General features: G+C 40.1%; 49 protein-coding genes and 1 pseudogene (2 of these 50 cut by a window edge). 33 read left to right on the top strand and 17 right to left on the bottom strand.

Annotated features, from left to right (window positions below; genetic code table 11):
* From ACP69X_RS16375 to ACP69X_RS16345, 7 genes and pseudogenes are all read left to right on the top strand, one after another.
* Positions 1–1,829, top strand: the 3' portion of a protein-coding gene (locus ACP69X_RS16375; RefSeq protein ID WP_426052878.1) for a hypothetical protein. Its footprint begins 1,660 nt before the window's first position; 1,829 of the gene's 3,489 nt are visible here — the last part of the coding sequence; its start codon lies beyond the left edge, outside the window; it ends in the stop codon at positions 1,827–1,829.
* Between the two features lie 12 nt (positions 1,830–1,841).
* On the top strand, positions 1,842–3,368 hold the full coding sequence (locus ACP69X_RS16370; RefSeq protein WP_426052877.1) for a hypothetical protein: 1,527 nt from the start codon (positions 1,842–1,844) through the stop codon (positions 3,366–3,368).
* Between the two features lie 160 nt (positions 3,369–3,528).
* Positions 3,529–5,340 carry a hypothetical protein gene (locus tag ACP69X_RS16365; protein ID WP_426052876.1) on the top strand — a complete coding sequence of 604 codons (1,812 nt, stop codon included), beginning with the start codon at positions 3,529–3,531 and terminating at the stop codon, positions 5,338–5,340.
* Positions 5,340–6,893: a hypothetical protein gene (locus ACP69X_RS16360; protein WP_426052875.1), complete on the top strand. Its 1,554-nt coding sequence runs from the start codon at positions 5,340–5,342 to the stop codon at positions 6,891–6,893. The genes ACP69X_RS16365 and ACP69X_RS16360 overlap by 1 nt, the downstream gene beginning before the upstream one ends.
* Complete coding sequence (locus ACP69X_RS16355; protein ID WP_426052874.1) at positions 6,893–12,205, top strand: FtsK/SpoIIIE domain-containing protein; 5,313 nt, start codon at positions 6,893–6,895, stop codon at positions 12,203–12,205. Before ACP69X_RS16360 ends, ACP69X_RS16355 begins: the two co-directional genes overlap by 1 nt.
* Before the next feature lie 502 nt (positions 12,206–12,707).
* Positions 12,708–13,682, top strand: a complete 975-nt coding sequence (locus tag ACP69X_RS16350) for a tRNA dihydrouridine synthase (RefSeq protein WP_426052873.1) — start codon at positions 12,708–12,710, stop codon at positions 13,680–13,682.
* 110 nt (positions 13,683–13,792) lie between these two features.
* Positions 13,793–14,242, top strand: a pseudogene (locus tag ACP69X_RS16345) (SMI1/KNR4 family protein); the annotation flags it as partial.
* Between the two features lie 135 nt (positions 14,243–14,377).
* Here the strand turns inward: ACP69X_RS16345 and ACP69X_RS16340 are convergent.
* Entirely contained in the window at positions 14,378–15,142 is a 765-nt protein-coding gene (locus ACP69X_RS16340) for a MurR/RpiR family transcriptional regulator (protein WP_041087125.1), read from the bottom strand.
* Between the two features lie 148 nt (positions 15,143–15,290).
* Between ACP69X_RS16340 and ACP69X_RS16335 the strand changes: the two genes are divergently transcribed.
* Positions 15,291–16,877: an alpha-glucoside-specific PTS transporter subunit IIBC gene (locus tag ACP69X_RS16335; RefSeq protein ID WP_426052872.1), complete on the top strand. Its 1,587-nt coding sequence runs from the start codon at positions 15,291–15,293 to the stop codon at positions 16,875–16,877.
* 17 nt (positions 16,878–16,894) lie between these two features.
* Positions 16,895–18,220 (top strand): 6-phospho-alpha-glucosidase, encoded by a 1,326-nt coding sequence (locus ACP69X_RS16330; RefSeq protein ID WP_423359593.1) that lies wholly within the window; start codon positions 16,895–16,897, stop codon positions 18,218–18,220.
* 97 nt (positions 18,221–18,317) lie between these two features.
* Here ACP69X_RS16330 and ACP69X_RS16325 read toward each other — a convergent pair whose 3' ends face one another.
* Complete coding sequence (locus ACP69X_RS16325; RefSeq protein WP_039177014.1) at positions 18,318–18,689, bottom strand: hypothetical protein; 372 nt, start codon at positions 18,687–18,689, stop codon at positions 18,318–18,320.
* A 184-nt stretch (positions 18,690–18,873) separates the two neighbouring features.
* On the opposite strand from ACP69X_RS16325, the gene ACP69X_RS16320 reads away from it, so the two are divergent.
* The 3 genes from ACP69X_RS16320 to ACP69X_RS16310 all read left to right on the top strand — a co-directional run bounded on the left by ACP69X_RS16320 (position 18,874) and on the right by ACP69X_RS16310 (position 21,125).
* Positions 18,874–19,311, top strand: a complete 438-nt coding sequence (locus ACP69X_RS16320) for an Rrf2 family transcriptional regulator (RefSeq protein ID WP_107164025.1) — start codon at positions 18,874–18,876, stop codon at positions 19,309–19,311.
* A gap of 63 nt (positions 19,312–19,374) precedes the next feature.
* Positions 19,375–20,268, top strand: coding sequence for an NAD(P)/FAD-dependent oxidoreductase (locus ACP69X_RS16315; protein WP_426052871.1), 894 nt, complete (start codon positions 19,375–19,377; stop codon positions 20,266–20,268).
* Between the two features lie 194 nt (positions 20,269–20,462).
* The gene (locus tag ACP69X_RS16310; protein WP_426052870.1) at positions 20,463–21,125 is read left to right on the top strand and encodes a DUF3885 domain-containing protein; all 663 of its coding nucleotides are present in this window, start codon (positions 20,463–20,465) and stop codon (positions 21,123–21,125) included.
* 33 nt (positions 21,126–21,158) lie between these two features.
* Here ACP69X_RS16310 and ACP69X_RS16305 read toward each other — a convergent pair whose 3' ends face one another.
* The gene (locus ACP69X_RS16305; RefSeq protein ID WP_041087139.1) at positions 21,159–22,487 is read right to left on the bottom strand and encodes a 6-phospho-beta-glucosidase; all 1,329 of its coding nucleotides are present in this window, start codon (positions 22,485–22,487) and stop codon (positions 21,159–21,161) included.
* Positions 22,488–22,684: 197 nt separating this feature from the next.
* Between ACP69X_RS16305 and ACP69X_RS16300 the strand changes: the two genes are divergently transcribed.
* The gene (locus tag ACP69X_RS16300; RefSeq protein WP_039177027.1) at positions 22,685–23,416 is read left to right on the top strand and encodes a MurR/RpiR family transcriptional regulator; all 732 of its coding nucleotides are present in this window, start codon (positions 22,685–22,687) and stop codon (positions 23,414–23,416) included.
* A 17-nt stretch (positions 23,417–23,433) separates the two neighbouring features.
* On the opposite strand, the gene ACP69X_RS16295 is transcribed toward ACP69X_RS16300, so the two are convergent.
* Positions 23,434–24,633, bottom strand: a complete 1,200-nt coding sequence (locus tag ACP69X_RS16295; RefSeq protein WP_338527720.1) for an MFS transporter — start codon at positions 24,631–24,633, stop codon at positions 23,434–23,436.
* Positions 24,634–24,778: 145 nt separating this feature from the next.
* Between ACP69X_RS16295 and ACP69X_RS16290 the strand changes: the two genes are divergently transcribed.
* A complete protein-coding gene (locus ACP69X_RS16290; protein WP_039177033.1) occupies positions 24,779–25,258 on the top strand; it encodes an aminoacyl-tRNA deacylase in 480 nt (159 codons plus the stop codon).
* 32 nt (positions 25,259–25,290) lie between these two features.
* On the opposite strand, the gene ACP69X_RS16285 is transcribed toward ACP69X_RS16290, so the two are convergent.
* Positions 25,291–26,199 carry a LysR family transcriptional regulator gene (locus tag ACP69X_RS16285; protein WP_426052869.1) on the bottom strand — a complete coding sequence of 303 codons (909 nt, stop codon included), beginning with the start codon at positions 26,197–26,199 and terminating at the stop codon, positions 25,291–25,293.
* A 103-nt stretch (positions 26,200–26,302) separates the two neighbouring features.
* Between ACP69X_RS16285 and ACP69X_RS16280 the strand changes: the two genes are divergently transcribed.
* Entirely contained in the window at positions 26,303–27,505 is a 1,203-nt protein-coding gene (locus ACP69X_RS16280) for an MFS transporter (RefSeq protein ID WP_426052868.1), read from the top strand.
* 64 nt (positions 27,506–27,569) lie between these two features.
* On the opposite strand, the gene ACP69X_RS16275 is transcribed toward ACP69X_RS16280, so the two are convergent.
* Together ACP69X_RS16275 and ACP69X_RS16270 are read right to left on the bottom strand one after the other, a co-directional pair.
* The gene (locus ACP69X_RS16275; protein ID WP_039177040.1) at positions 27,570–28,649 is read right to left on the bottom strand and encodes a DUF3900 domain-containing protein; all 1,080 of its coding nucleotides are present in this window, start codon (positions 28,647–28,649) and stop codon (positions 27,570–27,572) included.
* Positions 28,650–28,849: 200 nt separating this feature from the next.
* Positions 28,850–28,999 (bottom strand): DUF1540 domain-containing protein, encoded by a 150-nt coding sequence (locus ACP69X_RS16270; protein ID WP_072367870.1) that lies wholly within the window; start codon positions 28,997–28,999, stop codon positions 28,850–28,852.
* A 354-nt stretch (positions 29,000–29,353) separates the two neighbouring features.
* Between ACP69X_RS16270 and rfbF the strand changes: the two genes are divergently transcribed.
* From rfbF to ACP69X_RS16245, 5 genes are read left to right on the top strand one after another with little or no spacing between them, the layout of a single operon-like run.
* On the top strand, positions 29,354–30,118 hold the full coding sequence (gene rfbF, locus ACP69X_RS16265; RefSeq protein ID WP_039177042.1) for a glucose-1-phosphate cytidylyltransferase: 765 nt from the start codon (positions 29,354–29,356) through the stop codon (positions 30,116–30,118).
* Positions 30,119–30,122: 4 nt separating this feature from the next.
* A complete protein-coding gene (locus tag ACP69X_RS16260; protein WP_039177044.1) occupies positions 30,123–31,094 on the top strand; it encodes a GDP-mannose 4,6-dehydratase in 972 nt (323 codons plus the stop codon).
* Between the two features lie 12 nt (positions 31,095–31,106).
* A complete protein-coding gene (locus ACP69X_RS16255) occupies positions 31,107–32,018 on the top strand; it encodes a putative nucleotide-diphospho-sugar transferase (protein WP_426052867.1) in 912 nt (303 codons plus the stop codon).
* On the top strand, positions 32,015–33,205 hold the full coding sequence (locus tag ACP69X_RS16250; RefSeq protein ID WP_426052866.1) for a glycosyltransferase family 2 protein: 1,191 nt from the start codon (positions 32,015–32,017) through the stop codon (positions 33,203–33,205). The genes ACP69X_RS16255 and ACP69X_RS16250 overlap by 4 nt, the downstream gene beginning before the upstream one ends.
* A complete protein-coding gene (locus ACP69X_RS16245; protein ID WP_041087155.1) occupies positions 33,206–34,135 on the top strand; it encodes a putative nucleotide-diphospho-sugar transferase in 930 nt (309 codons plus the stop codon).
* Positions 34,136–34,166: 31 nt separating this feature from the next.
* On the opposite strand, the gene ACP69X_RS16240 is transcribed toward ACP69X_RS16245, so the two are convergent.
* Entirely contained in the window at positions 34,167–35,405 is a 1,239-nt protein-coding gene (locus ACP69X_RS16240; protein ID WP_041087157.1) for an MFS transporter, read from the bottom strand.
* Between the two features lie 147 nt (positions 35,406–35,552).
* Positions 35,553–37,592 carry a penicillin-binding transpeptidase domain-containing protein gene (locus ACP69X_RS16235; RefSeq protein ID WP_426052865.1) on the bottom strand — a complete coding sequence of 680 codons (2,040 nt, stop codon included), beginning with the start codon at positions 37,590–37,592 and terminating at the stop codon, positions 35,553–35,555.
* 260 nt (positions 37,593–37,852) lie between these two features.
* Here ACP69X_RS16235 and ACP69X_RS16230 point away from each other — a divergent pair, with 260 nt between their 5' ends.
* Positions 37,853–39,268: an SLC13 family permease gene (locus tag ACP69X_RS16230; protein ID WP_041087161.1), complete on the top strand. Its 1,416-nt coding sequence runs from the start codon at positions 37,853–37,855 to the stop codon at positions 39,266–39,268.
* Positions 39,269–39,273: 5 nt separating this feature from the next.
* Here the strand turns inward: ACP69X_RS16230 and ACP69X_RS16225 are convergent, their stop codons facing one another.
* Positions 39,274–39,630, bottom strand: a complete 357-nt coding sequence (locus ACP69X_RS16225) for a hypothetical protein (protein WP_041087163.1) — start codon at positions 39,628–39,630, stop codon at positions 39,274–39,276.
* An 83-nt stretch (positions 39,631–39,713) separates the two neighbouring features.
* On the opposite strand from ACP69X_RS16225, the gene ACP69X_RS16220 reads away from it, so the two are divergent.
* Positions 39,714–39,941: a hypothetical protein gene (locus ACP69X_RS16220; protein ID WP_041087165.1), complete on the top strand. Its 228-nt coding sequence runs from the start codon at positions 39,714–39,716 to the stop codon at positions 39,939–39,941.
* Here the strand turns inward: ACP69X_RS16220 and ACP69X_RS16215 are convergent.
* Positions 39,922–40,401 carry an Hsp20/alpha crystallin family protein gene (locus ACP69X_RS16215; protein ID WP_426052864.1) on the bottom strand — a complete coding sequence of 160 codons (480 nt, stop codon included), beginning with the start codon at positions 40,399–40,401 and terminating at the stop codon, positions 39,922–39,924. The genes ACP69X_RS16220 and ACP69X_RS16215 overlap by 20 nt on opposite strands.
* Positions 40,402–40,466: 65 nt before the next feature.
* Between ACP69X_RS16215 and ACP69X_RS16210 the strand changes: the two genes are divergently transcribed.
* Together ACP69X_RS16210 and ACP69X_RS16205 are read left to right on the top strand one after the other, a co-directional pair.
* On the top strand, positions 40,467–40,724 hold the full coding sequence (locus tag ACP69X_RS16210) for a hypothetical protein (protein WP_003213975.1): 258 nt from the start codon (positions 40,467–40,469) through the stop codon (positions 40,722–40,724).
* A gap of 6 nt (positions 40,725–40,730) precedes the next feature.
* The gene (locus tag ACP69X_RS16205) at positions 40,731–40,964 is read left to right on the top strand and encodes a hypothetical protein (protein WP_024424583.1); all 234 of its coding nucleotides are present in this window, start codon (positions 40,731–40,733) and stop codon (positions 40,962–40,964) included.
* A 35-nt stretch (positions 40,965–40,999) separates the two neighbouring features.
* Here the strand turns inward: ACP69X_RS16205 and ACP69X_RS16200 are convergent, their stop codons facing one another.
* Positions 41,000–42,391 carry an amino acid permease gene (locus ACP69X_RS16200; RefSeq protein WP_039177068.1) on the bottom strand — a complete coding sequence of 464 codons (1,392 nt, stop codon included), beginning with the start codon at positions 42,389–42,391 and terminating at the stop codon, positions 41,000–41,002.
* A gap of 179 nt (positions 42,392–42,570) precedes the next feature.
* Positions 42,571–43,644, bottom strand: a complete 1,074-nt coding sequence (locus ACP69X_RS16195; protein ID WP_411243223.1) for a tetratricopeptide repeat-containing glycosyltransferase family 2 protein — start codon at positions 43,642–43,644, stop codon at positions 42,571–42,573.
* Positions 43,645–43,776: 132 nt separating this feature from the next.
* On the opposite strand from ACP69X_RS16195, the gene ACP69X_RS16190 reads away from it, so the two are divergent.
* Positions 43,777–45,660, top strand: coding sequence for an ABC-F family ATP-binding cassette domain-containing protein (locus ACP69X_RS16190; RefSeq protein WP_426052863.1), 1,884 nt, complete (start codon positions 43,777–43,779; stop codon positions 45,658–45,660).
* 30 nt (positions 45,661–45,690) lie between these two features.
* On the opposite strand, the gene folE2 is transcribed toward ACP69X_RS16190, so the two are convergent.
* Positions 45,691–46,587 carry a GTP cyclohydrolase FolE2 gene (gene folE2, locus ACP69X_RS16185; protein ID WP_426052862.1) on the bottom strand — a complete coding sequence of 299 codons (897 nt, stop codon included), beginning with the start codon at positions 46,585–46,587 and terminating at the stop codon, positions 45,691–45,693.
* Between the two features lie 143 nt (positions 46,588–46,730).
* Between folE2 and ACP69X_RS16180 the strand changes: the two genes are divergently transcribed.
* Positions 46,731–47,156, top strand: a complete 426-nt coding sequence (locus ACP69X_RS16180; protein ID WP_073979883.1) for a MerR family transcriptional regulator — start codon at positions 46,731–46,733, stop codon at positions 47,154–47,156.
* 56 nt (positions 47,157–47,212) lie between these two features.
* Positions 47,213–48,403 (top strand): MFS transporter, encoded by a 1,191-nt coding sequence (locus ACP69X_RS16175; protein WP_073979882.1) that lies wholly within the window; start codon positions 47,213–47,215, stop codon positions 48,401–48,403.
* Between the two features lie 46 nt (positions 48,404–48,449).
* Here ACP69X_RS16175 and ACP69X_RS16170 read toward each other — a convergent pair whose 3' ends face one another.
* The gene (locus ACP69X_RS16170) at positions 48,450–50,003 is read right to left on the bottom strand and encodes an ABC-F family ATP-binding cassette domain-containing protein (RefSeq protein WP_024426645.1); all 1,554 of its coding nucleotides are present in this window, start codon (positions 50,001–50,003) and stop codon (positions 48,450–48,452) included.
* Positions 50,004–50,155: 152 nt separating this feature from the next.
* Between ACP69X_RS16170 and ACP69X_RS16165 the strand changes: the two genes are divergently transcribed.
* Positions 50,156–51,298, top strand: coding sequence for a DEAD/DEAH box helicase (locus ACP69X_RS16165; RefSeq protein ID WP_426052861.1), 1,143 nt, complete (start codon positions 50,156–50,158; stop codon positions 51,296–51,298).
* A 35-nt stretch (positions 51,299–51,333) separates the two neighbouring features.
* Here the strand turns inward: ACP69X_RS16165 and ACP69X_RS16160 are convergent, their stop codons facing one another.
* On the bottom strand, positions 51,334–52,338 hold the full coding sequence (locus ACP69X_RS16160) for an NADP-dependent oxidoreductase (protein ID WP_041108604.1): 1,005 nt from the start codon (positions 52,336–52,338) through the stop codon (positions 51,334–51,336).
* Between the two features lie 121 nt (positions 52,339–52,459).
* The gene (locus tag ACP69X_RS16155; protein WP_041087183.1) at positions 52,460–52,837 is read right to left on the bottom strand and encodes a YfmB family protein; all 378 of its coding nucleotides are present in this window, start codon (positions 52,835–52,837) and stop codon (positions 52,460–52,462) included.
* 221 nt (positions 52,838–53,058) lie between these two features.
* Here ACP69X_RS16155 and ACP69X_RS16150 point away from each other — a divergent pair, with 221 nt between their 5' ends.
* From ACP69X_RS16150 to ACP69X_RS16130, 5 genes are all read left to right on the top strand, one after another.
* Complete coding sequence (locus ACP69X_RS16150; protein ID WP_041087185.1) at positions 53,059–53,406, top strand: general stress protein; 348 nt, start codon at positions 53,059–53,061, stop codon at positions 53,404–53,406.
* A 958-nt stretch (positions 53,407–54,364) separates the two neighbouring features.
* Entirely contained in the window at positions 54,365–55,021 is a 657-nt protein-coding gene (locus ACP69X_RS16145; RefSeq protein WP_041087189.1) for a class I SAM-dependent methyltransferase, read from the top strand.
* 281 nt (positions 55,022–55,302) lie between these two features.
* Entirely contained in the window at positions 55,303–56,028 is a 726-nt protein-coding gene (locus ACP69X_RS16140) for a GTP cyclohydrolase II (protein WP_034282729.1), read from the top strand.
* Positions 56,029–56,060: 32 nt separating this feature from the next.
* Positions 56,061–56,864 carry a formylglycine-generating enzyme family protein gene (locus ACP69X_RS16135; protein ID WP_041087196.1) on the top strand — a complete coding sequence of 268 codons (804 nt, stop codon included), beginning with the start codon at positions 56,061–56,063 and terminating at the stop codon, positions 56,862–56,864.
* A gap of 4 nt (positions 56,865–56,868) precedes the next feature.
* On the top strand, positions 56,869–57,671 hold the 5' end (the start) of the coding sequence (locus ACP69X_RS16130; RefSeq protein WP_041087198.1) for a WD40 repeat domain-containing protein. Its footprint extends 955 nt past the window's final position; the window shows 803 of its 1,758 coding nt (coding positions 1–803); the start codon lies at positions 56,869–56,871; its stop codon lies off the right edge, out of view.

Below are 57,671 nucleotides of genomic sequence, written 5' to 3'. Positions count from 1 at the left end.
ATCTTACTAAGAAATATTACTTTGCAGAGCGTTATAACGATGAAAAGGACATGACGCGATATGCAAAAGTTGAGATACTTCTAGAATCAGATTTATCTTCATTAAATCTTTTGAACCTCAATTATTATACAGCTGATCTCAACTTATATTTTGTAATTCCGGAAAACTCACCTCCGTTTGAGCTAGAATCAGAGATTCAAAAACTTTCACCATCTAAAAAAGATGTCTTTGCCATACATTCAAAACCTCTAAATACTATTTTGTCCGAGATTTATGATAGTAACATAATAGAGAGTTTGATGAAGGATAAGGAATTGCTTTTAGAGGATAAGGGGATCAGAGAAGAGTTAATAATATTGCAGAAAGAGACAAATTATGTAATAAAAAAGTATTTATCTGCTTTCTCTGAGTTTGATGAAGGAATAATTTGGTTATCTACACAAACTCAGAAGCATATTAACAGTGAGATTGAACTATCTGATTTATTAACGGAAATTTGTTATAGCTTATATAGGGAAGCGCCTAGAATCATTAACGATTCTTTTAATAGAATGAATGCTTCGTCACAGCAAAAGGTTGGAGCAAAAACACTCATTGATGCCATTTTGCAGAACCCAAGTAAAGAAAGATTTGGTATTGAAGGAAGTGGCCCAGCATATGCAATATATGCAGCAGTCTTTAAAAACAATGCTAATTTTGATAAGAATGTAAATAGTTTAGATTATAATGAAATTAGCTATGGTCCATACCGTTTATTGCGTCAAAGTCTCATTAGACTGCTCGATGAGAAACCAAAAGGAAGTTTTGCAGATATAATTAATGTCTTTACTAGTAGTCCATTTGGTATTAGAAAACCTATTATTCCAATTTTACTTGTAGCTATGTTAAGAGATCGCTGGAATGAATTTATGTTGTACAGAAATGAAATTTTTGTTCCGGGATTAAATGGAGAAAGATTATATGAAATTCTTGAGGAAGAAGGAGTAGAAAACTATCAATATATTTTTGAAAAAATTGATGAAAAATATATCTCTTTCTTTAATAGAATAGAAAACACCTTCTCAAATCATATAGAAGAACGATTAGAAGGAATCAACAACTCACGATTGATACAAATTTGTGGTACTCTTATTAAGTGGTTAAGATCTTTACCACGTTTTACTCAGATATCATCGTCAGTTAATGACGAGTTTTCATTCGTTCGTGAAATTATACGTAGAACTGAAGTAAAACCACAACAGGCAATTGCTGAGCTATACGAATTATTTAATAATGATAGATTTATAAAATTATTACGAATTAAGGAGTATGCTGAAAACTTTATAAACGAATTTAAAGCAGACTTAGTTAGCTATATTCTAGAAGTGATAGATGTAACTAGCATAGAACATGTAATTGAATGGGCAAATAATCAACATGAGTATCTAAAGAAAAATAATGAGTTTGTTCGAACGTTGGTTACAGTAGAAAATAATGACGAGTGGATAGAGCGTTTCTTAGAGCTTTTCACTGGTGTATTAGTGGAGGATTGGTCAGATAAAACGTTTGAAAAGTTTAATCGTGAAATAATCCAGAGCTATAGAACAGCTGTTAGCTTTTTGGATGTTCAAGATAGTAATGACGCTGAGTCAACCAATAATGAAAACTTGAATTACATCACCATTGGTGTCGGTGATAAGACGAAGGTTATATCAAAGGTGGACTTTTCGGTTAAAACCAATATAGTCTATACAAATATTGATAGGATTATTAGAAATGCAGGACGAAACATCCCGAAAAATGAACTAGAGTATATGATTTATCTATTGCTTGAAAAGTATGTTGAATAGGAGGTACAAATTATGGCAAATGAAAGTCAAAAAGTTCATATAGCGATCTTGGGTGGTGGGGTAGCAAGTGCGTTTGTCGCAGAAGATATGGTGAAAAAATATGGGAGAGAAAATTCTCGATTAATTTTCATCGACACTTTTATTGGAAGTGTCGATAATCCAACATACTATGCTAATCATCAATTCGTGAAAGATGTTGCTAAATATATAGGACTAACACTCATTGAAATTAAGAATGAAGAGAAAAAAAATGATTTTTATGGTAGTCTTTCGTATAGTGAAGAGTTTAATACAAAATTAAGTGCTTCAGTCCAAGTTAAACTCAAACAGATTCTTCTTTATTTAGAAGGAATAAGGGAGAATGAAGGTCTAGAACCTGTTCTACATTTTGGTTCAGTCCCAGATAAGATGTATAGTAATAAAACTATTTGCCTTGAAAGTGTTGAAAAAGATCTCGGTAGTGTATCTGACTTACGTTCTTTTTTTGAAAGTGCTCCCGCAAAAACTATTGAAACACGTTTTCCGCTAATGGAGTATGATAGTAAGGAATTAGATATTAAATCCTTGATTCAAGATAATTGGGGAATTACACTTCCTCGATCTGAAAGAAAACGTGTTTATATTGCTATGTTTTCTGGTGGTGCTGGCAGTGCTTATGTGGCTTATTATATGGTACAAGCATTTGGCAAAGAGAATTGTAAATTATTTTTTACAAATACATTGTGGGAAGATGAAGATAACTTAAGATTTATGGATGAGATCTCTGAATATATTGGATTGGAAATTACAGAAATATTGGATGGAAGAACGCCTGAAGAGGTCTTCTATGATAATAAATTCTTAGGAAACTCTAGGCTTGCAAAGTGTTCTGAAGAATTAAAGGTACGGCAGACGCTAATCTATCTTGAAGAACTTCGTGATAATGAAAAATTAGAGCCTGTTCTTTACTTTGGTATTGCTCCGCATGAAAAACATCGAAGAGATGATAGTCATGTTAGGCGGAAATCAAATTTAGTCCAAGAAGATAGTCAAGATGCTAATATTAGGAAAGCTGCGGGGATAAGGTCTTTCTATGAACATTTTCCAATTGAACCGATTGAATCTAGATTTCCACTCATCGAAACACTAAGAGATGATTTAGATGCAAAAGGAATTATTCAATATGAATGGGGTATTAAATTACCCCGTATGTATACGGCGGCAGTTCAAAAAGCCGAAGATGAAAATGATCCTTTGGCTAAAAAACTTGTTGAAAGAGGTATTAATGGTTTTTCACATGCGAATTGTGGTGGAAGGTGTGTTCGTGGTGGTTTTCAACATTATGCAACCCTCTATGCAATTTGGCCTAATCAGTATAAAGAACAAGAAGAAATGGAAGAACGATTCAATAAATATTTTCAGAAGAATGTTTCTATACTAAAGAAAAACGGTACATCATATACACTAAAACAATTCCGTGAAGATATGGAGCGAGAAGGCGTGGAAAAGTATTTATTCACTTCTGATGATACAATTCCCTGTGTATGCTCATTTTCATAAAAAACATATTATAAAGTGCACTTGTAAAACCGTTGTTTTACAGGTGCTTTTTTTCTGCATAAAAAATGAATTATTGTTAACAAGCTAAAAGAAATAGCTAATTAGTCCATAAATTGTTATAATTTTAATAGGAAAAATTGTAAGAGACGGAGTGGGAACTATGGCGAAGAGTAATTCTAATAATTGGATAAGCTTTTTGAGGCAATATGGTCCAATCCCTCGAAATGACAATATGTATGATGAAACTATTCAAAGGATAATTAAAAAGAAAAAAGTTACCCCAATAAACATTGAAATGATTTATTTGGAAGAAATAATACGAAACTTCCATTCTGAATCACCGGCATCCATAATTTTAACAGGGACTGCTGGTGATGGAAAGACATATTATTGTAGAGAAGTATGGAAAGCGTTGGGGGGGGCGGAGAATCAGTGGGCTAAAAACAATAAAATAAATGAACTATTTTTAAATGGAAAAAAAATTATTTTTATCAAGGACTTAAGTGAATTGTCTACAGACGATAAAGAAATCCTTACATTAATGGCAGATTCTATTTCAGGAGAAGAGAATAATATTATATTCCTAGTTGCTGCAAATGATGGGCAATTGATAGAGTCGTGGAAAAGTATCCACCAAACACATAATATTAGTAATATTAGGGTATTTATAGAAGAGTTACTTATTAGTGGAAAGAGAAGGAGGGATGGGTACAATTTGAGTCTCTATAACCTTAGTCATTCCAATTCAGCTCTTCTATTCCCAAAGATTATTCATGAGGTGCTACTTAATCCCGGCTGGGAAGAGTGTAGTAACTGTTTATTTAGTACAGGAGAGCAAATTTGTCCAATCTTTGAAAACAAAAAGAGATTGGAAAGTGAAAATAACTTAATTGTAAAGAGATTAACTGATCTTTTAACTCTTTGTGAAGTGAATGAACTACACCTTCCTCTAAGGCAATTACTTTTATTAGTAGCAAACATGCTCCTTGGGCATCCGGAAGCTAAGGAAAGATTATTAAAGTGCGGTGACATTCCCGAAATTTTAGGGAAAGATACAGCACATCTAGCAAGTATTTACCGAAACATATTTGGAGAAAATCTTCCAGACAGAAAAAGAAGTAGCATAGATGTTTTTAATACCCTCAATAAATATGGTATTGGGACTGAAACTAATGGAATCATAGATAACATTTTAATATTTGGGGAAGACGATAGTAAATATAAAGAACTATATGAACAATTTGTTTTGACAGATACCAAATACGGGGCAGACAAGACTTTTATTTCTGAAAAGAAAGCATACCTTGAAGGTGAAAGCTTAGAAAAGGATACCTTTTTAAATTTACTCAAATCACAACGTCAAAGGTTGTTTTTTATAATTCCCACTGAGTTAGAAGAGGAATTAATGATTTGGAGATTAACCACATTCCAATATGCCGGTGAGTTTTTAAAAGAATTATATAAGCCTTTACATGATCGAAACAGAGTAAATACTCAATATATTAGCAGAATGGCAAAGGGACTAAATAGAATTATTACTGGTCTTCTAATAGAAGAAAAGGATCGTTTGATCTTATCTACGTCAGGAAATCACTCCCAAGCAAAAATTAGTAGAATCCTTGAAGAGTTTATTTCTGTTAAGGCAAATAGGGGGGAATATGTGAAATTTGAGTTAGATAAAGAGAATTCCAAAGTATATTTGGCAGTTGGATTTTCTAATGATCTTCCACCCGTACGCTTACACCTTCAATTGGTTAGGTATGAATTTATTTCACGAGTAGCGGAAGGTGCATTACCCGGTAGCTTTTCAAGAGAATGTTATGAAGATATTCTTGCTTACAAGAGCAAGTTATTAAAACGGCTAGAAGAAAGAAGAAAAACTGAAGATGAAGTTGAAAATATCTCGGCTCTTAATTTATTGAAAGTTAACGAAAAAGGGCTAGTGGAATACAAATCATTGGAGGTTTTTTAATGATTACAACTTTACCACGGAATTATCCTTATAGTAATTTGGATTTTTGGGTCGATGAAGCTATTTGGGGACATAGATTGTATGATGAACAAACACCTTGGTTGTGTTTTATGGAATTTTTAGGTGTTCTAAGTACCGAGTATCAAAAGGGCAAAGTATTTGTAGAGAATGAATTTAACTCATTAAGCTATAATCCTTACTCAAGAATTTATTTAAGAAACTTGTTATTTAACAATCCGTATATTGAGGTAGTTTATAGAGACTACGAAAACCATAAAGATGATAAAAAGGCATGGAATGATTGGATTCAAATAGCTGAAAAAAACTTTGCTGGTTTAGATACTCTACCTGATTTTGGGTATTTACAGTCTAACTTTGACAATTTTGTAGATTTCTATGAAGCGATTAGGTTTTTACAGAATAACACAATCGAAGGTGAAAACAATAAACGATGGAGTTCACAGTTTATTTTCCCGTACGGAGAAGAATGCCTGTATGAGGATTTGAGAATCAATGGAGAAAGAGTCCAAAATGATAGAAGGTTTTTCGGTCGAACAGGAGAGATTTTATATTTAATGCTTTCCAGGTCTCATCGAGGGGAGCAACTATTACCTTTCCTTGAGGCGCATATCTTAAATTCTTCTTCTGTATTCAATCGACTTGCAAAAAAGTTACAGCCAAATGCTGGAATTGAGAACTCGGTAAAAGAGCTGAAGGGAGCCTATTTACCATACGAGAGCCTAGATGAATTTCAAAACTTGGCTGATGATTGGATCAACATTTTTAGTTGCGAAATTCCAGCCTATGATACACTGCCTCATCTAGTTAATATCACGGGTTTGCATATGATCCTTTATTTTCTTAATCGCTCTAAAGAGGTACTAAATCAAAACGAAAAGGCAAAATTTATACTTGAAATAATGGCTCCGAAAAAGACTATTATTCGTGATTTGGCCTCAGATTCATATATAAATAATAATAATCTTTCAAGGCAGGCAATTGAGCGACATATCCTTACTATTAAGGAAACGAATGATTGGAAAGAAATTTCTAAGTCTGGTGACCCATTATTTGCTGCTCAAAAATTGATGCAGGAAAGATTCTTTTGGCCATCTAATGATGAAGATTTATCTATATACGACAGTCAAAATGACTTATTAAATGAATTAGTTGATAAGGCAATCATGCGACATAAACAACATGTGAATAATTTCCATAGAGTTTGGGGTAAAGAAATAGGTCTTTCATCAAGTAGAAATAGCCAAAGAATTAGATATGCACCAACGGATAATCTATTTAAGACGTTAGTACTTACCAATGTACCCGAAAGAATGGAATTCCAAGAATTTCTCTCTAAGCTTTATGAAAAATATGGATTTATTATTGGAGATAAACAGTCAATTGATGTAACTGCTACAGGGCAGGCTGATTTAGAAGCATTTTCTGAAAATGCTCTAAGGTTAGAGCAACGATTATCTAGTATGGGATTACTAAGAAGACTTTCAGATGCATGTGCATATGTTGAAAACCCATTTGCAAGGGATGGAGATTGATGGATCAGCTAAAATTAATTGGTAAAGTTGCAGTAAACTACTTGAAAGATAACATAGGTGCAGAACAAGACGATGGTATAGCTAGATTTTTGTTGGATAGGTTATCAAGTTCTCAAGTATCAGTAATATGTAAGGAAATACTTAAAGACGAATCATTAAGTGGAATTGTAGATTTAAAAATACCTATAGAACTAGATACGGGAGAAGGTCTGCCAAAGAACATTTTTACTACAGAAAGAGCCACTAACCTTCGGCACACTTACACTGATAAACCAGTATTATTGCTAGCAAACAACAATGATGATCAAGGTCCTTCTCTAAAAAATATCTTTAAAATTGGGGCAAATGACCTTAAAGCTAATACTAAAATGTGGGTTAAGGCTGCTTCAAGTGATATTGCAGCAATAAATGGAAGTGAAAGGCTTCTCAATATATGGGAAAAGTCTTTAGTTGGTCTACTTAACACAACTGATTGTAGCCTTGAGATGTTTAGTAAATACGTTTCCGATACAAGGAATAAGATAATCGAAGACGGTGTAACCCTAATACAAGCGTTAGGATGGGCTTTACCAGCTTTGAAGCTTCCTAGAGATTCAGGAGTTTTTTATTCTATTCCAGATAATAGACAAACTTATAAAAAGAACTGGGAAAATGTATATAAAGAAATTAAAGAGAAAAGAAGTTATTTCTTATACAAACTAACTCCATCAAGAGATGTAATAGAAAATGAACAATTAAGAAACTCATTTGAAGAAATTAAAGAGTATATTCCAGAATATGTTCATTTTTCTATTTTGGATTTTATATCTTCAAAACCAGCTTGGACTGTAGAGTCCGAGGTCTTATCCCAGTTTGAGTGGGAAAGTGATGGTATTAGTTCATTTTTTTCTGGTATAAAGCTAGCAAAAAAGAGTACTCTTGCAGAAGAAACAAAACAACTTCTAGAAGATGAATTCTCTGATTTAATTACAAATGAAGATTATGCCTACTTAGATCTACTTGAAAAAAGAAGGGCTAAGGAATCAAATGAGGAAGATATTGCATTTTACGATAAACACAGGCATCAAATAGACCATCATAAAAAATTAAAGGCTAAATGGGATAAATTTATTTATGGAAAACCAATAGAATGTACTGATTTCCTTGTTGGGCTATTACGTGCTACAGAAAGGTTACTTGCTCAGTCCGAAGGATTTAAGGGAAGAAAAGTTATTAAAATAAAGACTCAAAAGAGAGATAAAAAAAGTGCTTGGCTAGACCTTAATACCGATTTGGCTCTATATTTTAGTACTAGGTATAAAGGTTTGCCGGAATTAACTGCTCCTTATATTGAGTGGGAAACATTTTGGTTATTTAAGTACGAAGAGTTTATTAAAATAGAACGAAATAGGCTAAAGTCAAAGTACAAGAAAAATAACTCCGTTTCGAAGGGTTCGAGGCAAATTAAATTTTATATTGAACTTTTTTATGAAGATGATCATGGGATTGAGCAACAATGTAAAGTTCAACTAATTTGGGAAGGTAATGTTAATGCTGTAGGGATGGAGCTATATAGTGACTTAGATCGTCTGGTAAATATGCAGAAAAATCCATTTCAATTAACCAGTGTGTCGAAAAATCCTATTAGTAAAAAAGGGAAACTCCAAGGTATATCGCTTGGCGATGTGTACACGATCCAACCAGTTTTTAGACAGAATAGGGGATCTTTTGTGAGTGTATATGAAAGGACAAGAGATATACAAAGTGAGTTTTTATGTGAACTCCAAAAAGCTAAGGATGAATCTCGTATTTTTATGGATGGGTACAACGAGATTTTGAGTTCTTGGGAAGAATTTTCAAGGTCTTATAAAACTGCATTAAATGAGTGGCTAGAAAGCGGTCTTATTTCTCAAAATCAAATATGCCAATCCGAACTTTATGGAAAGTTAATCACTTCATTGATGAAGAATGCAAAAGGCGACATCAATAGATTAAAGTTATGGTATCCGATTATGAGAATTGGGGTTGTTGAGGTAAATGACACCCAACCTTTAGCCATTATTCCTCCATGGCATCCAATGAGAATGGCAGCTCTAGCGGTAAAAATGCAACAACTGAGAGATGTTATTTTCTATTTCTTAACAACAGAGAACTTAGAGTTTGGAGATGCAAAGTTATTTTTTGATGAATTGGAAACAGATATTGAGCATCCATACTATCCTGAAATTTGTTTGGGATTCCAAGGTGATGAATTACCTGAAGTTTTAATTTTAACCGATAGTGTAAATGAATATAGCTTAATGGAAATGCCAATAATTAAAACAATTTATCAAGAAACAAATGAAGATCCTAAAGATGCAAGTGCAAAGTTAGCTAGTTTACTAGATAGATACTTGGAACTGCAGCCCCATGAAGGAGCTAATTTAGGAGTCGTCCTCTATAACTCTGATTCTACAAGATTGCCTTTAGCAATCGTAGACTCAATTTCTAAATTAAATGACAAGAACGATAATATAAGGTGTCAAGTAGTACTTAGGCATAGAGATACAAATAAGTTGAATAACATTTACTCAAAGATGGTTGAAGGAACAGATGCAGATCCTGATAATTTTGTAGCTAGTGAGATCACAAGTGACTTTATGGCCAAATTAAGGATTGGGGTAATGGCTCATCAATCGTCAGTCTCTGAAAGTGAAGAAGGTAAGCCATACAATGTGGTGTTTCTTCAAGATGTAATATCAAGGCATGCAATGTTTGAATGGATTAAAGTTGAAGTTCATGCACCTGTAGAAAATGTTATTAAACATTTTCCTGCAAGATGGTCGCGTCGTCGTCCAGCGGCTAAAGATGAGTTAAAATCAATAACTTACCTTGTTTGCCCAAGTCAAACTGTTGAAGGTTGGGAATATTTAAAGTTTATTAAAAGCATCACGAAAGCTAGTGATGAAGATAATGTTGAGTACTATCTACCTTCGAGACAGATTACTTTTCAGAACAAGGAGGCAAAAAATATATTTAATGAGTCTCATAAACTTGGTGAGTGGGTAGCGAATTACGATGAGTTGTTAGATCGTAGGCTATTAAAAAGTCAAGGGGTAAATGTAATAAAGTATCAACATAACAAAACTAATGGCCCTAATTTGGTCGTTTCCACTACAACTTCTCTACGCTTACTCAAAATCATACTTAAAAGGAAGCTAAAGTCGTTAAATTTAGGGATAAATGATTTTGATATTGAGAAACTAGCTGATTATTTTATCCAAGAAGCGAATGAGCTATCAGGAGATATTGTCTTAAGGGCAGCTAAGTTAGGAAGGTATGCTAGTGAATTAATGGGTGTAGTGTTAAGTAAATTAATTACGAAGGAAGAAATGCATGACCTGAATAATATAGGCTGGTACTTCCTCGATGATTATGCAAGTTGGTTAGGGAAGAGTGAGGAACAGATTGCAGATATTATGGCAATCAATCCATTTGAAAAAAATGGTAAATTTCATTTGCAAATAATAGTGACAGAGGCCAAATTTGTTGATATTAAAGGTTTATCTAATTCTAAAAAGGTCTCAAAGAAACAACTCGTAGATACAGTTTCTAGAATTAACAATGCACTTTTTGAAGTGCCAGCTAGGCTAGACCAAGATATATGGCTCTCTAAAATCAGTGATCTGCTAGTTGAAGGAGCCGTTTATATGCAAAACTCCTCGATTTCAATTGAGAAATGGAGAGAGTTAATCAGAAGTGGCAACGTTGAAATTGACGTAAAGGGGTATTCACATGTTTTTGTACCAACTAATGATGGTTCAGAAAGTTTAGAGAGCGAACAGTTAAAGATAAACGAACTTAACCATGGTTATCAAGAAGTATTCTCGAGAGACGCAGTTAGAGAATTGCTGCTAGCAATTTTAAATAATGACCAACTTTACTCAGTTAGATCCAAGTTCGCTAATGAAATAACTTGGAATAAATTGGATGCTATCCTTGCAAGTGAGCAAACATCTAATGTTAATCCTACACTAAGTAATGAAGTGAAAGAAATTACATCAGTAGAGGATAATTCTAATCAACAGAATAAAATTGAAGAAACTTCTACAGAAACTAAAGATGTTAGAGGAGTAGGAAGTACGTTAATAATGAACCCTTTGCCACAGACTAATGCGACTTATAAATATCAGGCATTTAATGATTGGATCATTACCAACTCCACACAAAATACGAAAACTGAGAATGAACAATACTGGTTAAAAAATGTTGTAAATTCGTTTAAGGCTGCTTTGGCGACTTATAATTTACAGAGCAAAGTTCTAGATTCAAGGTTAGCTCCTAACGCAGCAATCTTAACACTTAAAGGTTCTGATCGACTAAGAGTAGAGGATATAGAGAAAAAGAAATCTCAGCTTCTTACTACACATGCTTTAAATGTCATTAATATTATTCCACAACCAGGAAAAATTGTTGTATTCATTGAAAGACCAGAAAGACAAACGATACCTGTAGCTACTGTTTGGAGTGCACGTAAATTTATGGAAGAAAATTCAAATACGAATTTAAATTTTGTAATAGGTGCCAAAGAGGTAGACGGCGACTTGCTTTATTTAAATCTTGGTGGACCTTTAGGTGGGCTAGAACAACATGCACCTCATACTCTTATAGCAGGAGAGACTGGAAGTGGTAAATCGGTCTTAATACAAACAATAATCTTGGATATATGTGCAACTAATACGATTGAAACTGCAAAAATTTATTTGATTGATCCTAAATATGGAGTTGACTATCAAGGGCTAGAAGACCTCCCACATTTAGCCGAAGGAATTGTTATTGATCAAGATAGGGCTTCAAAAATACTTGAAGGTTTAGTGAATGAAATGGAATCTAGGTATTTAAGGTTTAGAGAGCATAGAGTTCCCAATCTTAAAGAGTATAACGCAAAAGTATCTGAGTCAGAAAAGCTCCCTTTTATCTATCTAATTCATGATGAATTTGCTGACTGGATGCTTATTGATGAGTATAAAACGACTGTGTCCTCTGCTGTTCAAAGGTTAGGTGTAAAAGCAAGAGCTGCTGGGATCCACTTAATATTTGCTGCGCAAAGACCGGATAAAGATGCTTTACCTGTACAGTTAAGAGACAATTTAGGAAATAGATTAATTCTCAAAGTTGGTAGTCCAGGGACATCTGAAATTGCACTAGGAGAAAAGGGTGCTGAAAACCTACTAGGTAGGGGGCATTTAGTAGCAAAATTGTCTGGAGAGCCAAATTTAATCTATGCTCAAGTTCCATATATATCGAGTGATGAGATCTTCAAGGTGAGTCAAATAATAAAAGAATCAGTTTAGTCAAATTAAAAGGAGATGAAAAAACTAATTTCATCTCCTTTTGAATAGTGTTTAAAGCACATAATGTAATCTGATTTATAATACTAATACAATCTATGTTAGTTCTATAAGGATTCCAAAGAATCTTAAGATTACCGGTATCGTCAAGCATAATTTTCTATAAAAACTTAAAAGTATAAACTTTAATTTATTGGAATTGTCTTATTTAACAAGTAACCAACTCATTATTTTTTCAAATGTGACCATTGAGGAATAAATAGTGATATATTTTACGTTCTGAAACCTCACTTTATCTCAATTTTCATTTTTGTTTGTGCATCTGTCCCAAAAAAAGATATTTGAACGTGAAATCAAATCTTTACCACATATTTCATCACTCAATGTCCTTTTTTGCAATTTTGCCCGGTTCATATTAAAGTATATAATGATAAAAATTGCTGAAAGATTTTATAGAAGGACATGCCCTATAAGGCGCTATGTCATGAGAGGAATTGGATGAAAGATGAGTAAAAATTTCTGGCGTGATTTACCGCGGCCATTTTTTATATTAGCACCAATGGAAGAAGTGACAGATGTTGTGTTTCGTCATGTTGTGAGTGAGGCGGCGAGACCTGATGTGTTTTTTACAGAGTTTACGAACAGTGAGAGCTATTGCCACCCTGATGGCATTCAAAGTGTGAAGGGGCGTTTAACGTTTACAGAGGATGAGCAGCCGATTGTTGCTCATATTTGGGGAGACAAGCCTGAGAACTTTAGACAAATGAGCATTGGAATGGCGGAAATGGGATTTCAGGGGCTTGATATTAATATGGGCTGTCCTGTCCCAAATGTCACGCAAAACGGAAAGGGCAGCGGCTTGATTCTTCGTCCAGACGTTGCGGCAGAGCTGATTCAAGCAGCAAAAGCTGGGGGATTACCTGTCAGCGTGAAAACAAGACTTGGTTTTACTGAGGTCGATGAATGGCGCGGATGGCTTCGACACATTTTGGAGCAAGACATTGTGAATTTATCGATCCACCTTCGCACAAGAAAGGAAATGAGCCAGGTGGATGCGCATTGGGAGCTCATTCCTGAAATCAAAAAACTTCGTGATGAAGTAGCACCTGATACGCTTTTGACAATCAATGGTGATATTCCTGATCGTCAAACAGGCTTAAAGCTCGCAGAACAGTATGGAGTGGACGGAGTGATGATTGGGCGCGGGATTTTCCATAACCCATTTGCCTTTGAAAAAGAGCCGAAGAAGCATACAAGTGATGAACTGCTTGGTCTTTTAAGGTTACATCTTGACCTTCATGATCAATACTCATCACTAGGTCTGCGTCCATTCAAGGCACTGCACCGTTTCTTTAAGATTTATGTAAAAGGATTCAGAGGAGCGAGTTTCTTAAGAAATCAATTAATGAACACATCATCAACAGATGAAGTGCGTGCAATGCTAAATGAATTTGAAGCGAGAAATCAAGAACAATCATGACCAACAAGAGGAGGGGGGCGAACCCTTCTCTTTTTTTATTAAATAGGACTATTAAACTAGTTCTCTTAAATGGTAAAATGAGATAGAAATAACAATTGGAGGTATTTCATTTGAAACCATTTTGGGATAAAGACAGTGAAAGCGATGAAACATTTAAGAAAATCAATGAGAAAGGCATTGCAAAAGCGGAAAAGAAGCTAGGCGTCATCTTGCCGGATACATATAAAAAACTGATTCTCGAACAAAATGGCGGGTATACCCTTCATAACGCTTTTCCAACGGACCAGCCGAATGGATGGGCAGAGGATCATGTGTCATTTGATCATTTAAGAGGAATTGCCAAAAATGAAGGCATTATGGATAGTGATTATTTAATAGAAGAATGGGAATTGCCTGAGGGACTTGTGCTCATTTGTGGGGATGGTCATACGTGGATTGCATTGGATTATAGAGAAACAAAGGAACATCCGCCGGTTCATTACTTTGATCTAGAATATGAGACAGATTTTAAATTAGCGGATTCGTTTGATGAACTGCTTGCTGGGCATTATACTGCTGAATAGGAAAAGGCAGCCGCAAGTAGATATATTTCATTAAATCCGCTGTTATATAGTGTTTTTTGAGAGAGACAAAAGAGTCTCTCTTTTTTTTGCGAAGCAACATTGAATCTCTCTCCAAAACTGTACCTGTTATGTTTAAGTCCTATTATTCAATTGCTTCACTTTCCACTCACTAAATTTTCTGACGATAATATCTGCCACAATGTAAAATGGCAGAAAGCTGGAGTTGTCCACTTTGTTATATAAGTGAAACGGGGTGCTGCTTACATAGATGTTAAACATGGCATTTTGTGCAAGGAGGTTATTCCTCAATGTGGTCATGCTGATAAATTTGATATGTCTCGTTTTCACCAATTGAATGATTTCATCTAAATTCTTCGATTCACCCGATAAAGAAATGATAAATAAAAGGTCATCCTCACCAAATTCAATGATTCCATCTGTTAAGTCCCGCTTGCTTCGTAATACTTGAGATTTTTTATGCAGTGACCATAGCTGCCGCTGTACATCATTGGCCAAATCGAGCTGTGCAGTTCCTGTACCATAAATATAAATATACGGTGCGCGATCTATCAGTTGATTTAATTGATGAAAGTCCAGCTGCTCCATATATTTTCTTGTCTGCCGGATATCTTGATCAAGCAGCTGCATTAAATCTTGTGTTGTCTCTTCAGTGAAAGCATTTAATTTCACATAAGACTTTAAGTCACTGTAACCGTCGAACCCTATTTTCTTGGCAAGCCGATGGATGGATGAAATGGAAGTATGAGCATAACGAGCAAGGTCCTGAATTTTCATTGTCTTCATTTCTTCAAGATGATCATGGATCGTTTTAATAATGTGCAGGTCATTCTTATTTAAATCTTCGAAGTATTCATTTACCAGCTTGTCCAGTATCATGCGATGTGCCCTCCAACATGAAAATATTTTCTTCCTGTGAAAATATAATCTAATGTTACAACTTGATTTCTAAATACGTCAAACCTATTGGTTTTTGTAAGCGCTACCTTTACAGTGGTGTTATGGATCAAGCAAAGGGGTAATGCTTATGAATGCAATCAAGCGGTTTGGCAGTGCTATGGTAGTTCCTGTACTTTTATTCGCGTTTTTTGGTATTGTTGTCGGCCTCGCGACTTTATGTAAGAATTCAGCGATTATGGGGGAAATGGCTGCAGAAGGTACGATGTGGTATAAGGTTTGGACACTGATTGAAAGCGGAGGATGGACGATTTTCAATCATATGGAATTAGCCTTTGTGATTGGATTGCCCATCTCACTTGCAAAAAAAGCGCAAGCACGTGCGACGCTCGCAGCTTTGATGATTTATCTTGTATTTAATAATTATATTCATGCTATTTTGACACTTTGGCCGTCTACTTTTGGTGTTGATTTATCGCAAGGTGTTGAGAATGTAGCGGGAGTAAAAGAAATTGCAGGTATACCTACACTGGATACAAGTATCATTGGTGCGGTGATGATATCTGGAATCGTCATTTGGATCCATAATCGTTTTTATGATCAAAAGCTGCCTGAAATGCTTGGAATTTTCCAGGGGCTTGTATTTGTTGTCATCATCGGATTCTTTGTGATGATTCCTATTGCTTTTGCCGTTGCGTTTGTCTGGCCCTATGTTCAGCAGGGGATTCAATCTCTCCAAGGGTTCATGGCACAGTCTGGTTATATTGGTGTCTGGCTGTTTCATTTCTTGGAAAGGGTGTTAATTCCAACAGGACTTCACCATTTTATTTATACACCTTTTGAGTTTGGTCCAGCGGCTGTAAATGGGGGGTTAAAACCATATTGGATCGCTCACTTAAATGAATTTGCGTCCTCAACTTCCGATTTGAAGGATCTTTATCCATACGGATTTTTATTACATGGGAACATTAAGATGTTCGGCTGTTTAGGGATAGCTCTAGCCATGTATTTTTCTACACCGAAGGAAAATAGAAAAAAGGTTTTGGCATTGGTATTACCCGCCACATTGACAGCCATATTTGCGGGAATTACAGAACCGCTTGAATTTACATTCCTATTTCTCGCGCCTTATTTATTTGTGATTCATGCACTTCTTGGAGCGACCATGGTGACAATCATGAATATGTTTGGTGTTGTCGGAATGATGGGTTCCGGACTGATTGAAATAGCCGCATTGAACTGGATTCCGCTCTCTTCAAATCATGGAGGGATTTATCTGATCCAAGCGATGATTGGACTTCTCTTTACTGCATTGTATTTTGTCATATTTAGATGGATGATTGTGAAATTTGATATTCCATTACCAGGACGAAAAGATGAGGAGGAGACGAGACTATATACAAAACAAGATTATGAGATTCATAAAAAAGCTCATGACAAAAAGGAATCACCCGTTTATGCATCAGAGTATGAAGAGAAAGCCGTTTATTTCTTAGAAGGCCTTGGCGGTAAAGAAAACATTAAAGATGTGACAAACTGTGCCACGCGTCTGCGTATTACAGTGATTGACGCTAGCTTGGTGAAAGATAGGGACTACTTTACAGAAAATAAACTGGCACACGGCATGGCAAAGAGTGGTCAAAGCATTCAAATCATTGTTGGCTTAAGTGTACCGCAAGTAAGAGAGTCCTTTGAGACTAAACTTTCATTAGATTGAAAAAGGAGCTGGATATCATGAAAAAATTTAACATTACCATCGCTGGAGGCGGAAGTACATTTACACCGGGAATCATTTTGATGCTGTTAGACTATTTAGATGAGTTCCCAATTCATACAATTAAACTCTATGATAATGATGAAGCTAGACAAAAGACGATTGCAGATGCATGTGAGATTATGTTAAAAGAACGAGCACCAGAAGTGCAATTACTGGCAAGCACGGACCCCGAAGAAGCGTTTACTCAAGTCGATTTTGTGATGGCACATATTCGTGTCGGAAAATATGCAATGCGTGAATTAGATGAGAAAATTCCATTGAAGCATGGAGTTGTCGGACAGGAAACATGCGGTCCAGGCGGGATAGCTTACGGAATGCGGTCCATTCCAGGTGTATTAGAACTTGTCGATTATATGGAAAAATACTCACCCGAAGCTTGGATGTTAAACTATTCGAACCCTGCAGCGATAGTAGCAGAGGCAACACGTAAGCTAAGACCAAATGCCAAAATTTTAAACATATGCGATATGCCAATTGGCATCGAAGAATTAATTGCAAAAAATTTAGGCTTATCTTCACGGAAAGAACTAGAAGTAGATTACTATGGTTTGAATCACTTTGGCTGGTGGACAGATATTCGAGATAAATCAGGAAATAGCTTAATGCCTGAGGTGATTAAGCATGTAAGCCAGCATGGTTATGCAACAGATGGAACATCCGAACTAGAACAGCAGAAGAGCTGGAACAGCACATTAAAAAAGGCCAAAGATATTCAAGCACTTGATCCAAAAACGGTCCCTAATACGTATTTGAAATACTATCTATTTCCAGATGAAGAAGTGGCACATTCAAATATCGAGTTCACACGTGCCAATGAAGTGATGGAGGGACGGGAAGCTTTTGTTTTTAGTGAGTGTCAGGCCATCATTGATAAAGGAACTGCAAAGGAAACAAAGCTGACCATTGATGAGCACGCTTCCTATATCGTTGATTTGGCAAGAGCCATTGCTTTTAATAAAAAAGAACGGATGCTGATGATTGTAGAGAACAATGGCGCCATTAGAAACTTTGACCCAACAGCAATGGTCGAAATTCCTTGTATCGTTGGCAGCAATGGTCCAGAAAAATTAGTAGTTGGAGAAATTCCTAGATTTCAAAAAAGTCTCATGGAGCAGCAAGTTGGCGTAGAAAAATTAGTAGTAGAAGCATTTGAAGAAGGGTCCTATCAAAAACTATGGCAGGCCATCACATTATCGAAAACGGTGCCGAGTGCTAAAGTAGCAAAAGATATTTTAGACGACTTAATTGTGGCAAATCAAGCATTTTGGCCAGAGTTAACATAACAAAGGAATAAGCAATATGGGCGTCACAGCGCTCATATTGCTTTATTTATTGTAATGGAGACAAAAAGCCCCCTTATCAAAAGGGGGTCACCATTCCTTACTCCGCACTCTCCTCAACCTCACGGCTATCCTCAGTTTCACCAATATAAATAGGGCCGTTTGCGTGGTCGATTCGGATTGGCCATTCGTATGGAATTTGAAGACGTCTAGCGATGGCTCTCCAGAATTTTGTGGAATCCAATTCGAATTCTTGGAAGTCTTTTAATAAGTCTTTGTAAGACGAGCCGTCAAATTGAATGTACATATCTTGAAGGCGCATGAACGCGACATGTCTCACTTCTAGTGCTGCTGCGGCTTCCATTTCTTCTTCTGTTGCTTCTCCGATGATTGTACCTGCGGGCGGTAGCATGTCGTATACGTTAAATTCCTCTTCTTCTTCGTGTGCTGCATTGTGCTGTTGATCTGACATTTTTCTTCACTCCTTCTCGTTTTCAAGCAAAACTTTATTCCGTGCTTACTTCTATTATCGGAAGGAAATGTGAAATGTGGAATGAAAAGAGGAGCAGATCCACAGCACTTGCTTTTTTCTCTTGAATCATCTATGATCAATTACAGATATAAAAGATCTATAATAGATAGAAAGGAGTTTCCTCATGAAATATTCTAAAGCGACCAACTATGCGCTGCATACGATGGTGTTTTTAACTCTTGCGCCAAAGGGTAAAGCGATTGGCGTTGAGCCACTTGCTAAGATGCAAGACCTTTCACCAACCTATTTATCCAAAATTTTAACAAAGCTTGTGAAGGCGGGATTGATTGAATCAACACCTGGTGCAAAGGGAGGATACACCCTTATCAAACGAAAGGAAGACATTTCGTTTTTAGATGTCATTCAGGCTGTAGAAGGACAAACGAATTTATTTCGCTGCTCTTTAGAGCATGACTCCTTCATGCCTCATGATGGCTGTTTGATTGAGCAAGTCATGCAGGATGTGGAAACAAAAATGCAGGAGACGTTAAGTCAAAAACGGTTAATTGATATTGCGAACCAAATTGAGCAGACAGAAAAAAATCCATTTTTCAAGATGTGATTTTTTTGAACTAATTATAGATATTAAGAGTCTTTAAAATCTTGAATAAAAGGAGAGATTGATATGTTATTAGATTGTGCGATTATCGGAGGCGGGCCAGCCGGATTAAGTGCAGCACTTGTTGTGGGCCGGGGCAGAAAGCAGGTCATTGTATTTGATGACGAGCTGCCAAGAAATCGAGTGACTCAGGAATCACATGGATTTATTACAAACGATGGAATGACACCGTTTGAGATCAGACAAGCCGGAGAGGCAGATCTTCAAAAATACCCTAATATCCAAATCAAACGAAGTAGAATTAATGATATACAAAAGCGAGAGGAATTCTTTACGTTACTGACACACGAAGGGGATACATTCGAAGCGAAAAAAATCATCTTGGCAACTGGACTTCAGGATATATTACCAGAGATCGAAGGAATTCATGATGTGTACGGAAAAACGTTGTTTAGCTGCCCTTTCTGTGATGGATGGGAATTAAAGGATAAAGCGCTTGCCCTTATTGCGGAGAATCAGCGAGCCTTGCATATGGCTAAGCTTCTATCCAATTGGACAAAGGATTTGATCGTGTTTACGAATGGGCACGTGTTGGCTGAAGAGGACAAGTCACTTCTGACGGAGCATTCTATTCAAGTCATTGATGTGCCTATTGTATCGATTGATCATGACAATGGTGAGCTGCGATCTCTCCAGCTTGCAAATGGGGAGACAGTAAAAAGGGAAGGCGGTTTTGTCGCAAGTGAATTCAAGCAGTCAGCCCCATTTGCTGAAAAGCTTGGCTGTCAAATGACGAAGAATGCAGGGATTGAAACAGATATTCTTGGACGTACAACCGTCAGTGGTGTCTTTGCATGTGGTGATAATTTAGGCGGTCCTGCTCAGTTAGTTCTCGCAGCAGCAGCTGGAAGTCAGGCAGGAATGGGCGTCATTCATGAACTTGTGCAAGAGAAATTTTAAGAAAAAACATCTCTATGGAAGAGATGTTCAACGATGAGCGGTTTTCCGTTTTGTTAAGGTGTGAGCTGTCCATTCAAAAAGTGTGTAAATCAAAAAGAAGCGCACTGGCATCGCCTCATACATTGGTGATATGAATGATGGCGCACCTCTATTTATTTCTAATTGTTTCAACGGTAAAATAAGAAATAAAGCCAATGAAAGGAAAGCAAATGAGTGATCAAACAAATCGATTTCTAAAAAATCATTTTCCTCATCTTTCCCTCACGCCGCCTCTTTTTTATGGGTGGCCTTTTGGGCTGCGGTTTGAAGTGGCAGATTGGTCATTAGGAAAAGAATCGGTTGTATTAGAAAAAGCGGGAGATCGTGCTTTTGAGATTGTAAAATATGCTTTTGATCCAGAAGACGAAATGCTGCTTGTAACGGATGTGTATACAGAACATGAACATGAATTAACGAAGCGTAAGCTCCTGGTTTATCAAAAATATGTGCATCGGCAAGTAAGGAATCGATTGCGACACGAGCTTTTGACTTATGTACGTCCAGAAATAGAAGATTCACTGACATTAGAGAGATTTACACTCAAATGCCAGCTGCAAGACATTCGATTGCGTCCGCTTCTCCATGCGATGTGCCAGGAGGACTTCTATGCACCGAATCAAATCTTGAAGGGAAAACTGGGTTATGAAATTTACCTAATGAATCTCTCAAAAAAAATGATTTTTCACTTATATGATGATCGAGGCTGTGATCTCATTGCGGCAGATGCTGAGCGTCTACGTCCAGTCTATGAAGGCTTGCAGCACTGGCTATTAGACTATGATCGTCCTAAGATGGACCGGCTGTTTGCAGCCAAATAAAAAAACCGCACTTTCGACAAGTGCGGCTTCTTTTTATGCTTCTACTTTATTGAAAAACTGTGGCAAATATTCTTTGTGTGCTTCTAGCATTTCATCTAAGATGCTTTTTGCAACAGCATCTGATGGGACAAGCGGGTTGATGGTCATTGCGACAAGGGCTGTGTTGTAATCGCCTGTCACAGCTGCTTCAGCGGCTACACGCTCAAAGGATTTAATTTGAGAAATGAGTCCTTTGACAGCGACTGGCATTTCACCAACAGCGATTGGTTTAGGACCGTCTTTTGTGATAACGCAGTTGAGTTCAACGGCAGAATCATTTGGAATGTCACTGATGGCGCCATTGTTAATTGTGTTCACAGGCTGAATGTCATGCTTGTCGTTATAAATGGATGCAATTAAGTTACAAGCTGCATCACTGTAGTAGGCACCGCCTCGTTTTTCAAGCTGTGGCGGCTTGATGTCTAGATCAGGGTCTTTGTAAAGCTCGAACAGATCATTTTCTAATGCGCGAACGACTTCTGCACGAGTTCCTTCGTTTGCTGCTGCTTTCTTTTCCTCAGCCAGCATATCACTTGTTTTGTAGTAGTAACGGTGATACGGACAAGGAATGACGCCAAGCCCTTTTAAGAAATCAGCATCCCACGGAATCGCTTGAATGTTGTTCATTGACATGCTGGAGTTTGGATCGGCCATGTCTTCGATGACTTGGTCCATGATGCTTTTGCCGTCTAAGAATACATTGAGTCCAAATACCATATGGTTTAATCCAGCAAAGCTGACTTCTACTCTGCTTGCGTCTACATCAAGTCCTTTGGCGATTCCCATGCGAATGCCGATTGGGACGTTGCATAAGCCAACGACTTTTCGATGGTTTGAATAACGAAGAACGGCTTCAGTGACCATACCAGCTGGATTTGTGAAATTCACCAGCCATGCATCCGGGCAAAGCTCTTCAATATCTTTGACAATATCAAGAATGACAGGAATGGTGCGAAGTCCTTTGAATAGACCTCCTGGACCATTTGTTTCTTGACCAATGACATCATATTTTAAAGGAATGCGTTCATCCTTCATACGTGCTTCAAGAAGTCCGACACGGAATTGTGTTGTGACAAAATCAGCATCTACAAGCGCTTTTCTGCGATCTAATGTTAAATGAACCTCGATTGGAAGTCCTGCTTTTTTGACCATGCGTTTTGCAAGATTTCCGACGATCTCAAGCTTTTCTTTTCCCGCTTCAATATCAACGAGCCAAAGCTCGCTAATCGGAAATTCATCGTACCGTTTAATAAATCCTTCTACAAGCTCTGGTGTATAGCTTGATCCTCCGCCAATTGTGACAACCTTTAATCCTTTTGCCATGCTCTGCACCTCCGAATAATGTAACGCGCAATGTTATAATAGAGAAAAGTCTTTTTTGTTTTGTTCATCTATAGCTTATCGTGAGAGCATCTCATGCGTAAATGACTTCAGCGTCTTTAGGCAAGGGTGCCCTATTTAGAGATTTGTTACATAAAAGAAACACATTGTGACATGTTGTTGGAGAAAGGGGAAGTCAGATGTTTTCAAGTGAGGTCATTTCCAGCTTTAATGAACTAGAAAGCGCTTTATATCGATATATCATGGAAAACAGTGAAAAGGTCGTGTACATGAGAATTCGAGATCTGGCAGATGCTGCGCATATTTCCACCTCTTCTGTCCTTCGCTTTTGCCGAAAAGTAAATTGTGAAGGCTTTTCAGAGTTTAAAGTGAAGCTCAAAATGTATTTAGAATCAGAGCAGACACCTTCTTTAAAAAGCACACAGCACTTTCTATATGAATTTATTGAAAGAACATTAAAGGGAGACTTTGAGGGGAAAATTAAGGAGGCAGCGAAGCTCATTGCTGAGGCAAAAAATGTGCTGTTTATCGGGACTGGCAGTTCTGGTATTTTGGCGCAGTATGGGGCAAGGTACTTTTCAAGTCTTGAGAAATTTTCATTTTACATCAATGATCCGTTTTTCCCGATGAATATGCAGTATTTAGACAATAGTGTCACCATTGTGCTGTCTGTATCAGGGGAAAACAGTATTACGATTGATCATATTTCAAAGTTAAAAAGGGAAGGCAGCACAATCATTAGTATTACGAATAACCAGCACTGCACGATTTCGCGCATTTCAGATTTAAATATTGCCTACTACGTCACAGATGAGCGGGTACACAGAGCCAATATCACCACACAGACGCCAGTTGTGTATATTTTAGAAGCAATGGCCCGTGACATGTTCGCGATGTTAAAAGAAAAGTAAAAGAGCGGCTGCATCAATCAGCTGCTCTCTTTTTTCTGCTTCATAAAAGAAAGGATGGCAATGCCGGAACAGACGAGCACAAACAGACCGCCTAGCAAATACACAGACCTCGCCCCATATGCATCCGCAATCAATCCAACAAAGAATATAGATAAACCGACAGATACAGAAGAAAGGACGTAATGAGCCGAGTACACCTTTGATAAATCTTGGACAGGTGTTTCCGTTTGAAGAATGGTTTGCTGCGAAACATCACGAATTTGATAAGCAGGCCCCATCAAAATACAAAGCAGCAAAGCAAGCCACGGCAGGCTGTTCAGTGAATAGACAATAGTCAGCACTGCATAAATGAATGACCCAGCTGCCATAAAGAGAAGAAGCTGCTTTTGAATAAATTGACTCATCCATGCAGCCAAGAGCCCGCCTAGAATGGTGCCGATATAATAAGCGGCATTGATAAAGCCCCACCATTCCTCACCTTGCTTTAAATCATGTGTGACAAAGGCAAGCGTAATCGCGCCGATCCACACAGCACCCGCAATATTTTCACAAACATCCATAAACGTCAGGGTACGTACCGTTTGATTTGTCCAAATGATCGTCCAGCCATCTTTAAAGCTGTTCATCTTATTTGCTTTTCGAACCGTCTCTTCTTGTTTTAGAAGAGGAAATACAGGGATGAAAAATAGATAAGACAACACAATCATGACACAAGTAACCCACATTAAAGAAAATGGCCCGATCCATAGGACGAGCATTCCAGTGAACGAATAGCCGGCAACTTGAACTGTTTGATGAAATATGGAAGCTGTACTGTTTGCTTTCACAAGCTGATTTGCTGGCACCAGCATTGGCATGATCGCCTGCAATAAAGGACTGATCAACCCGCTTGTGATGGAAATCAATATGAGTGCACTAAACAGCCAGACCATATGCTGCTGTAGGAATTGAAATTGAACTGTAAACACGATGAGCATCCCAAGACGTAAAAGCGGTACCCATTTCAACAGCCGACCAGCTTGAAAGTGATCGGTTAAAACAGGAGAGAAGAGCCCAGCCAATAGCTGGCATATCGTTCTGATCAGCGGAAAGCCAGCCGCATAGGCAACAGATTGTGTATCTTGATAAATGACAAACGTGATCGTCATCACAAATAAAATATCACTCAGCATGAGAAGGCTTTTACTGCTTGTATAATACCAAAATTTGTTTCCCATATTAAACCGGCTCCTTTTCAAAAACAAGTTTAGTATAGCATGGTGATGAAGGGTTCATAGGCTTTCCATTGAAAAATACATCTTAAGGATGAGAAGATTGTGATAAGCTAAATGAAGGACATTGTAAGGAAAGGGGTTCAATCACTTGAGAAAATTACCAGCACATGACTTTCTGGACAAACATGGCATCCCATATGAGATCAAAACATTTTCTGCCGAAACAGAAAAAGGAGCAGCAAATGTAGCGGCAGCACTTGGTTTTCGCGAGAGACAAATGATCAAAACATTGATCTTTGAAACAGGAGAAGGGGAGCAGCTGCTTGTGATGGTTGGCGCTGACCAGCATATTAAGTCAGGGAAACTAAAGAAAGCGGCCGGCTCCCGTAATATTAAAATGGCTTCACCGGAGAAGGTTCTTGAAGTGACGGGCTATCGAATTGGTTCGATTCCGCCGTTTTGCTGGCAGCCAGAAGGATTCCGAACGATCATTGAAGCTTCGTTGTTAGAGGAAGAGATATTAGGGGTTGGAGCAGGAGAATGGGGAAATGAAATCCTCATCACACCAGAACAATTAGTGAAGGCTTCAAAAGCTGTACCGTTTGACATCGTGCAGCCAGCCGAATAAAAAAAGTGCCTGTTTCAGAAGCAGGCACTTTTTTAATTGGCAGCAGGCGTAGTAAATGGACCGATACCTTTCATTTGCAGGAAGGCATCAACGGTTCTATTTTCTTCAAGATCATTCGCCCGCTTACACACAACAACTGGTCTGACGATCTCAATGCCTTCAATGTACACGCGCCCAATTTCTTTCCGCTTGAGACTGCCTTGAACCGCATCACGGGGAACAAGCGTGATACCATATCCAGCTTTGATCATTTGTATCGCTTCATGAACACCGCTGAACTGCAAGTCCACGGTCGGTTTTTTGATTCCTTTTGAGGTAAAAAGAGAGAAGAGCTTATCTCTTGTGGAACTGCCTTCTTCACGCATCAAAAAAGGCTCCTGGCTCAGGCGCTCTAGCGGGACGGTTGTTCCGTTCAATGGATGGTCTGCCGGCACAATAAAATCATAGCTTAAATTCGTTAAATGAGAGGTGAGAATCTCCTCATGGTGCAAATCCTCGATCACAGCGATGGCCACATCTGATTCATATTGAAGCAGGCTTTCTAAAACCTGAGCGGAGTTTCCACTTTTTAATTCAATTTCCGTTTCAGATGAAGATGTCTTAAAAGCAGCGAGCCAATCTGGCAATAAAAAGTTGAGTGGTACATAGGTAGAAGCGATGCGGAGCCGCCCCTTTTTTCCGTTTTGTAAAAGTGCAATCTGATATTCTACTTCCTTTTCAGCCTCGAACACTTGCCGGGCATAAGGGTATAGAATTTTCCCCATTTCCGTAAGTGTAATACCTCTGCCATTTCGTTTAAAAAGACGGAACCCGATCTCACTTTCAATGCTTCTAAGCTGAGCCGTCACAGCTGGCTGTGTCAAAGATAGCACGTCTGCTGTTTGTGTAACACTTTTTGTCTCTGCGACCTTTGCAAAAATTCGAAGGGCATGTAAATTCAACTTTGCACCACCTATCAATTATTTTGATGGTTCAATCAAAAACATTCATTAGATTTATTATAAGGCATCCCTTATTGTAAAGATAGCGAAGGGGGAAGGGAAAATGGATCATCGTCAAAAGCAAGTGGTGTCAATATCGCTTATCACAGCATTTGCACTGATTGGGGATTCAATGCTTTATATTGTTCTTCCGATCTATTGGAAAGAGATTGGTTTATCATCTATTTGGGAGGTTGGGCTGCTGCTGTCCATCAACCGATTCATCCGCATCCCGCTAACACCTGTCGTTTGGTGGCTCTATCGGTTTGTCCCAATGAAAACCGGTGTATTGATCGCTATATTGATTGCATCAGTAACCACGATGCTATATGGTGTGAGCGGTTTTTGGCTGCTGCTGATTTGCCGCTGCGCTTGGGGGCTGGCATGGACGTTATTGCGTATGAGTGGAATGAGGTTAATTGCTGAGATGGACGAAGGCTCACAGGGGCATTATACGGGGATTTATAATGGGCTTTACCGGCTTGGTAGTTTATTTGGCATGTTATTTGGCGGAATATTTGCCAGCCTGATCGGCTTCCAGTCCATGACGCTTGTTTTTGGTTTACTCACATTACTAGGGGTCATTTTTTATGTCTCTTTGGATGAGATTGAAAAGGGAGAAGAGGGGCAGGTGTATCAAGTCATCAAACAGAGGTGGCTTGCACGAGATGTTGTAAAAGTATTAATGACAGGTATGCTGATCGCACTTGTGATACAAGGGTTATTCGCATCAACACTCAGTCATGTCATTGAAGCAAGGATTGGTGATGGTGAATTTGCTCTGTTCGGCTTTGTCATCGGAGCTTCGGCTTTAAGTGGCATCATTCAAGCGCTCAGATGGGGGTGGGAACCATTTGTAGCACCGAAAACGGGCAGATGGTTTGATGGCCTTGTGATGAAGGAACGAACGCTTTGCTGGATGTTTCTTTCATTTGGAGGTCTCAGTCTTCTGGCGGTCATGCTGAAGGTAAGCGGCTGGTTTCTTGTGATGCTGCTTTTGATCCAGCTGCTGTCAACAGTCTTAACGACATTAACGGATACTCTTGCCTTTCAAAAAGCCTCTGCTGAAACCGATAAAAACCGCTTTCTCGCAAGCTATTCCTTTGTTCAAGATATGGGAGCGGCTTTAGGACCCTTGTTTGGATATACGATGATTCAGTTTTTTGGATCAAGCAGCGTCTTTTGGCTGATGCTTATCATAAGCTTATTGCTTGTCAGCATGTGGGCAAGAGGCAGGGAGCTGCATGTTTCTTCTGATCCAGCATAATAAATTCAGGTCTTATACAAAAAAACTGCCTCTTTCGCTGAATGCAAGAGGCAGTCATGGTTTCTTATTCTACATCTGAATCATAGGCTTTTTGCGTCAGCTGGCTGACCACCTCTTTTAACCCATTTGGTTTATGAAACTCAACAGGTGTGCTTCCTTTTTCGAAGACGATTTGATCTGCTTCAACGAGCACGACATATCGATTGTTGAGCTTTGCAATATGAATCGAGTGGCCAAAGTCTGCTAGAAGACCTTTGATTTCCGTCTCGCCTAGACGCATTTTCATTGTGATATCAGGAGTTTGTTCAACAATATGGGAGGCTGCTTGTGTGACCTGCTCTGTATCGAGTGTTTCTCTAATTTCTCGTTTTTCACTCGCTTCCCATATTTCAAGATCCTCTTCAAACTGCTTTAATTCTTCACTTTCATCCTGTAATGTTTCAAAAACCTGTTCCTGTACCATATTCATGACCTGTGATTTCATGATTTCAGGCATGGATTCACCGTATTCGACGAACTTCAAAAAGTCCTCAAAATAACGAGCGTGTGAGGATTGGTGAATTTTCACTTCCGCTTCCTCAGTCATGCCCTCTTCTGGCATAAACGGGTATTGAATTGATTTCATGTTTTTTGTCGTAATGGCCATTTCGACTTTTCTGATCAAGGTAGATGTATCAGCGATAGAAGCCACTTTCTGCTCGAAATCGCATTTCATAATAAAGACAAAGGAATCGTCGAAATACTTTTTAGGAACGGCAGAAGCCACTAAAAAAACGCCGCCTCTGACAGCACTTGTATCTAAATATGTGCGAACAAACTGTTCACTGCATTCATTAAACAATTCTTTTGTATCTGCAAATCTCGTTTGATGAAATAGGTTGTAGTTTGGGTTTGAGTCGAGCTCATGACCGGGTTCTACAATAAATCGGCCAATTTTGGTCGGTACTTGTTCAGATTTAGGGTGTCTGTCCACTTTTCGTTTGACGATTTTTTTCAGCTCGCCGTCTAAAAAGTCCTTCAGCTCACTCTGTTCAAATTCCTCTTGATCTAGTGTTTGATAATGTTTAAACCGTTTATTTGCTTGTTCATCTTTGCCTTCGATTTCCACGACAAAGAATGATAGAAAACGTATCGTAAAATCCATTGATTGGTCACCACTTTTTCTTCTTCGGATATGTTGAGTATAGAAAAAGGAGTGAAAATCGTCAACGAATGGAGAAATATCGTGTCATTATTTCCCGAGAAATGTTTATTGAAAAACCCTTGATAATAATTATCATTCTTGATAGAATGATAAAAGAAAAGAAGGAACCTGCCAGTTCCTTCATCTCAGAGAAAAATAGATTATTTTGTTTCAAATGTTTCGCAATCAGTTTCAGTATTGCGAGTCACTTCAGTCATCGTGTTTTTACCAATTTTAATGGTAGAAGCGGTACAGCTGTTTTCAGCCCAAAAACGGCAAGAGTTCACTTCACAAAGAACGTTTTGTGCCATGGGAATTCACCTCCGTGATTCATATTGAGAATGAAACAAGCTGCCACTTGAATTCATTCAATCTAGTAGTCTCTTTGTAGAAAGAGGCTGTTTGTGCTGGTTATGCACATGTTTATCATACCATCTACCCTGAAAATATACAATTTAAACTTTGTAAGAGCGAGAATATGAATCTCGCTCTTTTTTATTTGTAAAAATAGTTAAATGCTAGGTGGCACACTCTCTTATTTCGACATATGAATAGAGTAGATTCAAAACCTGATGTCGGACAAAGTATGAGGGTACATGTACTGATTTTCCGCATAAAGATAGGGTTTTTAATCAAAAATCTTCATAGAGAGATGAGGGGAGAAGATGAAAGCAGTCATTCTCTGCGGAGGAAAGGGAACGAGAATGAGTGAGGTCACACAAGCGCTTCCTAAACCACTTGCTATGATCGGAGATCGGCCTATTCTATGGCATATTATGAAAATCTATCAGTATTACGGTGTAGACGAATTTATCCTATTGCTTGGTTATAAAGGAGAGAAGATCAAAGAGTACTTTCTGAACTACGACTGGCAGCACCACAGCATGCAGCTCGATATGGCAACAGGAGAAATGAAGCTTTTAGGGAAATCGGAGAACTGGAAAATCACCTTTTTAGATACAGGTGAAGATACGATGACAGGCGGACGTTTAAAGCAGGCACAGGATTACATCGGTGATGAGACCTTTATGATGACGTATGGTGATGGACTGGCCAATATCAATATGTTTCATTTGCTGAAACGTCATCAGGATCTTGGTGCAGCTGCGACTGTCACAGGCATTGAAAAGAAGTCCCAGTACGGGACACTGAAGGTGTATAACGGGATGGCACAATCCTTCTCTGAGAAGACAGACAGTATCGGGATGATCAATGGAGGATTTTTTGTGTTGTCTCCAAAGGTATTTGATTATTTGACAGACGATGACCAATGCGTGTTTGAAGCGGAGCCTCTTCAAAACCTAGCGGATGATGGAGAGCTTGCCGTTTATGAGCATCACGGATTTTGGACAGCAATTGATACGTATAAAAACCTGAAGGAAATCAACGACATGTGGACAGATGGAAAACAACCATGGAAGGTTTGGTGACAGCATGAGCGGATTTTGGAATGGAAAGAACGTATTTGTAACTGGATGTACAGGGCTGTTAGGGAGCTATCTCGTCAAGGAATTGATTGATCAAGGGGCAAATGTGACTGGACTTGTGCGTGATCAGGTGCCTCGATCGAATTTATATCAAGGCAGTCAATTTGAAAAAATGAATGTGGTGCAAGGCGCATTAGAGGATATGCAGACAATTGAACGTGCGTTAGGAGAATATGAAATTGACACCGTCTTCCATTTGGCTGCCCAAGCCATTGTGGGAGTCGCAAATAGACATCCTGTTTCTACATTTGAAGCGAATATTTTAGGGACATGGAATGTACTGGAGGCGTGCAGAAGACAGCCGCTGATCAAACGAGTGATCGTGGCATCAAGTGACAAAGCATACGGTGATCAGGAGCAGCTTCCTTATGATGAAGACATGCCGCTTAACGGGAAGCATCCGTATGATGTATCAAAAAGCTGTGCAGATTTAATTTCTCATACGTACTACAACACATATGGTCTTCCGGTTTGTATTACACGCTGCGGTAATTTATACGGAGGCGGAGATTTGAATTTTAACAGAATCATTCCGCAAACCATTCAGCTTGTGTTAGAAGGAAAGGCGCCGGAAATTAGAAGTGACGGGACATTTATTCGTGATTACTTCTACATTGAAGATGCAGTGAAGGCATATTTGCTGCTAGCTGAGAAGATGGAGGAAAAAGGGCTGGCGGGAGAAGCCTTTAACTTTAGTAACGAAATTCAACTGACAGTGCTTGACCTTGTGGATAAGATTTTAAAGGCAATGGGAAGTGAGCTGAAGCCTCGTATTTTGAACCAAGGAACACATGAGATTAAGCATCAATATTTGTCGGCAGAGAAAGCGAGAAAGCTGCTTGATTGGAAGCCTGACTACTCCATTGATGAAGGTTTAGAGAAGACGATTGAATGGTATCGCGAATTCTTTCAAAAATAGAGGTGTAAAAAGATGAACAGCATATATTGTACGGTTCTTTCAAGTGGAAGACTTTATCAAGCCATTGCGTTTTTCTTATCGTTGAAGCAAGTAGAAGATGATGCTGTCATCAAGACGTTATGTATGGATGATGCTGCATTTGATTTGCTTCATCAAATGAATTTCCCGCATGTGGATCTTGTTCATGTACGGGAGCTCGAGACACCAGAACTGCTAGAGAAAAAAGAGGAACGGGATGCATCGGAATATTGCTGGACCTTAAAGCCGATTTGGATTGAGTGGTTATTTGAACAGGAGCAGACAGAGAGGGTCACTTATCTTGATGCGGATTTATTCTTTTATGAGAGCCCTCAGGTTATTTTTCAACATCAGCCGAATGCCTCTGTTTTAATCTCAAGAGGGGATATTGTCATTCCAAGCTTTGATGCTGAGGAAGTGAAGATGCTTCAGAAGCTTTTAGGACGCTATAACTCAGGATTTCTACATTTTAAAGGAGATGAAGCCGGACGAAAATGCCTCAGCTGGTGGAAAGAAGAATGCTTAAAAGAATGTAAAAATGCACCGGGAGAAGGCAAGTTTGGCGATCAAGGATATCTGGATCATATGCCGAGGCTGTTTGACAATGTAGAAGATATTGAGACAAAAGGCGTGAATATTGGTCATTGGAACTATGGGCAGCATTCTTATCGGGAGGAGAATGGACGTATTCTCCTGGAGGATGGGCATCCGCTCATTTGCTATCATTTCAGCGGCTTTCGGATTGTGAGCAAGGATGAGATGCAGCAAATTCATGAAAAAGGACGAAATGACCTGCCGTTTTTCCAAGAAGCCTATCGGGAAGTGCTTCGCCATGTGATTGAATCTGTGGAGCAGGTCGATCCGCTGTTTAACGGCTATGCCAAACGGGAGGAGGATGACGCATGAACGAAAAGCCAAAGGTAAGCGTCATTATTCCAAGCTATAATGCCAAAGAGCGTTTAGAAGGAAGCCTTTTTTCCTTAACACTTCAGAAAACAGATATTCCGTTTGAGGTCATTGTTGCCGATAATGGCTCAACAGATGGCACGATGGAAATGCTCGCGAACATTGAGGTGAACTTTCCGTTTAAAAAGGTGCGTATTCCTGTCAATCAAGGGATTGCAAAGGGGCGTAATCATGCCATTCGCGAGGCGGAGGGAGATCTGCTCATTTTCCATGACAGTGATATGCTAGCAGAACCGAGATTTATTGAAAAGCATGCAGAGGCCCATGCTGACAGAGAGGATCTCGTTATTTGCGGTGTGTGCTGGAAGCGGATTTATCGCTATTTTTACACAGCATTTGATAAAGATCATATGAAGCGATTGAAAAAGCAAGGGCTGTATAAGCGGAAAATGGAGGACAAAACGCCTCTTTTATCAATGGAAGAAGTCGAAAATGGTGTATTTTTAGAGAAAAGCTTCGATTTGCAGTCTGAGTTTATTGATATTCTCAAAGACATTTTGGAAACGTACCACTATGATTTAGGTTCTTATGAGCTGCCATGGCGATTTTTTATTACAAATAACTCCTCTGTCAAACGCAAGCATGTCATGGCACTAGGGATGTTTGATGAAAATATCGTTCGGTACGGATTTGAGGATTATGATTTAGGGATTCGATTGAATCAGCTTGGTCTCTCCTTTGAATTGCGAGAGGATATCATGAGTGTGCATCAAGAGCACCCCAGTAATTTAACGTCGTTTGATGACATCAAATACAACATTTTGTATATGTGTGAGAAGTACAACAATATTGATTCCATTGATGTCCACTTGGCTTTCTCTGGTCCGTTTTCTCACACTGTGACAAATGATATTGTGAAAGAAGTTCGGAAGCTGCGTGAGAATTCAGCATTTGATGACCTGTTATCTTATTTTTTAGAACTGATTCATTTGATCACAGAGCGGAATGTAGGCATCAAACGGGATAAAAAAGATATGCTGACAGCCAAGCATGTTCCTTTGAAAAAGCTGGCAGAAGCGGCGCAGCTTGCGCGGCAGGAGTATGGCTGCACGGTACTTGTAGAAGCCATTCAAGGGCTGACGAAAGAGCTGTTACGCGTTGATTTGTTCCAAGTGGATGTGTTGTAAATGGCGTCTTATCACTTTACAACCATTGTGTCGAATACTCATGTCTTTAAGCTTTTGGCGCTGATTCATTCGCTTGAACAAAACGCTCATGCATTCAAGCTGTCAGTTTTATGTGCAGACCCTTTGGCTTATAAGGTGTTAAGGGAGTTCCCTCATCCGCATGTTCAATATGAACAGCTTGAAGACATTGAAGATGACACGCTTCGAAAGGCAAAAGAAGATCGTACGTTTCATGAGTATTGCTGGACGTTAAAGCCTGCTTTTCTACTCAACATTCTTGAGTCCTCAGATGCGGATTATCTTGCCCATCTGGATACAGATTTGTATTTTTATCATGATCCAGAAGCGGTTTTTGCAGAGAATCCAAGCGCTCATTTATTTTTAACGGATCATATGAATTCCAAGCGGTTCTATCATTTTTACGAGTTGTCTGGCCGCTTTAATACTGGGTTTGTAGGCTGCCGTAACACAGATGTTGCCAAACAGGCAGTCACGCAATGGAAAGAAAACTGTCTTGCACATTGTACAGTAGAAATGGATACAGAAAAAAAGACGTACGGAGATCAGCGGTATGTGGAAAGATGGGTTGATGATTTTGAAGGGGTTCATATCGTTGCATCTAAAGGAGCCAATGCGGCGATTTGGAACATTGAAAACTACAAGCTTTCAGTTGTAAAAGGGGATATGTATCTCGACGAATGTCCACTTTTGTTCTATCATTTTTCTGCTTTTACGATCATTGACGAGAATACCTTTAACCTTAATTGGTATTACTATATGAAAGAACAGAAGCTTGTGGATCATTTGTATATTCCGTATGCCGACTTGGTTCATCAAAAGATTAAACAGGTGCAAAAGGTATTTCCAGAATTTAAGCAAGGGTTTATTGCAAAGAAGCATGTTCCTGACACGCATTTTTATGAGAGATGAAAAAACCGCTCATTATTGAGCGGTTTTCTTTTTATGATTCATTCCATTTGGAGATGGTTTGATCGCTAGGAAGTAAGAAGGCTAGGATGCCTAATATCGGTAGAAAGGCAACACCGACCATGGTAGGCGTTAAGCCGAAGGCATCAATGAATGAGCCAAGGGCAACCGATCCGATTGCACCCATACCAAACGCAAGCCCAACAGTTAAACCAGACATTGTGCCAATTTTCCCGGGAAATAGTTCTTGGGCATAAACCACCGTGACAGAGAAGCTTGATGTCAAAATGAGCCCAATTAGTCCGAGTAAAACATAGGCAAAAACGGGTCCGGCAAATGGCAGCAGCAGGGCAAGCGGGAAGGATGCCAATAAGGAAACTAAAATCACGTTTTTCTTGCCAAAGCGGTCTGCAAGCGGCCCGCCTAAAAAAGTTCCAATTGCACCTAGAATGAGAAATAAGAAAATATAAGTCTGTGATTCTTTAATCGTCAAACCGTATTGTTCAATCGCATAAAACGCATAGAAATTCGAAATGGCATTCCCATACCAAGAGCGGGCAAAGATGAGAAAGACGATAATGCCGAGTGCAATGAGTGCTGATTTACGATGAATATCAGATCTAGCAGCTCTTGCAGGTGTTTTTTTCGCTTGGGCCCGAATGGTTTGAAGTCTTCCGGCGTACCACTTTGAAATATAAAGAAGGAAACCGACTGCTATCATTCCAACAATCGTAAACCAAGCCACGCCTGTCTGACCGAGCGGTACGAGCATTAATGCAGCGATAAGCGGAGCAAAGGCTTGACCTGTATTCCCGCCTACTTGATAAATGGACTGTGCAAGTCCCCGTCTTGGACCAGCTGCCATGTTGGCAACACGGGAGCCCTCTGGATGGAAGATCGCAGAGCCAAGTCCGATAAAGACAACGCAAAGCAGAATGGTGGCAAAAGATGGAGCAAACGCGAGTCCGAATATCCCGACAGCACTTGAAAATAAAGCAATCGGAAGTGCATAAGGCATCGGCCGTTTATCTGTGTACCAACCAATAGCAGGCTGCATCACAGAGGAGACCATATTTAATGTAAAGGCAATCAGCCCTAATTGTGTAAAGGTCAGCCCCATTGAGCGTTCCAAAATAGGGAACATCGCAGGAATAACGGCTTGAAGTGTGTCGTTCAGCATATGACAAATACCAATAATCAATAGGATGGGATAAACCGTTGAGCCGGTAACAGAATGTTGAGGTTTATCCTTTGTACGAGCAGCAATGGCCAATGAGACTTCCTCCCTTCATGTATCTGTTTTCTGATTTTTGCATTCTTCTCATTTTATTCATAAGGTGAACTATAAAACAATAGCAAATTGTCATGATTTAGAAAAAAAGAGACACAAGCGCTTGATTGAGCTTGTGTCTCTAAAGAGTTATTTGTAAAAAGAAGCAATCACCGGCTTCATTTTTTGAACGACGAGTCCACTACCGCCGCGGTTTTTCACACCTTCGATCATGCCGACGAGGACGTAATCTTCTTTTTTAGGATTAAACGCAAGTAAAAATCCATTTTCAGTGCCGTCTGTTGCACCTTGTTTGCTCTTTAATTCTGCCGTTCCCGTTTTAGCGGCAATATCCGCTCCTTCGATTTGTAAGGAGTGGGCTGTTCCGTTTGGACTGGTCACGACCTTAGTCAACGCGTCTTTCACTGTGTTTGCCGAGCCTTCTTTGATGATTTGTTTTGGTGATGCTGTTTTTTCATCTTGAATCACTCGAGGGTAGACAAGCTTGCCTCCAGTGGCAAATGGAGAATAGGCATGTACTTGTTCAATCGGTGACATGAGTAATTCGCCTTGGCCATACGCCGAGTCAGCCAATAAGATATCCGATGTTATGCCATCGTTTGATACTTGTGCAGGCTTCATTGTAAATGGCATGTGTAAGTCTTCGCCAAACCCAAATGCTTTCACTTTTTTCTCGTAGGTGTCTTTGCCGATTTCGAGTGCTTCCTGTCCAAAATAAATATTGTCTGAGTACACAAGGGCATCGACCATATTTACTTTTTCTTTATCGTGAACCCGTGTGATGCGATAATTTCCCCAAGATTGATCCTTTTGCCATTTTAGTCCGTGAATGGTACGCACTTTGTCAGGCTTTGTGACACCTGTTTCCAGCCCAATGGCGGCTGTAATGGTTTTGAATGTGGACCCTGGCGCATACCGGCTCGCATATCGAGCTTGGAATGGAAGGTCTGGATTTTCACTGTATGCCTGATATTGCTTAGGTGTAATCCCGTTTGTCATGAGATTGACATCGTAGGAAGGGGTGCTGACAAGCGCTAATAGATCGCCTGATGATGGATTCATGATCGTGACTGCCCCTTTTTCACCTTTCAGCTGATCATAGGCTTTTTTCTGTAAAGAAGCATCAATCGTCAGCTTCACTGTTTTTCCATCTTTTCGAGCTGATTTTTGCAATGTTTCTTCAATGCCTGTTTCATCATGGACGATGAGAATGCTTCCGCCATCTTGTCCGCGTAAGCTTTTGTCAAATGTAAATTCAAGGCCGGTTTTGCCGATGATTTGATCCGCCTTTAATGCTGGATTTCTTTTGATATCATCCGCATTTGCTTTTCCGACATACCCGGTGAGATGAGCGGCGGCTTTGTTATATGGATAGTAGCGCATTTCCTTTGATTGATAGGTGACGCCATTTACGTCCTTTGGAATCGGCTTTTGTTTTAACATCGATTTGAGCGGGACAAACGTGTCGTCTGTGACCCATGCTTGTTTCAACTGATTGTTGATTAGTTCTTCCTCTATATCAAAAGCTTTGCTGATCTTTTTGATATTGCGTTCTTTTTCTTCTCCTGTTCCGAGTTTTCCTGGGATGACGCCAAGTGCGTTTCCACCAGTTGTTTCTGCCAGTGTACGCCCTTTTCGGTCAACAATGTTTCCGCGGACAGCAGGGTCAGCTTTGACCTTGATGGTATCTCCTTTTTCCATTTGCGGGAAGATGAGATTCGGCTTCCAGTCCACTTTCCACTGGTCGTCCTCTTCGGAAAGAACGCCCTTGTAAGACAGCTTATGCAGCTTGCCAAGAGACGTTTTCATCGTTACATCATAGGAAAATTGATATCCATTTCCTTTGTCCTGTTTTTCAACGTTGAGCTTTGAAATGTTCAGGTCATAAGCACCAATACCGTTGAAAATATTGTCGTATTTTTCGGCTAGTTGTTTTTTTGAAAAGTCATTGGCTTTCAAAGATGCACTTGTCACCTCATCTGCCAGCTTCGTAAAGTCTTTCTTCTTCATATGTTCCGTAAAGTTTTGAGCGACTTTTAAAGCCTCTTTTTCTTTTGAGAAAAGAGTATCTTTTAAGAAAAAGAACGCAGCAGCAACTACGATGATGCTAAGAAGAGGGATGATGACTTTTTTCTGTTTCCAAAATGATTTTTTTTGATCCGTATACAATGAAAACACCTCAATTTTTGATTAGATCCTCTATATTTTACAGTGATTGGTCGTGATTTGTATAGTTTCTCCTATGAAAATAGACCAAGGGATCATGTCATGGTTTGGGAAATGGCAGTAAAACAAGCTGGTCATAATGAAAGATATCTTCATTTTTTCTTATGATTTAAAGGATTTCTTAAGAGATCATCGAATGTGGAAAATTAGAAAAAATATGACAAGCGCTTTTAATAGGGGGAATTGTTATCGTTTATAAAAAAGTGAATTTGATTGGACTTGTTCTTGGACCGACATTCTTTTTGCTCGCTTTTTTTCTCATACCTGAAGATGAATTGACCTATGCTGCGAGGGTAGTCTTGGGCATTACGGCTTGGACCGCCACATGGTGGGTGACTGAAGCACTGCCCATTCCTGCTACATCTTTATTGCCCATCATCCTGCTACCGACACTTGGCGGGCTTTCTATGGAACAGGCATCAAGGTCTTATGGAGATCCGATCGTCTTTATGTACATGGGAGGATTTATGATCGCAATTGCCATTGAAAAATGGAACTTACATAGAAGAATGGCCTTACACATTTTAAGGGTGATTGGCACAAGAAGTGACCGCATTGTATTAGGTGTCATGATCGCGACTGCTTTTTTATCTATGTGGATTTCGAATGCAGCGACAGCCCTAATGATGCTGCCAGTAGCACTTGCAGTGATTAAAGAGGTCAAGACAAATGAAATCTTATCTGGTCCATCTCTGGATCGATTCAGTAAAAGCATCTTATTGTCGGTTGCGTATTCAGCGTCAATAGGAGGATTGGCGACACTTGTCGGGTCTGTGCCAAATGCGGTGTTTGCTGCGATGTCAAAAAAACTGCTAGATCGGGAAATTATGTTTTTTGAATGGTTTATGTTTGGTTTTCCTGTTGCGCTGATTCTGCTGATTCTCTTATTTTTGTATTTGACGAGGGTACAGTTCAAGGTAGAACACACAGGTGAAATGAGTGCATCGTTCATTCAAAAGGGATTAGAGGATTTAGGAAAAATGAAACAAGAGGAAAAATGGGTATTTGTTGTTTTTCTCATGACGGCGTTCTTATGGATTTTTAAGCTCTTTTTATTTGGAGGGATGACCGTATCTGATACGTCTATCGCCATTTTCGGTGCCATGCTGTTATTTCTCATCCCAGCAACAAATGGAGAGAGAATATTAGAATGGCAGGATATGAAAGAACTGCCGTGGGGACTTTTGCTTTTGTTTGGAGGAGGGCTTTCGCTCGCTACGGGCTTTGCAGAAACCAATCTAACAGGATGGATCGGAGAAAATTTACAGCATTTGAACGGGCTTTCGTATATCATGCTGTTGATTATTTTAACGGGAGCGATTCTGTTTATGACTGAAATTATGTCAAATACAGCTGTTGCCAATATGATTATTCCGATAACGGTAGGGCTTGGGCTTGCGATTGGAATCGAGCCGTATGGTTTAATGGCTGCGGCTGCTTTGGCTTCCTCTTGTGCGTTTATGCTGCCGATTTCCACACCGCCAAACGCCGCTGTATTTAGTGCGGATGTGCTGAAAATATCTGATATGGTCAGGGCGGGTTTTTGGTTAAATATCATCAGTATTGTGGTGATTGTTCTTGCGGTCTATTTATGGCTGCCGATTGTGCTGAAAAGCTGAGCGCCTTAAGAAGATGAAGGCTTTGACCGAATTGAGACAACCGGTGTTTTTGTTTTTTGGGGCTTCGGTGGTTGTGTGGATTTTTGGATGCATGTGTCTTTTGGCGTGTAATAGGTTGCCCCAATATTGAGCCTGCCTTGGAGCTGGTCAATAGAAAGCTCCCCAAATTCTAAATGGTAATCAATTTTGTCCACGTGCAGGGATTCGATATGGATGTGTGTATCCTCTGAGACAGGAGCAGCTGGTGCAGACATTTTTTGCTCAAGAGCGGCGAGTCTTTTTTCTAGTTCAACAACAGATGGGGATGGACTGGATTCAGTTTTTTTAAAGAGTGATTGAATGAGATGTTTCAAGTAGACCACAACCTTTTCTTCCGCCTTGCTCTAGTCTATGGAAAAGCTGACCGGTATATACTTATAGAGATGACAAGAAAGGGGAGAAGCATATGCTGCCTACTCAGATTCACATTGCCCATATGAAAACGAACTCGATTGGAACAGGAGTATCTATGACGTTTGGCTCGACGTTTGTTCGCAATCATTGCAGTACGATCAAACGAAACAATGGCTTTGGCGAACAGAATGCTGATGGCGTGATCACGATCCTGCCGATTGAAACCATTGATGATCGTGATCAAATAGACGCAGTGAGTATCAATATTCGTCATCTATGATAATAGCAGTCGCTTTTCCTTCATCCTTTTGCAGACGGATGTAAAGTACACCGTCTTTAAAGGCAGCATTCATTTTACCAAGAATCATCTCTGGAAGGCGGATTTTCTTTTCAAACGGACCATACTTCCCTTGCTTTTGGCGAAAGTCCTGCTCGTTAAAAAAGGAAAAACGCTGTCCTTTCACAACCAAATATTCACCATATGATAACACCTGAACATCATCCTTTCGGTAGCCAGGCAAATAAATTAAGTATTGAATTTCTGCATGGGTTTCCACCATGTCGATTGGTGGAAACGACGCATCTGATCCCCGCTGATCCTGCTGTGTGAATGTAAATGGAGATGGACCGTTTGCCATAAAGGGGGATTTTTGCTCATCATCGAAGATCATTTTCCAAAAATCATCTCCATGCATTTGCTGGGCAATGTCCATCCACTGCTTCATTTTTTCGAAGTCCATGTGAAGACCTCCTGTTAACATACTTGAAGGGTGCTTGCATATACCTATAAAAAGGAGGTTTATCTGTGGTTCAACCAACTCCGTATATCAATATTAATATTTTCATGTTAAAAATTAATTCCTTTGAAAATGCGTCGGCGGTGAATGTCGGACAAAATTTGTTAGCAGAGTGGCAAAACTCAGATAAAAAAAATCAGGGTTACGGACAGAATTTTGGAGATGCCAGCGGTTTTGTCGGTACAAAAAGCCATGTAGATGATCGAGATCAAGTGGACTCACCTGCCTCTTTTTCACCAGCAGCTAAACCCATTCAAAGGAAGTGACGTGTGATGTTATTCTCACCTTCAGTCGTCAATGTCGGTGCTTTTAAAATCAATGCAATGGATCGGGGTGCATCACTGACGCTAGGACCTTATCAGCAGATTGATTATTTTCTCTCGATGAAATTGAATCAAGGTTTTGGTGAGGACAATGGAGATTGTTCACCGCTTGTCATTCCGATTTCAAGCGTGTTAGATCCAGATATGGTGGACTCAAATTCAGTCAAAAACAGCGTGGTTTAAGAAAAAAAGAGACCGGGAATTCCCGAGTCTCTTTTCTAATTTGTTTCATTCAGATGGCTTTTTCGTCTTGCATAGGTGAAATAGACAACAACACCGATGGCGATCCAGATGAGGAAGGCTCTCCATGTCTCCCATTTCAGTGTGGCAGCCAATGTCATACAAATGATCGCACTGATAATCGGAAGCACAGGCACGAACGGTACTTTAAATGCTGCTTTAAGATTCGGATGTTTTTTCCGTAAAATGATGACCGCAATGGAAATCACCGTGAAGGCTGCTAGTGTACCGATGCTGACTAAATTCGCAAGCGTCGATAAATTCACAAAACCTACGATACACGCTGCGACTGCACCTGTCAGCCAAGTGTTGGCAACGGGCGTTTGCGATTTTGGATGAACCTTTGAGAAAATATTTGGCATAAGCCCATCGCGGCTCATCGCAAAAGTTAAGCGAACCTGTGCATATACCAAGGCAATGAGAACCGTTGTAATCCCAATAATAGCACCGGCTGATATGATACCCGCCACACTATTTAGGCCAACCACTTGAAGAGCAAATGCGACAGGATCACTGACATTCAGCTTCGTATAGTGAACCATGCCTGTTAAGACAAAGGAAACCCCGATGTATAAAATGGTACAAACGCCGAGCGCTCCGATAATTCCAACCGGCATCGCCTTTTGCGGATTTTTGACCTCTTCAGATGCATTGGCGATCGCATCAAATCCGAGGTAAGCAAAAAAGACGGTTGCCGCGCCTGCAATCACGCCGTTAAAGCCCATTGGCATAAACGGTGTCCAGTTTTCAGGTTTGACGTAAGCAAAGCCTGAGATGATAAAGAGTAGGACGATGGCAATTTTGATCAGCACAATGATGTTATTCAGCTTTGTGCTTTCTTTGACGCCTCTTGAGACGATAAAGGTGATGAGCAAAATAATGAGTGCGCCTGGAAGGTTAAAGACGGCCCCGTCAGCGGCTCCAGGTGCAGCTGATAAAGCCTTCGGTATGTGAAGACCGAATCCGCTGAGCAGTGATTGAAAATAGGACGACCATCCACTTGCCACAGCAGAGAGCGCAATGACATATTCAAGCATGAGATCCCAGCCCATTAAGAAGGCCAGAAATTCTCCAAGTGTTGCGTAGGAATACGTATAGACGCTTCCTGACACAGGAATGGATGAGGAGAATTCAGCGTAGCAAAAAGCAGCAAGGGCGCATGCGATCGCAGCCAAAATAAAAGATATAATAATCGCAGGTCCTGCATCATTTGCCGCAGCAACCCCCGTAATGACAAAGATTCCAGTCCCGACCACACAGCCAATGCCAAGCAAGATTAAATCAAACGTATTCAACGAACGGCTCAGCCGCTTCGTTTGACTTTCAAGCATGAGCTGGTCGAGAGATTTTTTTCGAAATAAAGAACTCATGTTGACCTCCTAATGGATAAATCTTTTCGTAAGACGAATGTTAGTATATGCGCAAATGACAATTTAGTCAATTGGTTGAAAAACGCTTTAAATCACTAAAGTGTTAAACGTCACAAGCGAATAAGCAATAAAAAGAGACATCCGCCGGGAAATCGAAGGCGGATGTGGTGTCAGACAATCTATGTCTGTTCAGCAAATATTTTTTCATTGTACAGCACACTTGGATGAGTTGGATGATGGGCGGAAGAGGCACGGTGATGTATTTTGGCTTGTTCCAGGTTGCCGAGCTGATAATAACAGTAGCAAAGCTGAAGGTGAGGATACCACGTTTTATACTGTGTAAGTGTGAAGGCTGTTTCATTTTCAGGAGCCTTCAGCGCCTGCTCATACCAAAAGATGGCTGCCTGATGTTTATTTTGTATTTTTAAATGATCCCCGATCCGGCAGCAAAATTCTGGCCGGGGCTGATCATATAAGAAGGAACGTAATAATGAGGATAAGGCTGCTTCCTCATAGCCTTCCGCATAATAGCAATCCGCTAAATATTGGCATGTGCGAATTTCATCCTCAATCCAGCACTGTTTTGTGTTTAAAAATTCATGATAAAAACGAATCGCTTTGACATGCTGCCCGTTGTCTCTTAATTCATTGGCAAAATAAAAGAGATCACGGGGCGTCATATCCTCTCCTTTTGCCAGCATGTCTTCATAAATTCGCAAATTGCGTCCAGGCTCACCAGCAGTTGTTTTTTTGCGTTTTTGATGTGTGACGGCGATATCTGCTGGAAGGATGTTTCCATACACTTGAAGAAACTCATGAACGGCCCCGTACCACTGAAAGTTCAAGGAACGCTTCACAAGGCGATTTCTTCTATATTTGAAATTGACTTGACCGTTTTCATCGAATCCCACATGATAAAACATCGAAACGGCATCCACCGAGGGATCAAGTGTCTGCTTGAGCTGAAGCAGTTTTTGGCGGTCTTCTTCAAGCAGAACATCGTCAGCATCGAGCCATAAAATATACTCTTTCGCGGCATGTGAGAAAGCAAAGTTACGTGCTTTTGCAAAATGCTGGATCCATTCAAAATCCAGCACTTTTGCTGAAAAGGTATGAGCGATTTCCTTCGTTTGATCTGTTGATCCCGTATCAACGATGATCATCTCATCGACAATGTCTTGAACAGACGAAAGGCAGTCCGCCAGCACCTCCTCTTCATTTTTCACAATCATACATAAGCTAATGGTTATCATCTTTAGATCACCTCTTCATAGTGTATCGAGCATCAAAAGGAAACATTCTTTTCAGCAGCGGGTTTTTTAAAACTAGTTTTCTGCTACTGGCTGATTTAAAATAAAGGAAGAATCTATGTAAGGGCTGATAAAATGAGTATATTGAATGTTGAAGGATTATATAAAACCTATGGCGAGAAAACGCTGTTTGATCATATTTCTTTTCATATAGAACCAAAGGAACGCATCGGATTGATTGGACCAAATGGAACAGGGAAGTCAACGCTTTTAAAGGTCATCGCAGGACTTGAATCGTTTGAAGAGGGTGACATCACGAAAGCGGGGACACTTGATATTGAATTTCTCGAGCAAGATCCTGAAATGAGCGGGAATGAAACGATTCTTGACTACATTTTTTCTGGAACGGCACCAATAATTCAAACGATGAAGGCGTATGAACAGGCACTCGCCGATTTAGAGCATGATCCGCAAAATGAGGCAAAACAAGAGGCGCTGATGCGCATGCAAAATCGAATGGATCAGGAAGATGCATGGGATGCGAACCTTTCAGCCAAAACGATTTTGACAAAGCTTGGCGTGAAAGATGTAAGCCGCTCTGTCCATGCATTATCAGGCGGACAGAAAAAACGTGTTGCCATTGCTAAAAATTTAATTCAGCCTGCTGGTTTGCTGATTTTAGATGAACCAACCAACCACCTTGATAATGCAACCATTGAATGGCTTGAAGGATACTTAAGCCAATATAGCGGTGCTGTCATCCTTGTGACGCACGATCGTTATTTCTTAAACCGGGTGGCCAATCGGATTTATGAGTTAAATCAAGGACAGCTTTATACGTATAAAGGAAATTATGAAGTCTTTTTAGAAAAAAGAGCAGAGCGGGAAGCAGAAGCTCAGGTGAAAGAAACGAAGCGTCAAAACTTGCTTAGACGAGAGCTTGCATGGCTCAGGCGAGGAGCAAAAGCAAGAACGACAAAGCAGAAAGCACGTATCGGCAGAGTCGAAGAGCTGAAGGATCAAAAAGGACCTGATACGAAGGGCGAGCTTGATTTTGCCATCGGCTCACACCGCTTGGGAAAACAAGTGATAGAGGCAGAAGACTTATCGATTTCATTTGCTGGCCAGACCCTTGTGGATCGGTTTACAGATTTAGTCGTGCCGGGCGATCGTATCGGATTTATCGGGCCGAATGGAGTCGGTAAAACCACTCTGCTGAACTGTCTAGCAGGTAAGATTGAACCGACTTCAGGACAATTGACCATTGGACAAACTGTTCGTATTGGTTACTACACGCAGGATCACAAGGAAATGAATGATGAGCTGACCATCATTGAGTACATCAAGGAAACAGCTGAGATCGTCAAGACGTCTGATGGCGCCATTGTAACAGCAGAGCAGATGCTGGAGCGCTTCCTTTTCCCAAGATCGATGCAGCGGACGTATATTCGTAAGCTGTCAGGGGGAGAACGCCGCAGATTGTATTTATTGAAGGTCTTAATGGAAGAGCCGAATGTTCTCTTTTTAGATGAGCCGACGAACGACCTTGATACAGAAACCCTCAGTATTTTAGAGGATTATTTAGAGCAGTTCCCTGGCGTCGTCATCACAGTGTCCCATGATCGTTATTTCTTAGACCGAGTGGTTCACCGCCTGCTTGTCTTTGAAGGAAATGGGCGAATCTCACACTTCCAAGGTGCTTACAGCGATTATATGGAACAGGAAAAAGAGCAGAAGCGGACAGAGACAAAGCCTGCTGAAAAACAAGTAGAAGCTGCGCCTAAAAAGAGAAAAAAACTTTCTTATAAAGACCAGCTTGAATGGGACGGGATTGAAGACCGGATACAAGCATTAGAGGAAAAACATCAGCAGCTCGAAGCCAGCATTGCAGAGGCAGGCAGTGATTTTGGGAAAATTCAAGAGCTGATGGACGAACAAAAAGCCGTTGCGGAAGAACTAGAACAAGCAATGGACCGCTGGACAGAACTATCTCTTATGATTGAGGAAATGAATGAATAAAGGTGTGGAAATAAAAACCTGTAGAGCAATCTACAGGTTTTTTTGATAGAAGCATTTAGCATACGCATCATGCTGATGAATGGATTCTTCATTGCGACACTCGACTTGAAAGCCTTTAATCCATGGCTGTTCATATAATTCGATGGCAATTAATCTTGTGATATCTTCTACAAAGCGCGGATTTTCATAAGCCTCTTCTGTCACTTTTTTTTCATCAGGTCTTTTGAGTACGGGATAAAGCGGTGCGCTCGCATTAGACTCAATGATATGTAAAAGAACGGCCTTGATGTCGTCAGGGAGCGATGCTTGTTCAAACAACTCTACGAGAATGGAAACAGACCCGCGCTGATTATGGGCACCATATTCACTGATTTCCTTGGAACAAGGACATAATGTCGTGACCTGTGCATCACAGCCCACATGACAGGTCCATCCGTCCTTCTCATGAAAATGGACGTCATATTTGACAGTTGCATGCATCAAGCCTGATTGCCCGGTGACTGGACTCTGTTTTTCCATGTACCATGGAAAGGCAACTTGAACGGAAGCAGAGGATTGATCCATTTTCCGGGCGAGCGCAGCCGTCAATTCTTTTAGGGTATTCACATCAAACGGCTTGTTGCTTTCATAAAAAGAGTGTAGCTGTTCAGTGAGACGGCTCATATGAATACCTTTTTGGTGAGCTGGCAGGGATGTACTCAGTGAAAATTCAGCAGTGGTTGTTTGGCGCTGTGGTGCTGTTTTAGATACGATATGTATGGGATAGAACATGTGGCAGATCCCGACTTGTTCAAGATGAAAATAAAAGTCCTGCTCTGTTTTTTGAATGTCCGTCATGTCCTCTTTTTGCCAAGGCTTTGTGCCAAGACTTGGCGGTACAGATCCGAATAGCTGGTGCCGTTCTTCTTTAGGTGGAAATGAGCGCATATGGTACCTCCTATAAATCGTAATTATTACTATTTATTCTGCAATAAGATGTGGAATAAATCAAGTGTTAAAACTTTGACGTTTACGTTAAGGTTATAAAGGTGTATAATAAAACATGAATTGATGAGCAGGAGGCACTGGCGATGGAATGGATGAAAATTGATCAAGTGGCGAAAAGAAGCGGACTGACAAAACGGACGATTCGTTTCTATGAAGAGATTGGTTTATTATCAGCACCAAAGCGGACAGAGGGCGGAGTCAGACTTTATTCAGAGGACGACATGGAAGAGCTAGAGAAAGTGATGCAGGCAAAAGAGGTACTCGGCTTTTCTTTACAGGAGCTTCAATCGTTTATGGAAATCGGAAAGCAGCTAGAGCTGAATAAAGAAGGCTACTTGCTGTCGCTTGATCCGAAGGAACGATTAGAGAAGTTGTTAGATATTGAGGCGCAGCTGACTGTGCAGCATCAATTGATAACAAAAAAGCTTGATACGATTCAATCTTTTAAAAAGGATCTTGAAGCGATGAAAGAAAGAGCGGCTCATGCAATTGAGCAATTACAAAAATAAACACCTCTGCGTGTTTATTTTATTTTGTCAACATTTGAAGGAAAGGTTCTGATGGAATGAGGGAAGAAGAAGTGTTGAAACAGCGTACAAGTCTGCTTAGGCAGCCAAAAGCCGTTTGGGCTGTTGCCTTTGCGTGTGTGATTTCGTTTATGGGAATAGGACTCGTCGACCCGATCTTGCCAGCCATTGCATCGCAATTACACGCATCTCCAAGCCAGGTCTCTCTTTTATTTACAAGCTACTTACTTGTGACCGGCTTTGTGATGTTCTTTACCGGCTTTATTTCTAGTCGGATTGGTGCGAAATGGACGTTATTAGTTGGACTCATTTTTATTATTGTTTTTTCTGCTTTAGGTGGTACTTCTTCAACGATTAATGAATTAATTGGCTTTAGAGGCGGATGGGGCATTGGGAATGCTTTATTTATTTCAACTGCACTCTCTGTCATTGTTGGTGTATCTGTTGGAGGAAGTGCGAAGGCCATTATTTTATACGAGGCAGCACTAGGTCTTGGGATATCGGTTGGACCGCTGCTTGGCGGTGAGCTTGGCACAATTTCTTGGCGCGGGCCTTTCTTTGGCGTTGCCGTGTTAATGCTTATTGCTCTTTTAGCGATTACCTTTATGCTTCCACCTATGCAAAAGCCGCAGAAAAAAGTGAAATTATTTGAGGCTGTCGGAGCGTTAAAATATAAAGGACTATTAACGATGGCATCTGCCGCTTTCTTATACAATTTTGGTTTCTTTGTGCTTTTAGCGTATTCACCATTTGTGCTCCATCTTGATGAGCATGGACTTGGTTATGTCTTTTTTGGTTGGGGGCTATTTTTGGCTGTGACCTCCGTCTTCTCAGCGCCGGTCATTCATCGCAAACTTGGGACATTGACCTCGCTTGTCGTTCTGTTTGCTTCGTTTGCTGTGATTTTATTCGGTATTGGGGTATGGACGTCTCATGCTGTGGTCGTGATCTGCGGAATTGTAATTGCTGGGGGAATTCTCGGTATGATCAATACAGTGCTCACGACAGCTGTGATGGGGTCAGCACCGGTTGAACGTTCAATTGCTTCATCCTCTTACAGTGCTGTACGGTTTATTGGGGGGGCGATTGCTCCTTGGATTGCCGGAGTTCTCGCTGAATCCTATACAGCAAGTACACCTTATTATGTCGGGGCTGCTGTGGTTCTCTTAGGCATGATCATCCTGCTCCTTGGACGTAAGCATTTGGTGAATATCCAAGCAGGTCATTAATTAGAAAAAGCCTTATATCTCTAGTAGATATAAGGCTTTTTTGTCGTTATAATACTTTGGTCGTCCAAGATTCGCAATTCCAAGTTTCGGTTGCCACATCTTGATAAAATTCAGGTTCGTGAGAAATCAATAAGACGCTGCCTTTATATTCTTTTAAGGCGCGTTTTAGTTCTTCTTTTGCATCGACATCTAAGTGGTTTGTTGGCTCATCGAGAACAAGTAAGTTGGTTTCTTCGTTGATCAGCTTGCAAAGACGGACCTTTGCTTTTTCTCCTCCGCTTAAAACAGACACACGGCTTTCAATATGTTTTGTCGTTAATCCGCATTTTGCAAGAGCGGCTCTTACTTCATATTGCGTGTAAGAAGGGAAGGTGCTCCATACTTCTTCAATACAAGTATTGCTGTTTTGCTCTTTTACTTCTTGCTCAAAGTAGCCAATATGCAAGAATTCTCCACGTTCCACCTCACCAGAAATAGGTGTGATTTCCCCAAGAAGACTTCGGAGCAGCGTCGTTTTTCCGATACCGTTAGCACCGTACAACGCAATTTTTTGCCCGCGTTCCATTTTCAAATTCAATGGGCGAGAGAGCGGTTCATCATAACCGATGACCAAATCTTTCGTTTCAAAAATCAGTTTCCCAGACGTACGTGCCGGTTTAAAGTGGAATTCTGGTTTTGGCTTTTCTGCCGCAAGTTCAATCATATCCATCTTATCCAGTTTCTTTTGACGGGACATCGCCATATTTCTTGTGCTGACACGTGCTTTGTTTCTGGCGACAAAATCCTTTAGTTCAGCCACTTCCTGCTGCTGTCTTTTATAGGCCGCTTCGAGCTGCTGCTTTTTGACTTCGTACACTTGTTTAAATTGGTCGTAGTCGCCAACATAGCGCGTGAGCTCTTGATTTTCAACATGATAAATCAAGTTGATGACACTGTTTAAAAACGGAATATCATGTGAAATGAGGATGAACGCATTTTCATATTCCTGTAAATAACGCTTCAGCCACTCAATATGCTGCTCATCCAAATAGTTGGTCGGCTCATCGAGAAGGAGAATTTCTGGCTTCTCTAACAGCAATTTCGCTAGCAGCACCTTCGTACGCTGACCGCCACTGAGCTCCGTCACATCACGGTCCAGCCCGAGATCCGTTAAGCCAAGACCTCTTGCAATCTCCTCGACCTTAGAATCAATGATATAGAAATCATTGTTTGTCAGTGCATCCTGAATGACGCCCACTTCCTCTAACAGCTTTTCCAGCTCATCAGGATCGGCTTCACCCATTTTGCCATAAATGTCATTCATCGCGGCTTCCATTGAAAATAAATAATGGAATGCATCCTGAAGGACTTCACGGATCGTTCTGCCCTTTTCTAGCACGGTATGCTGATCAAGGTAGCCGACACGAACATTTTTCGCCCATTCGACTTTTCCTGCATCTGGCTCCAGCTTGCCAGTAATAATATTCATAAACGTTGACTTTCCTTCACCGTTGGCGCCAATTAAGCCGACATGCTCGCCTTTTAATAAACGGAAGGACACTTCGTGGAAAATGGCTCTGTCGCCAAAGCCATGACTTAAATCTTTAACAGATAATATCATTTTTTACACCTCAAATAGATTCAAAACGGCTAGTGCCTCTCATGATTATATCGAACTGTCCGGCTCGATAAAAGCATCAAAAGAAAAATTGCGTTTCAAAGCTGATTTTGAGATACTAAAGGATAGATTGAATGAGGATAAAGGAGATCGACATGACGGAAAATTGGGCATTTTTGAAAGAAGCAAAGCCATTTATTCGAGAGAACTTTCAAGCGGCTGGCTTCGAAAAACCAACAGCTATACAAGAAAAAACAGCAGAGTGGATTACGGAGAAGCGTGATGTGATCGCAGAATCGCCAACTGGAACGGGGAAGACACTTGCGTATGTTCTGCCGCTTTTAAATAAAATAGATGTCAATATCAAGCATCCGCAAGTCTTAATCTTGGCACCTTCAAGAGAGCTTGTGATGCAAATCTTTGATGTCGTGCAAGAGTTCAAACAAGGATCAGACATCAAAGCGGTCTCCTTGATTGGTGGAGCGAACATCAAGAAGCAGCAAGAAAAACTAAAGAAACATCCGAACATCGTTGTGGCGACACCGGGCCGAGTACAAGAATTAATCAAAATCAAGAAACTGAAAATGCATGAAGTCAAAACGATTGTATTAGACGAAGCAGATCAGCTTCTTGTGCCAGAGCATATGAAAACGATCCAAGGGATCATTAAGTCCACATTAAAAGAAAGACAAATCCTTTGTTTTTCTGCAACGTTGAAAGAAGAAACCGTTCAGTTGATCAAAGAAATGACATCTGAACCAGAAGTATTGAAAATTGCTAGAAGCGAGGAAGAAGCGCAGAAAGTGGGTCACTATTATCTGTTATGTGATCAGCGTGACAAAGTGAAACTACTGCAAAAGCTATCACGGCTTGAGGACATGCAGGCGCTCGTTTTTGTGCGTGACATTACGAACTTAAGCATTTATGCAGAGAAATTAGCGTATCACCATGTCGACCTTGGTGTCCTTCATAGTGAAGCAAAAAAAGCTGAGCGTGCTGTAATATTAAAATCATTTCAACAGCGTGAATTCCCGCTCCTCCTTGCAACAGATATTGCAGCAAGAGGAATCGATATTGATGACCTGCCATATGTCATTCATGCAGATATGCCAAATGAAGAGGGCTACATCCACCGTTCAGGCAGAACCGGACGCGCTGGAAAAGAAGGCGCAGTTATCAGTCTTGTTACACCTCAAGAGCAATCAATGCTGAAAAAAATGGCGAAAAAGCTGAATCTTTCGCTTGAAGAAATTGTGTATAAGCAAGGCCAGCTGCAGCTTGCGCCCAAGCAGGCATAAGAAAAGGACCCTTCCACATGGAGGGTCCTTTTTTGTTATGAAATTTTGACAAGCTGTTTTCCGACATTTTCCCCTTTGAATAGTCCAAGGAATGCGTCAGGAATGTTGTCAAAGCCTTCTATGATTGTTTCTTTATATGTGAGTTTGTCTTCTTTTACCCATTGTGCGAGATCCTTCGCTGCCTCTCCAAAACGATCTGAATAGTTGGCAACGATGAAGCCTTGCATCAATGCACTTGTTTTGATGAGTTTTGTTTGAACACGCGGTCCGATGTCCTCGCTTGCACTAATATTATAAGAAGAAATGGCACCGCACACTGGAATGCGTGCAAAACGGTTCAAATGATTCATCACCGCATCTGAAATTTCGCCGCCTACATTGTCAAAGTACACATCAACACCGTTAGGACAGGCTTTTGCAATCGCATCATCTAAATCATTTGTTGTTTTATAATTAATCGTTTCATCAAAGCCCAATTCTTTTAAATAAGCGAGTTTATCATCAGATCCGGCAATACCCACGACGTGTGCGCCTTTGATCTTAGCGATTTGCCCCACAACGGAACCAACGGCACCTGCGGCTCCAGAAATGACAACCGTCTCGCCTTCTTTTGGCTGGCCAATCGCAAGCAGGCCAAAGTAAGCGGTTTGCCCTGGCATCCCCAAGATGCCTAAATAATAGGACAATGGCGCAATGGACGGATCAATTTTAGTCAGAGATTCAGCTTTGGCAGTGGAATATTCTTGCCAGCCAAGGAATCCAAGGACAAAATCACCCTTTTCAAATTGAGGCGATTTCGACTCAACGACTTCTCCGACAACACCGCCCTGAATCACTTCATTTAGCTTGAACGGAGGTGTATAGGATTTTGTATCCTGCATTCGTCCTCTCATATAAGGATCTACAGAAACATATTTCGTTTGAATCAAGACCTCTCCATCTTGCGGTACAGGTATATCTACTGTTTCAAAATGAAAAACATCTTTTGTAGGTAACCCTTTTGGACGTTTAGCTAATTGAATTTGCTTTTGTTGACTCATGTCAAATCCTCCCTTTCACTTGCAACCTAGATTTACATTAACATGATGCTTCTTTTCGTTCAAAACATACGGTCTTTTCAAAACACACACAAAAAAGCAGCCGCCATCTCATCGAAGGGGACTACTTTTTCTGAAAAGATACAGAGAGGAGCGGCGGGAGACAGCCAAACAGCTGATACACATCCGCATCACGTTCTTTTAACAAATATTCGTTTGCATTTTGCATGGAGGCTTTCATCATATCGCGCGTCACAAAAGGAAAAAGGATATTCAAATATGAGGACAACAGGTCTTGTGGATCTTGATCAATTGACTCGATATCTCCAATGTTAATAATGATGGAAAAGAGATAATCAATGGAGATGCGAAAGTGCTGTTCGGCAAACAATGTAAGCGGCTTTGTATTCGCTTCTTCAGGATTCCACTTTTGAAAAAGCTGTTTCACCAAATCACTGACAACCCAAGCATTAAACTGCTGCTCCGCTGAAAAGTAATACATCAGCTCTCCCTCATTTCTAGCCTCCAGTATAAGAATTGTACAACAAATCAACAGGAATGAACACGATATTTCAGAAAATTTAGTCATTTTCACAGGCTTTTTGTCAAAAATAAGTCGATAGGCATGGTATGTTCATTAAGCAAATTGGATGTGCTCTTGTAAGGTTTAATGTCAAAAGTGACGGGTAAAAGATTCGTAAGACGTTAAAGGAGGAATATAAAATGAAACCTGTTGTAAGAGAGTATTCAAATGATGAAACACTTCAAAGAGATGTAGAGCAATTAAAATCACTCGGTGTTGCAAGAGAGGACATTTATGTTCTGTCCCATGACGATGATCGAACAGAGCGTATTGCAAATAATGCAGATGCCAATACGATAGGCTCAAGAGAAGTTGGACTCAAACATGCGGTTGGGAACATCTTTAGTAAAAAGGGAGATGAGCTCCGCAATAAAATTCATGAAATTGGTTTCACCAAAGAAGAAGCTGAGACATTTGAAGAGCATTTAGACGAAGGGAAAGTCCTTCTCTTTGTCACAGATCATGAAAAAGTGAAAAACTGGGCATAAACGCCAACTGAAAAAGCCCCTTACTTTTGTAAGGGGCTTTTTTTCATGCCGTCATGTCTGAAGGAGAGACATATATCTTTTTTACGATAATAAGTAAATACAGAAGTATGGAATAAATAGTAAACGCTCTAATTGAAAATGCCGTTATACCAATGAAAATCATGGAGAATCAGAAAAAATAGTCGAAATATCACAAAAAACCATTCGGGAAATAATTATTGTATCTTTCTATTTTGATTTAAAATTAAATAAAAAACTTGTGTAATTTAGTAGATAAATTTCTTAGTTCTATTGGTTTAAGTTGTATTTTTGTGTAGAAATAAGTGTTTTAAGGTCAAAAAACCACGAAAATTACCTGTATTTTCAATTAGAAAATTCATTTTAATGTTTAGGAAATAATCTGTTGACAAAATAAACTAAAAACAATATATTTGGCTTATTCCAGTCATTATGGAATTAGTTGTTAAATTTCCGTCAGGTTTATTCGAAGCATAATCTAGTGAAAGGGGGTGGCAGGAACCAAGGTGTAAGCGCCTCTAAGTTACAAAAATGTCTACTAGAACAGAGCAAATCGTCGTTTACTTGAAGAAAAAATGATCGCCATTCTAAACAGTAGATTGATCTTTCTACTAAAAGCACAGTGTAAGAGATTGTCAAAAGACGTTAAGTCCTTATAAAAAAGAGAAAGCGGTTTCAATAAGAAATGTGAGTTGATCGAACGGTGAAGGAGGTGAACTCATATGAAAAAAAGAGAGAACAAGCTGAGGCGATGCGGCCTTCAAACGGCTGCATATGAGGATGAATGCTGAAAAAGAAGAGTGAACATGTGGGATGCTTCTCTTCTTTTTCAGACAAACAGATTTTCCTAAAAAATCCATCTTTCATTTTAACATAAGGTTTTTGGCTTGAAAACCACCTTTGCCCGAAAAGAAGATTGTGAATTGAAGGAGGTTTCATGATGAAAAAGGCTTTGTACCATGAAGACAGTGGATTGTATTTAGAAAAGATGCGCATGGCATTCCAAGAGCATTATGAGCAAAGAACAGATATGTGGTCCACTGATCCATCCTTAACAGACGCAGCAGTGATGTCATTAAAGGCATGGCGTTCAAGGGAAAAGAATGCACTTGCTTCTGTGCTGGATATCGGGTGCGGCAACGGCCGTGCACTTGAGCATTTAAGCGGGCTTTCCGCATATGTCGGTATCGACCTGTATGAGCATGAGGAGTGGGAAGGGTTACAGAAAAGAGAAACAGTTCCTGTTCATTTTGTTCATCAAGATTTTATGTCATGGTCCATGGATCAGGGACGCGGGATGCAGTTTGATTTAATTTTAGATCATGGCTGCTTTCATCATCAACATCCTGATGATCATGAACGTTATTTAAAACAGGTCTCTTCTTTACTTCATGAAGGCGGTGTCTTTTCACTTGTTGTCTGGGGAGAACGGTGGAAAACAGGATTGATCGGAGAAGATGGACGTTTCCATTTTTCATTTTCAGATTCTCAGCTTGGCGAAAAAATTTGTACATCAGGTCTTGAGCTTGTATCCATATCACCGTTACAGGCGAAGGCCGGAATAAGCCAGCATCATGTCATTGCCGTCAAAATCTAGTACAAAGGCGAGTGATTCAAAGCTAGCAGAGGTGTTTATGGGAAGAAAGAGCGTCTGCCAATCAAGGGCGTTTGCTGCTCTGACAGAAAATAAAGCATATGAACCAAGATTTCTGCTCCTTTGTACTGGAAAAGGACAAGGTCTAAAGCGATGAGAGACACTGCACATCCATTTCCTTCTGCGGTAGCACACAGGCTGAGGGAGTGCGTACACATATTCATCACTCCATCACTGCGCTATGGGAGTCGATTTGGGTGCAGTGATGAATAGGGGGGAGACAAATGAACAAGTTTGTAGATGAATTACAATCAATGATTCATCATTTTACCTTTCAAGAAAAACACTATTTGCTCGTGGGTCCTGTGAATTTGCCAATTTCCATTCAACATGAAGAAGTGCCATTTAAGTGGTATGCCTTCGCACCTGTTGAACGGGATACAAAACCAACGATCGAATCGATTGTCCAAATGAGTACCGCGCAGCAAACCTTTTCCTCTTGTCTCTTATTTGGCGACTTTGAAAATGAACGGCCGCCGCTTGTGCGAATCCATAGTGTCTGCCAAACAGGGGATGTGTTTGGGTCACTGAAATGTGACTGTGGTCCACAGCTTGCATTATCGCTGAAGAAAATCACCGATTACGGAAAAGGCATGCTTGTGTATATGGCCAATCAAGAAGGGCGGTCTATTGGGCTGATGGCAAAAGCATTGACGTATAAATTACAGGAAATGCAGCTGGATACTTTTGAAGCCAACCGCCTGATCGGCTGCGGGGATGATGATCGGCATTATGAGGAAGCAGCAGCTGTTTTGCACTATTTAAACAAAGGGAAACCATTGCACTTACTAACGAATAATCCAGATAAAGTCGATTCTATTGCAGCTTACGGTCTTCCTGTTTTGCGGTTTGATCATACGGTCGAAGCCTCTCTCTACAATGAAGCCTATTTAAAAGCAAAAGCAGCCTCAGGGCATATGGTTGATGAGAAGAAATTAATTAATCAATAGACGAGTATATTGAAAGAAGGCGGGAGAAAAGCGTGAAACCTGATATCAATTGGATTCAAATCCCAAGCGGCTATGCAACGATTGGAAGTAATGAAGAAGATATGAAAAAGGCATCAGAATACTGGAAAGACAAGCTGCTCAATCCAACCTACGGCCGTGAGAAAAAATTTCAAAAATGGCTGTACAAAGAATTTCCATCCTATCAGCCGTATATCAAAGAATTTTTTATCTCAGATACGGTCGTCAATAATGAACTGTATCAAAGCTATTGTGATGAAACAGGCCAGACATACCCGGAGAGTTTAACGAATGAAGAGCTTGGCGGGGGAAAAGATCATCCAGCTTGGGGCATGGACATTGAGGAAGCCTTCTCGTTCTGTCAGTGGCTGAGCGGGAAACTTGGGATGGATGTGTCGATTCCTACGGAAGAAGAATGGGAGTATGCTGCCCGCGGAAACACGAGAAATCAATACCCGTGGGGAGATGAGTTTGATCCTTCTTACTGCAATACGCACGAATCAAATATTGAAAAAACGACGCCTGTCCGTCATTACGAAAAGGGCAGATCCTTATTTGGTCTTTATGATATGGGCGGCAACGTCGAGGAATGGGTCAACACCAAATATCACGTATATGAAGGCGGCATCGAGGTCGTCGATGATTTAACGGAAACACTCGGAAGTGACTATTACATTTTAAAAGGCGGCTCCTTCGCAAGAGGTGGAGATTTATGCAGAGTCGCAAGACGACACGGGAAGCACCCAGATCCCGTTTTTCGATTTACTGGTTTTCGTTTAGTGACTCGTCAAAAACAACATATAAAGGTGGGAGTGTAAAACCATGCATAGAGGACCAATTACATCTGTTTTATCAACTCAGCACGACCAAATCGTTTACACTGGCGGCTATGACCGCTGTATTTATCAGTGGAACCGGGCGACGGGAGAAGGTACGTTTATTGGCAGTCACGAGCATATCATTAACTCAATATCTCTTTCTGAAAACGGAAAGTATTTAGCGAGTGCATCGTCAGACTATACCATTCAGTTGTATGAAACAGGCACAAATACCCGAATCCGCACTTTGTTTGGTCATGCGGATGATGTAGAAGCCGTCGCCTTTGCGAAGCAGGATACCTTGCTTGTATCCGTGTCCAGAGATAGAAGATGCTTAGTCTGGGATATCGAAACGGGCGCTATTTTAAGAGAATTCCATGGCCATAGCAAAGATGTATTAGCTGTATGGATACATGGTGATAAAGCTTACACAACAGGTGATGATGGATACGTCCTTGTATGGCTGTATGAGACCGGAGAAATTGTAGGGGAAATCGGCCCGTTTGATTATGAGTTGGATACGATCAGCGGCAGCAATCAAAAAGAAGTATTCGCACTTGGCAGAGATGATGGCACCGTCATTATTTATGATGCGGCTACTTTACAGGAGAAAAAAATCATCAAAGCCCATCTACAGGGCGTCAAGCGCGTGAATTTTTCTCCAAGCGGCAATTACTTGCTGACAGCAGGCTACGACCATTTAATTAAGCTGTGGAATTATGAAACAGGTGATTTAGTTGATACACTACTGCCTCATAAATATCAGTGGGAGCGCTCGCTTGTCTGGACAGAGGATGAGAAGTCAAT

It is taken from the genome of Bacillus sp. DC4300-2b2 (genome assembly GCF_049895685.1).
Taxonomy (GTDB): domain Bacteria; phylum Bacillota; class Bacilli; order Bacillales; family Bacillaceae; genus Bacillus; species Bacillus safensis.
The sequence above is the reverse complement of the archived record's forward strand: the minus strand, read 5'-3'. Positions and strand labels throughout refer to the sequence as shown.

Excerpts from the sequence above, each read along its gene's own strand:
- ACP69X_RS16260 (WP_039177044.1), top strand. The coding sequence starts at position 30,123 with ATGAGCGGATTTTGGAATGGAAAGAACGTATTTGTAACTGGATGTACA.
- ACP69X_RS16195 (WP_411243223.1), bottom strand. The coding sequence starts at position 43,644 with ATGATAACCATTAGCTTATGTATGATTGTGAAAAATGAAGAGGAGGTG.
- ACP69X_RS16315 (WP_426052871.1), top strand. The coding sequence starts at position 19,375 with ATGTTATTAGATTGTGCGATTATCGGAGGCGGGCCAGCCGGATTAAGT.
- ACP69X_RS16170 (WP_024426645.1), bottom strand. The coding sequence starts at position 50,003 with ATGATATTATCTGTTAAAGATTTAAGTCATGGCTTTGGCGACAGAGCC.
- rfbF (WP_039177042.1), top strand. The coding sequence starts at position 29,354 with ATGAAAGCAGTCATTCTCTGCGGAGGAAAGGGAACGAGAATGAGTGAG.
- ACP69X_RS16200 (WP_039177068.1), bottom strand. The coding sequence starts at position 42,391 with ATGAGTTCTTTATTTCGAAAAAAATCTCTCGACCAGCTCATGCTTGAA.
- ACP69X_RS16145 (WP_041087189.1), top strand. The coding sequence starts at position 54,365 with ATGAAAAAGGCTTTGTACCATGAAGACAGTGGATTGTATTTAGAAAAG.
- ACP69X_RS16270 (WP_072367870.1), bottom strand. The coding sequence starts at position 28,999 with ATGGCACAAAACGTTCTTTGTGAAGTGAACTCTTGCCGTTTTTGGGCT.
- ACP69X_RS16215 (WP_426052864.1), bottom strand. The coding sequence starts at position 40,401 with ATGGACTTCGAAAAAATGAAGCAGTGGATGGACATTGCCCAGCAAATG.
- ACP69X_RS16250 (WP_426052866.1), top strand. The coding sequence starts at position 32,015 with ATGAACGAAAAGCCAAAGGTAAGCGTCATTATTCCAAGCTATAATGCC.
- ACP69X_RS16340 (WP_041087125.1), bottom strand. The coding sequence starts at position 15,142 with ATGATACTGGACAAGCTGGTAAATGAATACTTCGAAGATTTAAATAAG.
- ACP69X_RS16350 (WP_426052873.1), top strand. The coding sequence starts at position 12,708 with ATGAGTAAAAATTTCTGGCGTGATTTACCGCGGCCATTTTTTATATTA.
- ACP69X_RS16370 (WP_426052877.1), top strand. The coding sequence starts at position 1,842 with ATGGCAAATGAAAGTCAAAAAGTTCATATAGCGATCTTGGGTGGTGGG.
- ACP69X_RS16175 (WP_073979882.1), top strand. The coding sequence starts at position 47,213 with ATGAGGGAAGAAGAAGTGTTGAAACAGCGTACAAGTCTGCTTAGGCAG.
- ACP69X_RS16295 (WP_338527720.1), bottom strand. The coding sequence starts at position 24,633 with ATGGGAAACAAATTTTGGTATTATACAAGCAGTAAAAGCCTTCTCATG.
- ACP69X_RS16365 (WP_426052876.1), top strand. The coding sequence starts at position 3,529 with ATGGCGAAGAGTAATTCTAATAATTGGATAAGCTTTTTGAGGCAATAT.
- ACP69X_RS16310 (WP_426052870.1), top strand. The coding sequence starts at position 20,463 with ATGAAAGGAAAGCAAATGAGTGATCAAACAAATCGATTTCTAAAAAAT.
- ACP69X_RS16150 (WP_041087185.1), top strand. The coding sequence starts at position 53,059 with ATGAAACCTGTTGTAAGAGAGTATTCAAATGATGAAACACTTCAAAGA.
- ACP69X_RS16330 (WP_423359593.1), top strand. The coding sequence starts at position 16,895 with ATGAAAAAATTTAACATTACCATCGCTGGAGGCGGAAGTACATTTACA.
- ACP69X_RS16220 (WP_041087165.1), top strand. The coding sequence starts at position 39,714 with ATGCTGCCTACTCAGATTCACATTGCCCATATGAAAACGAACTCGATT.
- ACP69X_RS16320 (WP_107164025.1), top strand. The coding sequence starts at position 18,874 with ATGAAATATTCTAAAGCGACCAACTATGCGCTGCATACGATGGTGTTT.
- ACP69X_RS16165 (WP_426052861.1), top strand. The coding sequence starts at position 50,156 with ATGACGGAAAATTGGGCATTTTTGAAAGAAGCAAAGCCATTTATTCGA.
- ACP69X_RS16155 (WP_041087183.1), bottom strand. The coding sequence starts at position 52,837 with ATGTATTACTTTTCAGCGGAGCAGCAGTTTAATGCTTGGGTTGTCAGT.
- ACP69X_RS16245 (WP_041087155.1), top strand. The coding sequence starts at position 33,206 with ATGGCGTCTTATCACTTTACAACCATTGTGTCGAATACTCATGTCTTT.
- ACP69X_RS16140 (WP_034282729.1), top strand. The coding sequence starts at position 55,303 with ATGAACAAGTTTGTAGATGAATTACAATCAATGATTCATCATTTTACC.
- ACP69X_RS16190 (WP_426052863.1), top strand. The coding sequence starts at position 43,777 with ATGAGTATATTGAATGTTGAAGGATTATATAAAACCTATGGCGAGAAA.
- ACP69X_RS16325 (WP_039177014.1), bottom strand. The coding sequence starts at position 18,689 with ATGTCAGATCAACAGCACAATGCAGCACACGAAGAAGAAGAGGAATTT.
- ACP69X_RS16255 (WP_426052867.1), top strand. The coding sequence starts at position 31,107 with ATGAACAGCATATATTGTACGGTTCTTTCAAGTGGAAGACTTTATCAA.
- ACP69X_RS16335 (WP_426052872.1), top strand. The coding sequence starts at position 15,291 with ATGAATGCAATCAAGCGGTTTGGCAGTGCTATGGTAGTTCCTGTACTT.
- ACP69X_RS16160 (WP_041108604.1), bottom strand. The coding sequence starts at position 52,338 with ATGAGTCAACAAAAGCAAATTCAATTAGCTAAACGTCCAAAAGGGTTA.
- ACP69X_RS16275 (WP_039177040.1), bottom strand. The coding sequence starts at position 28,649 with ATGGATTTTACGATACGTTTTCTATCATTCTTTGTCGTGGAAATCGAA.
- ACP69X_RS16360 (WP_426052875.1), top strand. The coding sequence starts at position 5,340 with ATGATTACAACTTTACCACGGAATTATCCTTATAGTAATTTGGATTTT.
- ACP69X_RS16305 (WP_041087139.1), bottom strand. The coding sequence starts at position 22,487 with ATGGCAAAAGGATTAAAGGTTGTCACAATTGGCGGAGGATCAAGCTAT.
- folE2 (WP_426052862.1), bottom strand. The coding sequence starts at position 46,587 with ATGCGCTCATTTCCACCTAAAGAAGAACGGCACCAGCTATTCGGATCT.
- ACP69X_RS16205 (WP_024424583.1), top strand. The coding sequence starts at position 40,731 with ATGTTATTCTCACCTTCAGTCGTCAATGTCGGTGCTTTTAAAATCAAT.
- ACP69X_RS16280 (WP_426052868.1), top strand. The coding sequence starts at position 26,303 with ATGGATCATCGTCAAAAGCAAGTGGTGTCAATATCGCTTATCACAGCA.
- ACP69X_RS16180 (WP_073979883.1), top strand. The coding sequence starts at position 46,731 with ATGGAATGGATGAAAATTGATCAAGTGGCGAAAAGAAGCGGACTGACA.
- ACP69X_RS16300 (WP_039177027.1), top strand. The coding sequence starts at position 22,685 with ATGTTTTCAAGTGAGGTCATTTCCAGCTTTAATGAACTAGAAAGCGCT.
- ACP69X_RS16355 (WP_426052874.1), top strand. The coding sequence starts at position 6,893 with ATGGATCAGCTAAAATTAATTGGTAAAGTTGCAGTAAACTACTTGAAA.